Origin of the sequence: Oceanirhabdus seepicola, assembly GCF_023684385.1 — a bacterium.
In the GTDB taxonomy this organism is placed as follows: Bacteria; Bacillota; Clostridia; order Clostridiales; family Clostridiaceae; genus Oceanirhabdus; species Oceanirhabdus seepicola.
This window is the reverse complement of the sequence record NZ_JAGSOJ010000001.1, coordinates 1,640,875-1,698,545: the sequence shown is the minus strand read 5'-3', so window position 1 is coordinate 1,698,545 and position 57,671 is coordinate 1,640,875. Positions and strand designations below refer to the sequence as shown.

Below are 57,671 nucleotides of genomic sequence, written 5' to 3'. Positions count from 1 at the left end.
TGTTAATGATCAATTGATTAATAAATTCAAGATGGGGCTGGGGTCGCAACCAACAGGTGACAAGAATAAAGAAGGTGACATGAGAACACCTGTGGGCAAATATTATATCTGTACGAGAAATGATAAAAGTAAATACACTCTTTTCCTAGGTGTAAGTTATCCTAATATTGAAGATGGAAAAAGAGGATTGGATAGTGGATTAATAGATAAAAAGACTTTTGAAGAAATTAAAGCGGCAAATGAAAAGAAGATTCAACCATCATGGAATACTCCACTTGGTGGGGAAATTGGAATACATGGAGGGGGAAACAGTAAGGATTGGACTTGGGGCTGTATGGCATTATCAGATCAAGATATTAAAATTCTTTGGAAATATGCTAAATTGAGGACACCTGTTGAGATTTATGAATAGTAGACTATTTTCGACCTTTTTAAATTTTTATTAAGTTTTTTTGACAATTCTTTTAATTCAATATATTATTTAATTATAACTAATTGAAAAAGGGGTTTATCATGAGATACTTAAAGATGAAAATAGTTATTATGATTTTATTGTTAATTTCAATTCCACAATCTGTCTATGCTAAAAATATCAAATTGTCCGATAATGTGAGTATACATAAAAATTGGACAATCACTTTCAATAAGAATGTGGATACAAGTCAAATTGAAAATGTATATGTAACATATGCTAATGAGAGATATGTAAAGGTTAAGATTACTACAAATAAGAATAAGATAATAGTTCATGCACCAGAAGAAGGATATTTATATGATACAACATACATAATAAATATAGATAAAAAAATGCAGTCTTTGGACAAGCAATCTTTAAAGGAATCGTATAAGTATTATTTCACAACAGGATCAAAAGAAAATCAAAGTAATATAAATAAAGAAAAAGATAAAGAAAATGAAGACTACACTTCTTCAAAAAAGGATAATACAAATGAGCAACAGTCATTGAAAAAGTTATCAATAAAGTATGGTAATAAAACTATTAATACTTCTTCTAATAAGGAGTATGTTATTGGTGAGAAGGTATCTGCTAAGCTCAATAACACAAAATTTGATTTCAGAGTATATAAAGATAATAAATTAATATATAAGAAGCTTGGTACTTCATCGGCAGAATATAAAATTGAACTTGCAGGTAAGTATAAAATCCGTATAACAGCACCTAAAGAAAAGAAAGAGATATCATTTAAAACAACAAATAAAATAATAACCTATGAAAAGTATTATATGACTTTGGATAAATTCGTAACTCAGCAATACAATAAAAAGAGCTCGGTATATCAAAAAAATGGTAAATGGGTTAAAGCTTCCAAAAGCCAAATCAAAGAATATATGAATCCTACAAAATATTTAAATAATGATAATGTTTATCAATTCTTAACATTGAATTATATTGATGGAATAAAAGTAGAAGATGTTAATAAGCTTCTCAAAGGAAAAGGTACTTTAGAAGGAATGGGTGAGGAAATACTAAAAGGTGCTAAAAAGTATAATGTTAATCCAGCATATGTAATATCTCATATGATTTTAGAAACTGGTCATGGCAAATCGCCTTTAGCCCAAGGTATCACGGTGAAGGAAGTAGATGGAAAAAAGGTTAAATCTAAAACAGTTTATAATATGTATGGTATACAAGCTACAGATGCAAACCCTAATAAATATGGTTCCGAATATGCGTATAAACAAGGCTGGTTTACACCAGAGGAAGCTATCATAGAAGGTGTTAAATGGGTTGGGGAAAATTATATTAATAGTCCCAAATATAAACAAAATACTTTATATGAAATGAGATGGAATAGAAATGTAATATGGCATCAATATTCAACGGATATACGTTGGAGCTGTAATCAGACCAAAAGGCTTAAAGATATCTTGGACAAGCTACCGTCAGCAGTTTTAAAATTTGAGATTCCAGCGTATAGGTAAAGAATAAAGAAATAGAGAATAAGGAACAAATTAGGTTGTTTTTCTTCCTTTCGTAAGAAAAAAATCATATAATAACTAAAGCACAGTGCGCTGTGCTTTTTTTTATAGAGAAATTATATATTAAATGTTGTATGGATTATAAAATATCATTTGCTATATTGTTAAAAAGTAGAGTTAAAATATAATGGGCAAACACGTAACGTTGTACATAAAATTGGATTAAATGTATAATATTTATTATGAGTAGTAAAAAGGATAAAAAAGAAATAGTATATTAATCTATAAGGAAGGGGTATAAATGAAGATAAAAAACATAATTAAGAATTCAATTGTAATTTTTTTATCTATTTTAATAGTAATAACACCAATAGTTTTAATTAATAAAGATAAATCGGTTATTAAATTAGGAGATTATAATTTAAATGATATCTCTCTACAAAACATTGTAGAGTTAACAAAAGATAAAGTTTATATTGATGAAGAAGCAAAACTAGATGATTTTTCTCTTTTTTACTCAAAAGATGGAAATGTTCAGATACTTTCGTTTTATATTTACACACTTAATAAGAAACAAGATAGAGTGATTAAATATAAAATTAGGTATTTTGATACCAATGGTAAATTAAAGATATATAGAAAAGATAATGAATTTACTCTCACTGAACTTGGAGAAATGTCTCTTTTAAGTGATGTTATAAATAAGATTGATAGTTTTAAAATTCATGAAGTGACTGAAAAACTTAATTATGCTGATTTTGCTATAGATTACTTAAATAGATATACATTTCAATCAGATAAATGGGATATTTATAAAATAGATGAAAGTGGTGCAATGAAGCGAGTAAAGGAGAATGAATTGCCTATAATAGGGAATGGCCTAAACTTGACCTGTATGAGTGAGACTATATATACAAAGACTAGCAAGCATGCAACAAGAGAAAGCTACGAGAGAAGAGAAGAACGATTTTATATTTTAGATTAGTCTGTAATTTAGAGACAGTAGGGTGGTTTTTATTTTTATGAATATGGATAGTTATAAATTAAGTTGAAGATGCTAAGAGCAGGGAGAAAAAACCTGCTCTTAAAAATTAACTTAAATTCCACATAAGTTATACAAACTATAAAAATATGATTTTTTATCTAGAAGATTATCAAACTCTCCAACCTCAACTACTTTTCCATCTTTAAGTACGATAATTCCATCATACTTATTGAGAATTTCTTCATTTAATTTATGAGTTATTACCAGAGAAGTCAATCCTTCAATTGATAATATGGAGTTTTCGATATTATAGGCTGTTTCATTGTCAAGACTTGAGGTTGCTTCATCTAGTACAAGTATAGGTGTTTGTTTGATCAAAGCTCTAGCTATTGCTATTCTTTGTTTTTCACCTCCTGATAAGTTACAGCCATTCTCACCAACAAAGTTGTTCACGCCCTCTTTCAAAGAATTGATTAAACTTTCAAGACCTGCATGTATTATAGCATTATTTATTTCATCTTCACTATAATTTCCGTATAATGTAATGTTATTTTTAATGGTATCATCAAACATAAATACATCTTGATGTATTGTAGAAACAAGGTTATATAAACTGCTTACTTTTATTTTTCTATTATCAATTCCATCTATTGAAATATGTCCATTATAGTCTTCATAGTACCTTAATAAAAGTTTTAATAATGTAGATTTACCACTTCCGCTATTACCCACTATGGCGTACTTTTGTCCTTTTTCTATAGTAAGACTTACTCCATTGAGTATTTTTCTGTCCTCATCATAAGAAAACTCTATATTATCAAATCTAATATCATTTTTAAATTCAAACGTGTCAATACCAGTATCAGCTTCGGATTTATCATTAAGAATATTAGTAATCTTTTTTTCGATACCTTTTATTGATTTCAATTTGGTTAAACTATTGGATAAGATAAGGAGAGGGTTAACAATATGATTCATAAGCTGAATAGATGCAATCATCAAGCCCATACTCATAGTGCCTTTTATAACAAAGTACATTGAAATACTGAGTGCAACGATGAACATCAATCCCCCAAAGTAAACCGATAATGAATATACAAAAGAGCTGAGTAGATTAAACTTATACTTTGAATGTTCAGTCTTCATATTGGATTTTTCATAGTCGTTGATAGCTCTTTTTTCAATATTGAAACTCTTTATAACTTCGAAACCTGAGAACATATCCTTAATTTTAGTTGTGAATTTACTCAGATTATCAGAGTATATTGTTTTTTTTCTGCTTACCTTTTTACCAAAAACAATAGGAGTAAGAATAGGAAGTACACCTACGATAAATACTGCTACAGTCAATATAGGATTGATTAATATTAGGGCAATGGTTGAAGCGATAAAAGCTGCAATATGATAAATTGATTGTAGGATATTAATAAAATAATCATCTTCTAAAATCTTTATATCATTATTGAGAACAGAAATGTAGTTGGCACTATTCTCCTGATTGAAACTCTTTATATTTCGGTTTAGAATTTTGTGAAATATATCGTTCTTTAAAGATGTTAATGCTTTTTTTATGAATTTAGCTTGAAGTGCTCTTTTGGTGAAATCTGTAAGCATCTCTATTAATATAAAAACAAATCCAATTATTGCAGCTATTTTTAATTTTTTCATATCCATAGCTGTTCCAGCATCAATTATAAGTTGAAGAACAAAAGCCATGGATACGCTAACCAATGATGCTAAAATAACAGAAATTATGTTAATAAAAAATAACCCCTTAAATCTCAAAATATACTTTTTCAATTATAATTCCCCCTATAGAATATTATTAAAAATTTATTTTTTATCTTCAAAGTATTTTTTCATATGTTCAAGTGAGTTTATTAAAGTGTCTTTTTTTATGGAATAGTATACCTTGGTTCCTTCCTTAGTTAATTTAATTAAATTCATGGACATTAAACAATTCATATGATAGGACACAGTATTTTTGCTTAAATTAGTTTTTTTAGCTATTTCTTTTCCGAATAAGGGAGTATCTTTTAAATAACTTAATATCTCAAATTTAATTGGATCACTTATTGTTTTTAGTATGGTTAAACTTCTATCTAATTCTTGAGATCCACGAAGCTGTTCTAAAACTTTTTCATAATCAATGCCTAGAAAGAAATATACTTCGTTTCCATAGATGTGATAAGTAGTGCTTACGGAATTAACCAATGAAGTTGTTAAATATATTTTTTCATAAGAATCAAAGGCTATATAATCATCAGTTAAATCCTTTAAAAATTCAACTCCTTTATCGTTAATGTTTTTTTCAACATAAAGATTAAACTCTTCCATTGTATCATTATGTTTATCAATGAATTTTTTAAACTCAGGTATAAAGATACTTAGAGTTTCAGCAAATTCTTTGAAATACTTTTTAGGATGATTTATAAAGTGATACAACTCCCATTTTAATTCTACATTTATTTTAAGATTATCTATGAAAATAAATAACTTATCACTATTAACCAATAATTCTGAAAGATACTTTTTTGAATTTTTAGTTTTCTCAATAGGCTCATATATTTCTCTATATAAATAATCCATGAGATTTCTTTTGACTTTTTCTTCATCAATTTTCAAGAACAAATCAACTACTTCATCTATACTATCAATATTCCATAGTTCATCCACTTCACAAGGTAATGTAGGAAAGATAAAATTTTCATTAAAAAACAACTTTAAAAAATTTTTATCATTGTTGATGAACTTACTTAAAGTTTTTATAAGTTTAGAGATATCTTTATTGGGTTTTAAATTATATTCCTCTAAAAGCGATTCATAGTTGTCATTGTATATAAAATAGATAGAATAAATTAGATCAATATGTTTCCACTTTTCTCCTTTGAATATAAGATTCATTTTTAACACCTTCACTTTCAAAAAAATATTAGCAAAATTATTATTTAAGATAAGTTCTATAAATGTGGAACTTATAGTTCTAAATTGTTTTAACTATATTATACAATTAATGGATATACTTGTAAATGGTTTTATTAAAAAAAGAGAGGATTACCTCTCTTAGCTTATTGAAAAATGATATTAATTTTTCCGTTATATCTTTTGTTTTTTTTCATCAACCTGAATTATTACCCCTCTCAAAAGAAGTTCTACCATATCCTCAAGTGTGCGTTTGTAATCTCCACAATTTTCTATAGGGGAATATGGGTCAAAGATACTCTGAAATATTCCTATTAGAATATTTCTCATTACAGTCATATCAAACTCACGAATTACCCCATCAGTAATGGCTTCATTGAATAGGAAAGTGGTATTTTCCCAATCTGCTTTGAAATGATCATCAACATAGGAATATAGATCAGGGCGCATGGACCTGAGCTCGTATAGTCTTCCATAGTTGAAATTATTAATATTATCTGGGAGTAATGTTAGCACTTTTTTTAATTTATCTATTATGGGAAGATCACTATTCATGATATTCTTTTCTTGATCTTTAATGTTTTTAAATATTGAATGTATTATTGCTACTGAAAGCTCATCTTTTGATGGAAAATTAGCGTATATGGTCTTTTTAGCCATATTTAATTTTCTAGCCAGTGAATCCATAGAGAACTTGATTCCTTTCTCGTTAAATAGCTCAAGAGCTTCTTTGATTATCTTGTCCTTTATGTCCATAGTAAAATCTCCTTTAATTTAATTGTTCATTTGTTCATGAGAATCGATGTTAGCTTTACAATATATGACTTTTAATAAAAAATATTGAATATATTGGTATAAAGGGATATAATTATTATAACAAGGAAACTAAAATAAATAAAGTAGTTTCCAAAGGGGGAATAATTATGAAAGGGTTTTCTTTTAGTAGGGACATTCTATTAGGCTCTGCAACTGCATCTGTGCAGATTGAAGGGGGAGACAAGAATAATAATTGGTACAGATGGTCTGAAAAAGGGAAAATTGCTAATGGGGAGAGCAGCATTGACGGATGTGATCATTGGAGATTGTTTAAAGAAGATATAGAACTTCTTAAAGAACTTAAACAGGAAACTTACAGAATGAGTGTTGAGTGGGCAAGGATTGAACCTGTTCAGGGAGAATTTAATAAGCAGGCTATGGCTAGATATAGAGAAGAGATTGAATTGTTAGTAGAGGCTGGAATAATTCCAGTGGTTACACTTCATCATTTTAGTGAGCCTATATGGTTTGAGGATATAGGAGGATGGAACAATAAAAAATCTCCTGAAATATTTGAGAAATTTACTGAGTTTGTAGTGGAGAATCTTAAAGATCTAGTAGAGGATTGGGCTACAATAAATGAACCTAATGTGTATCTTCAGGGGAGAAGTCTTGAGGGGAATTTTCCACCAGGAAAGACAAGTACACTGGAATATTTTAAGGGGGCAGGTAACCTTATCAAAGGGCATATTTTAGCATATAAGAAGATACATGAGATTATTCCAAAGGCAAAGGTGGGCGTGGTGATACACTATGCTTATTTTGATACTAAGGATAATAAGTTTGGAACTAGAATTGCTAAGAAAATTGTGGCAAGGAACTTCCATGATATTTTCATAAAGGGAATGTTTGAAGGGAGATTATTATTTCCGTTGGGATTATTTGTAAAAGGAGTAGAACTAGGGAACTACTGTGATTATATTGGAATCAACTATTATTCAAGGCATGGAGTAAAGACTAGTGGTAAAATAGGTATGCTTTTTTCTCAAATATATGTTTTTCAGAATTCTATGTACAATGACCTAGGCTGGGAGATATATCCTGAGGGGCTATCAAAGGGGATTGAGGAGTTATATTCTCAGTACAAGTTGCCTGTATGGATTACTGAAAATGGTACTCCAGATCATAAGGATGAATTTAGAGGAAAGTTTATATATGACCATCTTAAAGAGGTAAACAAGTTGCTTGAAAAGGGGATACCTGTGGAGCGATATTATCATTGGTCGACTATGGATAATTTTGAATGGGATTTAGGATATTCACCAAGATTCGGTCTAGTGGAGATAGATTACAACAACATGGAGAGGAAGATAAGAAAATCAGGGGAATTCTATAGGGATATAATTCAGAAAAAGGGTGTAACTGAGGATATGATAGAAAAATATTTAAAGGTGGAGAGTGCTCATGAAAGTAGAAGGTAATCTAGCTTATGGTAAAGATAAGGTGAAATTTGGGGAATATTTTGCATTCTCTTTTGGGGTTTTTGGACAGAATATAATCTATGGATTCATGGTTGCATATATCATGATATTCTATACAGATTATCTGGGGATAGCATCAACAGCTGCAGGAACATTGTTTTTTGTAGCTAGATTATGGGATGCATTCAATGACCCTATGATGGGGTTCTTAACGGAACAGACAAGGACAAGATGGGGGAAATTCAGACCATATTTTCTCTTTGCACCTGTTCCACTTTTAATCGTAATAGTACTTTCATTTACAATACCTTCATTTGAAATAGACAACCTGCTCTGGGCATATGTAACATATATAGCATATGGAATGATATATACTATAATGGATATTCCAATGTGGAGTATGACATCAGTTATGTCAAAGAATCAGGTGGAAAGAAATCGTCTTATAACATGCGGAAAAACAGCTGCCCCTTTAGCATTAGTTCTTGTTTCAGTGGTTACTGTTCCAGTTATGAAGTTATTTGGTGAAGGGGCCAATGGATATAAGATGACAGCTCTACTATATGGAGTAATAGCACTTATAGGATTCATGGGGTTATTTTTATTCACAAAGGAGCGTGTGGAGTATTCAGAAAATAAAGTTACCCTAAAGCAGAGTTTTAAATTGATTATAAAAAATACTCCACTTCTTAAAATTTTATCATCTCAGATACTTGTAACACTAGTGGATAGTTTATTAATGGCATTGATCATGTATTATTGTATATATGTTCTAGGAAGTGACAGTTATGTGCCACTTATCAGTGCTTCATTTGTAATACCTATGATAATTGGTGTTATTATTGCATCAAAGATAGGAGAGAAGTTTGGTAAGAAGAAGACTCTTATAATATTTTTGGTTATCAGATTTATGGGGTTCATCTTATTATATTTTGTAGGATATGAGAATCTATATCTATTTATAGGAGTAAATGCAATTGTATCAATTACATTTGGTGCACCAGAAGTATTGTTACCATCCATGATGGTTGAGACAATAGATTATATGGAATTGAAAACAGGGATAAGAGCAGAAGGGGTAATATGGTCTACACAGACATTTATCGCAAAAGCTGGAGGAGCACTATCTGGAATCATACTGGGCATTTTATTGAATATTATAAAGTATGTTCCTAATGAGGTGCAGACGGTATCTACCATAAAAGGATTTCATAGAATATTGACCCTGGTACCAGCAGTGGCGGTGTTATTAACACTCATACCTATTCTTATGTATAAGCTTGATGAGAAAAAATATAAAGAAATATTGATAAAATTAGGAAGATAAAAATAGACCTTAGGGGTTAGTACCCCTGAGGTCTTTTTTTACAACAATATTTGAATAAAAAGGTAAAGGGGAGCGTAATCATTATAACAAGGAAACTAAGAATAATATTTAAGAGTTTTCCAAGGGGGAATTAATTATGAAAGTAGAAGGGAATCTAGCTTATGGTAAAGATAGGGTGAAATTTAGGGAGTATTGCGCATTCTCTTTTGGGGTTTTTGGACAGAATATAATCGGTGGATTCGTGGTGGCATATATCATGATATTCTATACAGATTATCTGGGGATAGCATCAACTGCAGCAGGAACCTTGTTCTTTGTAGCTAGATTATGGGACGCATTTAACGACCCTATGATGGGATTCTTAGCAGAACAGACAAGAACAAGATGGGGAAAATTTAGACCATATTTTCTATTTGCACCATTGCCTCTATTAATTATAATAGTACTTTCATTTACAATACCTTCATTTAAGATAGACAACCTCCTTTGGGCATACGTAACATACATAGCATATGGAATGATATATACCGTAATGGATATTCCAATGTGGAGTATGACATCAGTTATGTCAAAAAATCAGGTGGAAAGAAATCGTCTTATAACATGTGGTAAAACAGCTGCTCCTTTAGCAATAGTTCTTGTTTCTGTAGTTACGGTTCCATTGATAAAGGTATTTGGTGAAGGGGCTAAGGGATATAGTATGACAGCTCTACTATATGGAATAATAGCATTTATAGGATTCATGGTGTTATTTTTATTTACAAGGGAACGTGTGGAGTATTCGAATAATAAAGTTACTCTAAAGGATAGTATTAAATTGATTGTTAAAAACACACCACTTCTTAAGATTTTATCAGCCCAGGTACTTATTATACTAGTTAATGGTTTAATAATGGCATTGATTATGTACTACTGTATATATGTTCTAGGGAACGATGTATATGTTCCAATCTTAAGTGCATCCTTTGTAATTCCAATGATAGTTGGAATTACTATTGCATTAAAGTTAGGAGAGAAGTTTGGGAAAAAGAGGACACTTATAGTGTTTTTAGTTATGAGATTTATGGGATTCATTCTATTGTTTTTAGTTGGATATGAAAATATATATTTACTAGTTGGAGTAAATGCAATTGTATCAATTACATTTGGAGCGCCAGAAGTGTTGTTACCATCTATGATGGTTGAGACAATAGATTATATGGAATTGAAAACAGGGGTAAGAGCAGAAGGGGTAATATGGTCTACACAGACATTTATCGCAAAAACAGGAGGAGCACTCTCTGGAATCTTATTGGGTGTTCTATTGAAATTTATAGAGTATGTTCCTAATGAGGTGCAGAAGGTATCTACTATAAAAGGATTCCATGGAATATTGACTCTTGTACCAGCGGTGGCTTTGTTACTTGCACTCATACCAGTTTGTATGTATAAGCTTGATGAGAAAAAATATAGAGAGATATTGAGGGAGTTAGGAAGGTAAAAAACATAGTTGTCAGCTGTCCATTGTCAACTGTCCACTTCTTTTAAGCACGGGTACCGTGCTTTTTTTTATATAATGCTCAAGTTTAGTTATGAACTATTAATGGGCTTCAAAGTGGAGAAACCCTATGGTACCATTGATTTGTAAGGCAATTAACTTGAAGATGAATTGTGTGAAAGGGGGACATATACATGAAAATTAGGTTTAAGGAGTATTTTAGTTTATTCAGTAAATATCTGAAGAGTCAATGGAAAAGTGTAATTGTATTGGTAACTATAGTACTTGTAAATATAGGAATTCAAATTATTAATCCACAAATAATGAAGGTATTTTTAGATAAGGCTGTGGAGGGAGAAGCATTAAAAAGTTTGATAGGGGTAGCAGGGATATTCATAGGATTATCTTTTATACAGCAGATAGTTACTATTTTAGAAACATACACTTGTCAGAATATAGGCTGGAGAGCTACTAATGAATTAAGGGAAGACCTTATTGCCCATTGTATTAATCTAGATATGGATTTTCATAAAACAAAACAGCCTGGTGAGATGATAGAAAGAGTAGATGGGGATGTGAATATGCTTTTTGAGTTTTTCTCAAGTCTTGTACTAGATATTTTGAGTAACTTGATATTGATTATAGGGATTTTAGTAATGTTTATATTTGTAAATCCAGTAATAGGTGGAATCTTCACTGTTTATACAATCATATCATTAGTGGTTATTAGAAAATATCAATTAGCAGGAGTTAAACCTTGGGAGAGGGCATATGAAGCAGAAGGAAAGTTCTGGGGAATGATGGATGAAGAGCTTACCAATATCGAGGATATTAAATCATCTGGGGCAGTTAATTACGCCATACATAAATATCTAATGAGATTGAAAAACGTATTTCATATTAAGAAAAAAGCCACTATGCTTGGATTTAAAATGTGGAACTTATCTACATTCATAGAGACTTCGGGAATATTTATAGCTCTAGTGAGTGGATTGTATTTATGGAAGTATCAAGGTGCTTCAATTGGAACAATCTATCTTATATATGAGTACACAAAAAGAATAAATAATCCATTGGGGATGATAAGAAGAAGGCTTGGGGTGCTGCAAAAGGCTGAGGCTAGTATACTCAGAGTGAAGGAATTATTTGAAATGAAATCATCAATAAAAGATGGGGATATGGAGCTTGAAGGTAATGGACCATTAGATGTGGAAATTAAGAATCTATCATTTGAATATACTCAGGGGATAGCTGTTCTTAAGGAGCTTTCTATTAATATTAAAAGAGGAAAAGTCTTGGGGATTTTAGGAAGGACTGGAAGTGGAAAGACAACGTTAGTTAGGCTTCTTTCAAAGTTATACGAGCCTACTGAAGGGAAAATACTTCTTGGAGGGGTGCCATTGAATGAGCTATCCAATGATAGTGTGAAAAATAATATGGCATATGTAACTCAAGATGTGCATATCTACACATCAACAATAAGAGATAATCTTACTTTGTTTGACTCAAGTTACAATGATGATGAGATAATGAGTGTCCTTGAAGAATTAGGGTTAGATGAGTGGATTAAGTCATTTCCACAGGGATTGGATACCGTCTTAAATACATCAGGAGTAGGATTATCAGCAGGTGAAGCGCAACTTTTAGCCTTTGCTAGAATTCTTCTTAAGAAACCTGGATTGGTTATTCTTGACGAGGCATCTTCAAGAATAGATTCTATCACAGAAAAGATCATGGAGAAGGCAATAGATAAGATAACTGACAACAGTACATGTATAATAATCGCCCACAGGTTATCAACAGTTAAAAGGGCTGATTCAATACTTGTACTTGAAGAAGGAAAAGCAGTAGAAATTGGTGCCAGAGAAGAATTAATAAAGGATAAAGAATCAAGATATTCTAAACTTCTTCAAGAGAGTATGAAAGGTCACCATGAATTACTGGTGAACTAAGGCTAAGGAGGGTTGAATTTTGAGGGGAAAGAGTAATAGAAAATTTAAGAGAATGGTGAATTTAACATGGAAGATGATTTTATATAAACCATGGTTAAGTTTTGTAGATATGATTTTATGGCTATTTATTTTTGCATATAATATAGTGCCAGCTATAGTGGTGAAAGAGTTCTTTAAGAAACTAGAGCAGAGTTCAAATATTGATAAAGATGTAATTTTCTTATTAGCAATACTAGGTGTGGCAGCAATAACAAATATGGTGACGGTGTATTTTGGAGGATTATGTTACTATGTGAGAGATTATTATATCAAAGGATTAATAAAAAGAAATATGTTAGAGGGAATCTTTAAAAAACGTGGAAGTGAAGCGCTAAAGGTTTCATCTGGGGAAGCTTTGAATCATTTTAAAGATGACGTTGAAGAAATAATGGAAATATTGGGCTATGGAGATGATTTTATTGGAACAGCTGCATTTACAATCATCGCCTTTATAATAATGTTTAACATAAATCCTATGGTAACTTTATTTGTATTCATTCCTACTAATATAGTTATGTTAATAGGGAAGAAAGTATCAAAGAAGATTGGTAAATATAGAGCAGAGAGTAGAAAACAGACATCAAAGATAAGTGGATTCATACAGGAGATATTCTCCTCAATCCAAGGGATAAAGATAACTGGATCTGAGAAGAATATGGTGAATCAATTGAAGATATTAAATAAGCAAAGACATAAGGCAATGCTCAAGGACATCACATTCACTGAAATAGTTAATTCCATATATGGTAGTACATTGAGTATAGGTACAAGTATTGTTTTATTACTATGTGCCAGATTGATTACTAATGGAGAATTTTCAGTAGGGGATTTCGCATTCTTCATATACTGTATGGAATATGTTACTGATTTCATCCAGAGAACAGGTGATTATATAACTCAAATCAAGCAAACAGATGTAGCACTTGATCGTTTGGAGGAGTTAATGGGAATAGAAAAGGTTGAGGATCTAGTTAATAGTAATGAAATATACTTAAATAAAGAGATACCTGATAAGGTTATTGAAGATTTTAATGAAGAGGTTATTGAGGATAAATTCAGAACCTTAGAATTAAATGGTTTGGGATATAACTTTAATGATTCAGAGAATGGAATTAAAGATGTAAATCTTAAGATAGACAAAGGGACATTTACAGTTGTAACTGGTAGAATTGGATCAGGGAAAACAACATTACTGAAAACAATTATAGGGCTACTCCCTAATCATTCAGGGGAAATTATTTGGAATGGAGAAAAACTATCAAGAACAGATGAACAGATGATTCCTCCAAAGGTTGCATATACTGGACAGATACCACGCCTATTCAGTGAGTCCTTAAGAGAGAATATTACTCTAGGAGAATCATGTACTGATGAACAGATAGAAGAGGCAATTTCATCGGCTGTACTTGAAGATGATGTGAGAAATATGGAAGATGGATTGAATACAGTGATAGGACCACAAGGGGTGAAACTATCTGGTGGACAAATCCAGAGAGTAGCAGCAGCTAGAATGTTTATGAAAAATGCTGAACTATTAGTATTAGATGATATCTCAAGTGCACTAGATGTGGAAACAGAAAACAAACTGTGGGAAAGATTATTTGAGAAGAAGAATACTACATGTATAGTAGTATCAAACAAGAAAGTGGCACTTCAAAGAGCTGATAATATAATTGTTATGAAAGATGGTAGAGTAGAGAGAACTGGTACATTCAAAGAATTAATTGAAGAGTGTGAGGAATTCAGGGAAATGGCATTGGTATAAGAAGGGGGTGTATCAAAATGATTTTAGAAATCATTTTGATACACCCCTTAAGTTACTGATTGGGCTGTCTTTTTTCACTAATTTAATACCTTTTTCTTTTAAGACTTCTTCATAATCAGTTATATTAGAATTTAAATAATGAATTTCTTCAATAGAGTCATTCGATAAGATTCCATCAATGTTATATATATTGGTTGCATATAAATCAATATATTTTAAAGATTTAAGATTATGTATAGTATCTACATTCTCTAAATCCATCATGTAAAGTTCTAGCAACTGCAAATTATTTAATTCTCCAATAAAATCAATATCACCAAAAGAAAGATCCGAGATATATAATTCTTCTAAGTTAGGCATATCATTCAATATAAAATCTTCTTTTATTGAGGGTAAGCCATCAATTTCTATTGAGTTTAAAGTTTTAAATTTATTTATTTTATATAAAATGTTTGAATCAGAATTTCTAAATTTTATAAATTCAAGTTCTTGAAGTTCAAACAAGCCATCAATATTACGAGCATATCCATCGATGAATATATATTTTAAGTTCTTAAATTTCTCAATATCCTTTAAGTTAGTTATATTTGTGTTTTCACCAATCCTTAGAGAAATCATAAATAAGGTCAAATCTTCTTCAGATCGAGATGAGGTTATTTTTGAACTTAGGTTGTTTCTTATTTGGGGATTTGAAATATAATGTTGATTATTATATAAAATATTTGATAAGAATAGAATTGAAAACATTCCAATAATAAAAAGACTTTTTAGAGTAGCTTTTTTATCTTTTCTTATATTAATACTTATTATCCCAACAATGATGAAAAGAATTGTAACAATTATCTGTAAATTCAAATCCATAGCAAGTGATATATTCCAAAAGTATGGAGATGATTTCGATAAACTACCAAAAAGGATAATAAACAATAACCTAATTATATTTTTAAATTTTCCAGGCTTCTTGAATCTTTCAATTATAAGTAAAGGAAGAAATAACAATAAAAAAATATGAACAGTTGAAGGGGGAGTTCCAGGGCTTATGAAAAAGATAAACTCTAAAAAAACTACCCCTAGGCATATATGCTCAAATAGATTAAAAGAATGTAGATAATTTTTAATTATATTATTGAATTTCATTTTAGTCCTCCTAGTGGTGTTTTAATTATAAAGTAAATAATACACAATAATAGTATATATTACTTATAAAAAGATAGGGTTAAGATAAGGTTACAAATAAGATGTATTCATAGCTGGGTTATGATAGGAGTTCAAGAAAGTACTATTATCTTTACCATATATATTTCAATGAAAAACAGAATGGATTTTGTTATACTTCTTAGTGGTCTAATAGAATATTAAGGAGTGAGTCTGTGAAAAACAAAAGAAAAATTATTATTGGAATTATTATAGGATTATTAATTATAGGGATTCCCACTTCAGTATATGGTTACAATAGCTACAATTATAATCTTTACTATAGTAAAGCTCAGAATGATATTGAAAGTGAAGAATATGATGAGGCAATATTAAATTTCAATGAGGCTATAAAGTATAGAAAAAATAATAGCGAAGAAATTAATGAACAAATTAAGCTTATTCATGATTTGAAAGTTTCTAAAGTCATTTATGAGGATGGATTAAGTAAGTTTAAAGAGAAAAAATATCTTGAGTCAATTTCTATTTTTGAAAAGATAAAAGAGGAAGATGAAAAAAGATATAAGCTTTCTCAGGAAAAGATTTATGAATGCAAAAAGCTATATATAAATATAAATTTAGATAAGGCTATGAAACTGTCATCAATAGATAAAAAATATTTAGAAGGATTAGATTATGTGGATTTAGCCCTTAAAGTTAATCCGGAACATGAACAAGCTCTAAAGTTGAAAGCTGAACTTGAAATGTTATATAAAGATCAACATATTTATTTAGCTAAGAAGGAAGCAGAATCTAAGAATTATGAAGAGGCTATAAAACATTTAGATATAATATTAGAGTTTGATGATAAATATGAAAGAGCAATAGAGCTTAAGCCTGAGTATGAAGAAGCTATAGAAAAGGAAAAAGCAGCGGCTAAAGCTAAAGAAGAGGCTCAAGCAAAACAAGCTGCTCAAAAAAATAAAGTTACTTCAGAAAAGGATACTTCATCAAAAGAGTCTTCAGGAGTTAATTATCAAGAAATGTTAGATAAAGCTTTAGGTAGAGAAACACTGTCGATTCCTCCATATAAAGATATTTATCCTGTTCATGGACATGAGGCAATAAAACAAGAACTTAAAAATCTAGGATTTTCATTTGATTCAAATGAAACTGCTATGTTTGAACAAGGGAAGATTAAAATAGGTATTGTTAAAAGCGGAGACTCTTGGCAACTTGCAACAAAAAGATGGGGAAGAAATGAAGAGACTGTATTTTGGAGAGTTATGTCAATAATCTGGGGTAGAGAAATAGCGGATAGTAATAGGATATATATTGATTATGCATTATCAATGCCAGGATCATCACATAAATCACCATATATTATAGCTTTTATTGCAGAGAATGCATTGAGAGTAAGGGTATTTACAACAAAGCAATAGTATGGCGAAACCCTTGGAGGGTGTTAATAATTTTGAACACAAATTGGTTTGCTAGAGCTATACACTAAAACTAATTGAAAAAGAATAACCTTTCTGATTAAACAGAAAGGTTATTTGAGCTTTTACTTTTACCTAATTTTTTATTTAAATATACTGCAAAGAAACAAGTTAACCCTAACATAACTACACCTATGCTTAAATGGAATGTAAATATGTCTGTTTTATCCTTAAGAATACCAAAAATAGGATAGAATATGGCTCCAGCTAAGTTAGTTAAAAGGCTAAAGAAAGATAATATTGTAGCTCTTTTATCAGAAGGAATATTCTTATTTAAGTGTTTCCTAACAGTGGGATGATATAAACCTCTTGCAACTTGTTGAAGCATCATTGGTATAACTCCAATCCACCATTTTGATAATCCCATTAGAAGAAAAGATACAACCATTAAAACTGAAAGTAATATCAAAGTTTTCCCTTTTGTAGCTTTCATAATTTTGTGTGCATTTTTGGATACTTGAGCTGCTACAATGTTAAAAAAGAAAAATATTAAACCAAATAGCTTTACAGGTATATTAACACCTTCAAAGTATGGTTGAACCAAGAAAAATCCAACTCTATAAAAAACAAAGAACATCATAGAATACAATATTATTGCTCTTAATTTTACATGCCTCATTACATAAATTCCACTATCTTTAATTTGTTTTAAGTATTTTTCTCCATACTTCCCTTTCTTGTTCTCAATTGGTGGTTCACTAAGATTCAGCCCAATGATAATTGATATAAAAACGAATATGGCTGATATTATAAAAGGCAATTCTTTATTTATCTCATAAAGAAAACTTGCAGCTATACTTCCAACTGCCTGAGCATATAAAAGGTATGATTTTGCCTTTCCTTCAATTTCTTGAAATCTATGTTCCTGTCCTTCTGCCTTCAAAGAATCATAAATTAAAGCCACATCTGAACCAGACTTAAAAGTAGATCCTATAGAAAAAATAATTTCAGCCATTGCGAAGGCATAAAAACTATGACCGAATACAAAGATTAATAAGCTCACAGCCCATAACAAAGCTCCTAAAAGCATACTTGCTTTTCTTCCTATCTTATCTGCAACAGCACCAGTAGGCACTTCACAAACTACAACAGTAACAGATGCTATGGAACTTAAAAGCATTATTTCAGCAAAACTTAATCCCTTGCTAAAAAAGTAAATAGTCATAATTGGACCTAAAATTAAAAGATTAGAAAATAAACTATATCCATAATAAGTGCGAATGTTTTTTCTTAAATTAATTGTCATTTTACTTTCCCCCCTTTTCCCACAAAAAACAAATAATTAAATATTTCTGAAATAAAAGAAACCCAAAGAACGAGTTCAGAAGAGACTCGTCCTTCGGGTTTTTATCCCAAAAGTGTAGTTGAAAAACAACCTGTACCGCTCGGACCAGACAGTAAATTTTTCTCGGAACCCTAGGTACACTCTCAAAAATAATAGTTGAGCAATATTTTATATCATATATTTTTTACTGTCAATACCTTTTTTGAAATATACTTAATAAAAATGGAAAAATTTTTAGGGGTATCAATAATTTTCATAAAAAAAGCCAAACATTTTCAAATGTTTGGCTTATCTGTTTTTAGACACAGTACAATATACATCATAACATATTAGAAATTATAAGTCTAGTATTATTTTCCTGTTATTGTATAATATAGTTGTCGACAATATTTAGCATATGCAAATAGAAATAAAATTTATAAATAAACAAATTAAGAAAAATCTTATTTTTCAGTTAGGGGAAATGGAAGAATTGAAAGATATTGTGGTGTAAATAAAAGAAATTTATTAGAGGTGTATGTAATGAAATTAATGTTGGTAGATTTTACAGAAGTATATGCAAAAGAAATTTGTGAATGGAAATATGACGGTGAATATTCTATATACAATTATCCGAAATGGAACAAAATATCTAATGAAAAATGGGGTATAACAATAGAAGAAAAAAGAAAGAGTGAATTTAATGCTGTAATTGATGAGTACAATTGTTTATGTGGATATATAAGGTTACTGAATAAAAATGAGTATATTCTTATTGGAATTGGACTAAAACCATCGCTATGTGGACAAGGATTAGGAAATACCTTAATGGAAATAGTAAAACGACAGTGCAAGAAGATATATCCAAACAAAAAGATTGTTTTGCAAGTTCGTTCTTTCAATGAAAGGGCCATTAAATGTTATAAAAGGGCAGGATTTAATGTAGTAGATACTTATAAAAAAGATACGCCTATTGGTTATGGAGAGTTTGTTAGAATGGAATGTACTTATTAGTTCGGAATATTCTTATTTAATGAAGTAAATAAATTAATTGATATTACACAATAGCAGAGAAATATGTACTAACTTATAGTAATTAAATTATAGACTACATTGATTACATGTAGTCTATGTATAAACATAGCAAAATCAGTCAGTGTAAGGTGTACTACACTAGATATCAAAAGGAGGTGAACTTTAGTGAGGGTTTGGTACTTATAATGCACTCTCTCACTAAAGATAATCAATGAATAAAGAATATAGCATTCAGTTTGCACAAGTACAAGATATAGATTCTTGGATAAAAATGATTCAAATCGTTAGAGATAATTTTCCGGGTTTACAAACTTCAGAGCAAATAGAAAGTTATAGGCAAACAGTGATTAAAAATATTAATAGAGAAACTTCTATTTGTGTAAAGTATTTTAGCGAAGTTGTTGGAGTTTTAATATTTTCTTATAACTCAAAATGTCTTTCTTGTATTGTAGTGCATCCAGAGCATCGAAGAAAGGGAATTGCATCAGCAATGATTAAAAAAATGCTTGAGTTATTTCCAGATGATATTGATATCACTGTTACAACCTATAGAGAAGGGGATACAAAGGGAATAGCTCCTAGACCATTATATAAGAAGTTTGGATTTATTGAAGATGAATTGGTAGAGGAGTTTAATTATCCACATCAAAAATTTATCTTGAGTAGAAAACTAAAATAATTTCTAGTTGTACTTCATTATTGAGAAAATGTATTGAGAGTAAGTATTTACTTCAGAACAGTAGAAAATAAAAATAAAAGATCTCTTTTTTTAGAAGATGTTGAAAAAATAATGAACTCAGATGGAAAATTTTATTTTCTGAGTTCATTATTTTATAATAAGCTGATGTTTTACATTTTAAATACTAATTTAATTCCTTTATCTCTCAAAGATTCTTCATAGTCCTCTATATTAGAATTTCTATAGTGAATTTCCTCAATAGAGTCATTTAATAAGATTCCATCAATATTATTTATATTCATTTCGTATAATTCTAGAATTTTCAAAGATTTAAGATTTTTTATAGTATCTACATTTTCTAAGTCCATGAAGGCAAGATCTAGTAGCTCTAAATTATTTAATTTCCCTAAAAAAACAATATCACCACCTGATATATATAACTTTTGTAAGTTAGGCATGTCACTCAAAATAAAATCTTCTTTTATTGATGGGAAGAACTCGAGCTTTAATGATTTTAAATTTCTAAATTTATTTATTGAATATAAAATATTTGAGTCTGAAAAATAAAATGCTATATAGTCAAGTTTTTCTAGTTCAAATAAACCATCAATATTACGAGCATGTCCCTTAATGTAAATCTCTTTAATATTCTTAAATTTTTCTATATCCTTTAAGTTAGTTATTTTTGAGAAATCACCAATATCTATTGAAGTTATATCTAAGACCAACTCTTCTTCAGCTCGTGATGAGCCTGTTTTTGAATGTAGGTGGTTTCTTAGTTGGGGATTTGAAATATAATATTGATTATTATATAAAATATTTGATAAGAATAGAATTGAAAACGTCCCAATAATAATAAGACTTTTTAGATTAGCCTTTTCGTCTTTTCTATTATGAAGACTTATAATTCCACCAATGATGAAGATTATTGCAACAATTATTGGTAAAGTCTTACCCATATAAATTACTATATTAGAAAAATATGAAAATATATTAAGTAAATTACCCAAAATAATAATACCGTAAAATATAAGTACCTTTTTTGATATTCTAGGATTCTTAGATTTTTCCCGTACAAGTAAAGGAAAAAACAATAATAAAAAAATATGAATAGCTAAAGGGCTATCTCTAGGGCTTAAGAAGAGAACAAACTCTAAAAATGCTACAATTATGCAAAGGTGCTCTGATAGATTAAGAGAATGTAGATAGTTTTTAATTATATTATTGAATTTTAATTTCATTTTATACCTCCTATTGTTGTTTAAGATATAAAGTAAATAATACACAGTAATAGTATATATTACTTATTTGAAGTAGAAGTTAAAATAAGATTACAAAAATATGTAATTACACTTAATAATTGATGGTACAATAGTTATTATAAGTATAATGCTATAGTGGTTACTATTTAAGATATTAACTAACTGTAATGAACATTTGAAAGGTTGAAGTATTATGAAAATAGATCGTCTACTGGCTATAATAACATATCTATTAAACAGAGATGTAGTTACAGGAAAATACTTGGCAGAGAAATTTGATGTTTCCGAACGAACGATACAACGAGATGTGGAAACTATAAATCTTGCAGGTATTCCCATTACATCCATAAGAGGTAGCAATGGTGGTTATAAAATTCTAGACACCTATAGATTATCAAAGCAAACATCTACTGAAAAAGATTTGGAATCAATAACGTTGGCATTGAGGAGCTTGAATTCTGCAATGGAAGATGAGAGGGTATCTGACACTCTAGAAAAAGTTAAATCAATAGGTTCTTCAAAGACTTCATCAAGTATCACTGTTGATTTTGGTGTTGCAAAAGAAAACAAGAAAGTAGTAGAGTATATTAAGATAATGGAAAATGCGATTTCAAATAAAATAAGAATAGAATTTTCATATATAAATGCAGAGAATTATGCAACACTGAGAACCGTTGAACCTATTTCACTAAAATTCAAATGGTATTCGTGGTATCTGGTTGCATACTGTACAGAAAAGAATCAATATCGGATATTTAAACTCATGCGAATGGAGAATTTAAAACAGACAAATTTACAATTTGCAAATAACCATGATAATAATCCTAATTTATTTGATGACTTGATGAATCGCGATAACAGAAAGTATATTGACATTGTATTTAGATGTAATAAGAGTATTTCCACAGCAATTTCCGAGTATATGCCTGGTGTGAAATTTACAGAAATGACAGGGGAGAATTATAAAGCTGAGCTCACGGTAACTGAAAACGAACGCATGTGGTTTGCTTTCATGTTGAGCTTTGGAGATGATATTGAGGTAATAGAACCTGAACACTTACAAAGACGGTTAGTTGAGCATGCAAAAAAAATAATAAATAAATATGAAATACCCGACAAATAGTTGTCGGGTATTTTATTATATAATAAATTTACTTATGAATTGGGGGGAGAAGATAGATGAAAGAGTTGAAAATAACTAAAGCTGAAGCGCGACGTTTCCTTATTCATTATCATGGATTAGGTAGTTCAAATACATTTGTAGGAGAAAAAGGAATACTGGATTATTTTAAAAGAGTGGGATGTATTCAATATGATCCCTTAAATGTTGTAGGACGGAACCCCGACTTGGTTTTGCAATCTAGGATTCCTGGTTATTCACCTTTGGTTTTGGAGAAGATGCTCTATAGTGAGCGTTCTTTAGTTGATGGCTGGGATAAAATGATGGCTATCTATCGGCAAGAGGATTGGGCTTTTTTTCATCGAGTGAGAAAAGAAAGGGACAAATCAGTGCAAGGAACCTTGCGTAATAGAGGATCATTGAAAGCATTGGAACTAACGGGAGAGATACGTGATATATTAGTGCAAAAGGGACCACTTCAATCCAGTAAAATCAATATAGGTTCATGTGGTAAAGGGAGCTGGGGACATAGAAAGCTATCCAGTGCAGCATTGGATTATATGTTTAACTGTGGGGAGTTAGGAATTTACGGGAAGAATAACACACAGAAAATCTATGATTTAATTGAAAATCTTCTGCCACCTAAAATGATAGATTCTCCAGAGCCATTTGATATCGATCAAGATTTTTATAAATGGTATGTTAAAAGGCGAATAGGCAGTGTTGGATTGATATGGGGACGTAGTGGGGGTGGATGGCTTGGGCATTTCCTCTCAGATAAGAAATTACGAACTTCAATTCTAACAGAATTAGTGGAGGAAAAAAGCATCACAACTTTGGCTGTTCAAGGAATTGATGAGACTTTTTACATAAGAACTGAAGATCTTAAGTTCTTGGATGGGGTTAAAGAAAAAGATGAACCTTCAATGCATTTTTTAGCACCCCTTGATAACCTGTTATGGGATAGAGGAATGATTGAAAAAATCTTTGGGTTTAAGTACAGCTGGGAAGTATACGTACCAAAAGCTAAACGTAAATTTGGGTATTATGTACTCCCCGTGCTCTACGGTGATCAATTAGTAGCCAGATTTGAACCTGAAAAGCAGAGAGGAAACGAACCATTGGAAATAAAAAACTGGTGGTGGGAAGAGGGAATTACAGTAACTGAAGATATGAAACTCTCGGTTGAAAAGAGTTTGAAAATATTTTGCGAATACCTTCAAGCTGACGGTATTCACACAGAGAGTTTAAATAAAATAATTAAATAAGAATTATAATGTACACAGTAAAAGTTGAGAATATAAATAATTTTAATTTATGGAGGGGGAGAATTAGTAATGAAACATAATAGTCCTTTTGAAATATGTCCAGTTTATGAAACTGAGAACCTAATATTTACAAAAATCAAGGTTGAAGATGCCGTTGAACTGTTCCAATGTTATTCAGATCCAATTACTAAAAGTCATATGAATAATGATAATTGTGGTGGGGAATGGGATTGTCATAGTATCGAAGTTATAAAGCAAGGGATAAGAGGTTGGGAACAGGAGTTTGATGAAAAATTTTATATTAGATGGAGTGTAACTTATAAACCAACAAATAAGGTTATTGGCACTATTGAAATAGCACCTGTTCCTAATAAAACAAGATTTTTAGATGGTGTTTGTCAGATTGGTATATTGAGGGTTGATATCATTTCATTTTTGGAAAGAGAAAAGATATTTTCTGAAATATTTAATATGGCAACAAATAATTTCTATTCAGACTTTGATATTAACAATATTATTACCAAAGCTACACAAGATGATATTCAAAGAGTTTTAAGCTTAAAAAATAGTAATTATGAAAGACTAAAAAATTATGAGATTATTCCATATAGTGATTATTATATAAAGAGCACTTAGCATATGAGTTAAAGTAAGTGTATAGTCCAAGAGTGGCACAAAAATTTTACTTTGAATTTTCATTGACAGTTTGTCTGTGAAAAGATATTAATTTTTTGTGAATATTCGAAAAATTAACGCGCAATAAGTTGACTAAAGAAATATGTTAAAGTAATATAAAATGTATAAGACCAAGATATATAAAGGAGTTGGGAGTCTAAAATGTGTAATTATGAAATTCTTTGTAGTTGATTTAGTTTACGACGGGAGAAGTCTGCCCTTTTTTAACTAAATCAAAATAATAAGAATTTCGTAGTGAAGTAATATGACTCTTTTCATAGATTTTATATTTCTAATAGAGAAAGTATATAAATTTAGATAAGCAGGGAAGTTGTACTTTACTATCAACTTCCCTTTTTTAATATTGTTTTTTGGAATGGATATAATCATTCTTTATATAGTGATATCAATTTTAGTCTCAGATGAGAAGAGTCTAATATGTGTCATTATGAAATTCTTATTATGATTTAGATGAATTATGGAGAAGTCTTCAGAATTATAACTAAATCAATTTAATAAGAATTTTATGAAAACACATTGAGGACTCTTTTTTAATTTGTATGGGCTTATACAATACAGATAAAAAATATAACAAAAAGGAAAGAGCGCTTTATTGTTCTCTTTCCTTTTCTGTTTTTAAAATAAGGAGAAGATAGAAATGATATTACAATTAAAGAATGTAGGTATTAGTTTTGATGGTGAAACCATACTTTCTAATATTAATTTAAAAGTTGAGAAAAAAGAAAAGATTGGGTTGATTGGAGTTAATGGTGCTGGGAAATCAACTATTTTAAAAATAATTTCAGGAAATATTTCACATGAAGATGGTGAAGTTGTTGTAGAAAAGGGTATAAAAGTTGGATATTTAAAACAAGATAGTGGACTTAATTTAGAAAATAGTATTAAAGAAGAAATGTTAGAGGTTTTTAAAGATTTATTGAATGTTGAAAAACAACTAAGAAAGTTTGAAGAAGATATGGCAAAGCCAGAGATTTATAATGATCCATGTAAATTGGAAAAGTTAATGATGTTATATAGTAAAAAGATGGATTACTTTAATTTACATGGTGGATATGAGATAGAGACAAAAATAAATTATGTTCTAAATGGAATGGGATTTAGAGATTTTCCAAAAGATATGGAGATTTCAAAGTTAAGTGGAGGACAAAAAACTAAACTTGCTTTAGCTAAAATTTTATTACAGGAACCGGATATACTATTGCTTGATGAACCAACTAATCATCTTGACTTTGAGGCTTTAGCATGGCTTGAGAACCACATAAAAAATTATAAAGGGGCAGTATTAGTGGTTTCTCACGATAGATATTTCCTTGATTCACTAGTTGACACTATATATGAAATAGAAAGAGGAAGTTCAAAAAGATATACAGGTAATTATTCTAAATATGTAGAACTTAAAGATAAGTCAGAAGAACTTTATGAAAAAGAGTATGAAGAACAGCAGGAAAAAATAAAAAAACTTCAGACCTTTATAGATAAAAATATAGTAAGAGCAACATCATCAAAGGCTGCTAAAAGTAAGCGTAATGCATTAAATAGAATTGAGAGAATTGATAAACCTTTAAAAGACTTAAAGAGAGTAAATATGAAGTTTGAAGTTAATCTTAAGTCTCATAAAGATGTCTTAGGACTTAGAGAAGCCACAATATCAGTAGGCTCAAAAGATAATAGAATAGACTTAATTAAAAACTTGAATATTAAATTAACAAGAGGAGATAAAGTTGCATTAATAGGACCAAATGGTATAGGAAAATCCACTTTATTAAAAACCTTAATTGGAGATAATGCTTTAGAAAAAGGTTTATTAAATTGGGGAAGAAATGTTCAGATAGGTTACTATGATCAGGAGCATGAGAGGTTAACAGAAAGTAATACCATATATGAGGAAATGCGAAATGAATTCCCAGAGATAAAGGAAACTGAAGTTAGACGAATTCTAGGTAATTTCTTATTTTCTAAAGAAGATGTTTTTAAGAAAAATGGAGATTTAAGTGGGGGAGAGAAAGCTCGTGTTGCTCTATCAAAACTAATGCTTAAGAAGGCAAATCTACTAATACTAGATGAACCTACAAACCACTTAGATTTATACAGTAAAGAAATTTTAGAAAAAGCTCTAAGTAAATATGATGGTACAATAATATTTGTTTCTCATGATAGATATTTCATAAATAAAGTAGCTAATCGAGTCATGTTATTAAATGAAAATGGAGTTAGAAACTTTCAAGGAAATTATGATGACTTTTTGAGAAAGGCAATATAATTGGATTATTAAAAAAAACAAGCTATAATGTTCTATACACAATATGTATTAAATTAAGTTAGGAGGATGAAACAATGGAGATTAAAGAGGCACAAGAACTTGTTTATGATCACTTGAAGAAGATTGGATACACTGAAATAGAGACTATACCAACTCATGCATTTTTGCATTTGATTGAGGAGATGGGGGAGGTAGCAAGAACACTTTTGCATAAAGAAACAAAAAGGGCTTCATTGAAATATTCTACTGAACCCTCTGATATTGAAGATGAGGTAGCAGATGTATTTTGGCAAACATTGAAATTAGCATCATATTTAGATATTGACTTGGAAGAAAGTTTCATGAAAAAATTCGAGAAGAATAAAGCAAAGAATAAGAATTTGAAATAATAAATTGATAAAAATTTTAATGGAAATAGATTCAGGTTTGTTCAATGGATTTATTAGTATTAGTGATTCCGAAGATATTAAATCTCGGGGTCACTTTTTTTCTTAAATCCTAATATTAATGCTACATTTTTATTAAGCCACTGAAGGAAGTGGAGAAGTGAATATGGTATTTGAAGGACTATAATGCATATTATTGACATAATGGGTTTAATTTTATAAACTAGATATAGTATACATTTGAAGCAGATGTAAAATTTAAAAGGGGGATTTTTATGAAAAATCTAAGGAAATTAAGCATTGTTATGCTGTTTTTATTTTCATTTGTAACATTTGTTAATCCTATTACAAATGTTTTAGCAGAAGAAAACACAAAGGTAACAAAAAAAAGTGAAGCAACAGAATATAAAGAAGGACAAGTTTATAATGGATTTAAGCTTGTAAAAGAAGAAGAGATAAAGGATTATAATGCATTAGGGAGATTATTTGTACACGAAAAAACTGGGGCAACTGTTTTTCAGTTCAAAAATAGTGATCCTAACAAATTTTTTTCCGTGTCATTTAAAACTCCAATAGATAATGATGAAGGTACACCACATGTTTTCGAACATGCATTATTAACTGGTGGATCAAAAAAATATCCAATAAAACAATTGGTGTTTAAAATTATGAATGGGTCGGTAGCCAACTTCATGAATGGATTAACTTACTCTGATAGAACTGTATATCCATTCTCAACTGTAGATGAAGAAGAATTCAAAAATTTAATGGATGTTTATTTAGACATGGCATTTAATGCAGAGATTAAGTCATCTGAGAATATTTTTAAAGAAGAAGCATGGCATTATGAGCTAGAAAGTGAAGAAGATACATTAGAGGCTAAGGGTGTAGTTCTTAGTGAAATGAAAGGTAATGCTAGTAATTCTATTAGAAAATTAATTTTAGCAATTAACAGAAGTCTTTTCCCAGATACTACTTATAACTATAATTCAGGTGGGGATCCTAAACACATTCCAGAATTAACTTATGAAGAGGTTGTTGAATTCTATAATAAGTATTACAAACCTTCAAATAGTTTTATTTTCATTTATGGTGATACACCAATAGAAGACAAGTTACAGCACATAAATTCAGAGTTTTTTAAAGATGTTGAAAATAAAGAAAATAAAGTAGTTATAAAGACTCAAGAGCCTTACACTGAAAAAAAGGAATATTCAGAGGAATATGGTTCTGCAGAAGGACAACCAACAGAAAATTTGGATTATATTGCTCTTAACTATGTATTAGGAGATGCAAATAGCTTAGATGATTTATATGCAGCTTATATGTTTAATGTTTTAGTAGTAGGAAATAACAACTCATCTTTCCAGAAGAAGATGATAGAAGCAGGATTTAGTAATGTTATAGCAAATCCATCTTTCTCACAAGCACAATCAGTATTTTCTTTCATAGCTCTTAATACTGATCATACTAAGAAGGATTTATTTGAGAAAACAGTAAGAGAAGCTTTAGAAGAGGTATTAAAAGAAGGAATAGATGAAGAATTATTAGAATCTACAATTAATAATTTTAGCTTACAAGAAAAATTAGGAAAGTCGTATACTCAATCTACTGGCTTGAATATTTTCCAAGTAGCTTCAAGAGTATTTACTTATGATGGAGATATCTTTGAATATTTTAATGGAGAAGATGAAGCACTTAATAAAGTTAAAAAAGCTGTAGATACAAAATATTTTGAGAAATTTATCGAAGATAAAATACTTAATAATAAGTATAGTTCATTAGTTACTCTTAATGCCGTACCTGGATTAAATGAAAAAGATTTAAAAGAAGAAGCTGAGAAGTTACAGAAATATAAAGAATCATTAAGTAATGAAGAAGTAAAAACTCTTATAAAAGAATATGAAGAATTAACTGCTTGGAGAAATACTAAAGAATCTAAAGAAGTATTAGATAGATTACCACTTTTAGATACAAAAGCATTAAATCCAAAGGTTAATATTGCATCAACTGAAATTGATAGAGTAAATGGAATTAAGGTTTTATATCATCCAATAAACACTAATGGAACAAATAGTATAAAACTATTATTTAACACAAATTCAATAGAGCAAGATAAAATTCAGTACATAAAGCTTCTTTCAAGTATTCTTGGAGGACTAGATACTGAAAATTATAAAAATAATGAGATTGTTAGTAATACATTGAAATATACTAATGGTATTGGCTATGCTGCTTATGTTAGAGGTGGGGATCATAAAAATACTTATGAACCAGTATTCCAAGTTTCAGCTATATCACTTAATGAAAATATGGACAAGACTTTAGATTTAATAAGGGAATTAATTCTTAATGCAAACTTTGATGATAAAGAAAAATTAAGAAACCTAATTACACAATCAAAAACATCTATAGAAATGCAATTGGATAACAACTTATTAAATTATGCAGTTTCAAAGAATTTCTTAAGAGATTCTAATTCATCAGCATATGAAGAAGAAATATCAGGGTTAAAGTATTATGAGTTTATTAATGATTTATATACAAACTTTGATGAGAAATATGATGAAATAACAAAGAATTTAAAGGATGTATATCAAAATATAATTGATACAGAAAGTCTTACTGTTTCTGTAACAATTGAAGAAAAAGATTATCCAGTTTTTGAGAAGAACTTTAAAGAATTTATTAATGATATTGAAAGTGATAGAATAGCTTTCAAAATGTTAGCTCCACATAAAATGCCTAGACAAGATAAAAAGCGTCAAAATTATGTTTTTGATAATGAAGATAAGGATACAGCTTTTGTGGCACAATCATTAGTTAATTATAATGTATTAAGCTTCAATAGTAAGGATTTAGGATTTAACTTAGATTCAAATAATAAGGTGATTACTGCTATTGTAAATGATTTCTTATTTAATTCTCATAGAGTTAAAGGAAAGGCTTACGGAGCATTTATGATAGGTAGTGATAAAGGGACTATTGCATTTGGAACATATAGAGATCCAAGATTAAAGGATTCTTTTGAAGATTTTAAAGGATTACCTGAATATCTTAGAAATAAAGAAAACTATGAAGCAAAATTAAATCAATATAAATTAGATGCACTTAAAAAGTTCTATATGCCAAAATCTGTATACGATTTAGCAAATGAAGCAGATGGAATGTATTTCGCTAGTTTAAGTGAGATTGATTATTTAAAGGAATTAGATGAAATCTTAAATATGACTGTAGAAGATGTACAAGCTTATGGGGATTTATTTGAAGAAGGAATTAAAAACGGAAGAATTACAACTATAGGTGGTAAAGAACTTATAGAGCAAGATAAAGATTTATTTGAAGAAGTTAAAAATTTATTAGATTAAAAAAGGTATCTTGAGAGGGAGACCACTGAAAAATTAATTTTCAGTGGTCTCCCTTATTTAGTACCTTTACTTATTTTTTTCACAATAGTAATCCATAGCGTCCTTCATAAATGAAGCTAAACCTTCTTTAGTTTTATCAATGTTTTTTGTAAAGCGTTCGTCTTCAACATATAATTGTCCTAACCCCTTAAATATTTCTAGTGTGCAATCATAATAATATTTGGTTATATGATTTTTCCACTGAGCAATTAATCGTTGTACTATTTCATCAGCGGCTCCTTTATCCATATTTTCTGCAAGTGAAGTATATATATTTGTAGCTTCTTCCTGTATAATTACCCACTGTTCTTTACTGTATTTTGATGTTCTGTTATATGACTGTTTTGCTGTATCTCCATACTTCTGTATAGCTTCTTCTTTATATTTTTCATAGTTTTCATTACTAAATGTTTTTATCATATTCTTTTCAAATCCTTTCATAATAGTTTCATCAATTGAAGTGATAATTTTATCTATTCTTGTTCTTTTTTCTAATAATAATTTTTTATGACTCTCTAAAGCTTGATTTTTATCAAAGTTAGGATTATTTAGTATTTCTTTTATTTGAGAAAGAGGAAAGTCAAGTTCTTTAAAAAATAATATCTGCCATAACTTTTCTAAATCCTTTTCACCATATAAACGATATTTTGAATTAGTTTTATGCTTAGGTTTTAATAATCCTATTTCATCATAATAGTGCAGAGTTCTAACGCTTATGCCGGCAAGCTTAGCAACTTCATTTACTGTGATCATTTTTTGCATTTCATTATCACCTCAATTTTGATTATAAACTATTACGTTCCGTTAGAGTCAATGCTATTTATAAGTTATTTTTTCTCGAATTCTAATATTAATGCTACATTTTTATTATCTAGTTCAGTTAGTAGATTATCTACATGCTCATGTAAGGGCTCGTACCAATAATATTCCGAGAAGAAATTTGCGTATTTTGGTGTTTTAAAGATATGACCATGTCGTGCATAATAAGCATTACGCAATAATGAAAGCTCATCTTTATTTAGCTTCTCAAGGAAATGGGGTGATAACGGCATCTCAAGGTCTATACAGAAATTATTTATATTAAGCTGAAAGGTATTATTATATTCAAACCGAGTATTTTGATATTCTCCAAACATTGATATCTCCCAAAAAGATACCTTATCATTAACTTCTCTAACTTTTAAATAATTATTTTCCAGTTTATATTCATAAACGATAACGCTATCCCCTTCATAGTTTGTGAAGGTATAAGTAATATAGTCATTCCCATAGAGTTTCTTCATTATATCTATTGAAGTGTCATTTTGTAAACCTAAGGCAGTAGGGAAAGCACCAATTGCATATATGGAATATAGTACAGAGGTTTTTGCATCAAATACTAAGTTCAGCATATTACTTGTGTCATTTATATCTGTATTATCAGAAAGGGATATAGTTAGTTCAGTGTCACCCCATGAGATGAATTCTTGAGAGGATGTTATCTCTATTTGGTTAATTAGATTATACTTATCCTGGATAACTTCTTTAGCTTCTTCAAGAGTCATGCCAGTGTATAAATCTAATTTATCACCAAGAGGATAAATTGCATTACCATCATCCTCACTAGAAGTTTGCTCATTCAATGTACTTTCATTATTAACCTTTGAATTATTGAAAATACAACCGCTGAGTAGCATGATGGGACATAGTAATATAATACATGTAAATTTTTTTAGATGTTTCATAAACGCCTCCTAAAACTATCAATAATCAAAGAGATTACGAAATCAATCATTGATTATTAATAATGTAGTTAAATTTATTTGAAAATAATGTATTAAATTCATAATAATAGTATAATGCTTGTGAGATGATTATTTGTTAAGGAATAGTTACAAATATCAAGGGTGGATTCCAAATTAATGTTTTTCAACCATCAAGTTAATATTGTTATGGTATTTCCAATGAAATATAATATGTTCATGCTAAAAATCAATAGGTTGAAGTAGATTAATTTTTAATTTAAAAGTTCAAACAATTATGGGATTTAGGGGGTAAAGCTAATGATGAATAGAACATTAAAAGGTTTTGGTGCAGGAATAGCTTTAGTGGTTGCTTTACTTTCAACGAGCATAAATGTTTTTGTTTTGGAGTACAATAATATGAATGAGATTGACAACTACAATATTATCCTTAAAGAAAAAGATAGTACCTTGGAAAATAATTTTTCGATTAATGGAAATGTGAAAGTAAAAGAAGGATTAGATGTTATTCTTGAAAATATAAAGTAATTAAATAAAGCATATTCTGCCTATATACTAGATAAGTGGACACGCAAAATGAAAATCGGTTGATATGATCAGCCGATTTTATTTTGCTGTTATTTAGATAGTGAAGGTAATTATTTATTAAATATTGTGTTTTGATCATGAACAAGTAGCCATTTACCATCAATATATTGGAATATTAAGTTTAAATAATATGTCATAGATATTGAATTACCATTCTCATCACAATCTGAATAATCGATTGATAAAATCCAATCGCACACTCGTAACTTCAGTCATGAGTTAGGGAGGCAAATATAATATATATGCTAAGCAATTACTGGGTATAATATACTATAGACACATATTTGGTGCTAATACGCATGTTAGTATGGTATGTAAGGAATTGGTGATTGTGTCGACGGTAAATAAAGGTCGTGGATATGTATATTCAGAGTCAGAAAATACAATAGAAAGGTAGGTGGGTATAGTGAGAAATTATAAAAATAAAAAGAAGCGTAAAAATAGGACTAAAACTCCTTCATATGTACTGAAATTGCAATTTAAAATTAATGAGCAACAAGAAGGAATTTTAAATAAGAGATTAGAAATTGGAAGAAAATTATACAATGCTATATTAGGTCACTCATTAAAACAACACAAAACTATGATTGAAAGAAAATATTATAGAAAAGTTAAAAATTCAATAATAGAAATAAATAAAAAAATTAAGAATTGCAAAGATAAAAAGAAATTAAAGATCATAGAAGCTGAAAAGAAGAAGCTTTATAAAGAGTTAAATTCAATACATGCAGAATTTGGTTTGAATGAATATGCTTTAATTAACTATACTACACCACTATATAAGCCTTTCAAGAAGAATATAGATAACAAAACAGCACAAGCAATAGCTTCAAGAGCATGGAAAGCCATTGATAAACTTTTAAAAGGTGAAGCTGATAGAATATATTTTAAAAAATATAATGAATTCAATTCACTTGAAGGAAAATGGAATAAATCTGGATTGAAATATGATGGTATGGGGAATATTGTTTGGAATGAATTAAAAATACCTGTAATTATTAAGAATAATGATACTTACGCTCAAATGGCATTACAAGACAGAGTGAAATATTGTAGGGTAATAAGGAGATTAATTAGAGGTAAATATAAATATTATGTTCAATTAGTTTTAGAAGGAATACCACCTATAAAGGTTAATAAAGAAACTGGTGAGATTAAAAGAAGGGTTGGTATAGGAAGTGTAGGTCTAGATATAGGTACAAAAACAATAGCTGTAGCTAGTGACTATTCAGTAAAGCTATTTGAGTTATGTCCTGAAATTAATAATATTTATAAGATTGAAAGAAAACTTCAAAGGACATTAGATAGGCAACGAAGGTCTAATAATCCTAGTAATTATAATGAAGATGGAACTATTAAAATAGGAATTAAATTAATTTGGAATAAATCAAATAAGTATATTAGAACTCAAAATAGATTAAGTGATATTAAAAGAAAACAAAAAGTAATCAGAAAGCAATCACATGAAATTTTAGCTAATTATATAATTTCATTAGGTGATACAATTCTAGTTGAAGATATGAATTATAAAGGATTGCAGAAGAGAGCTAAAAATACTACAAAAAACAAGAAGGGTAAATTCAATAAAAAGAAGAGATTTGGTAAGAGTTTAGCTAATAAAGCACCTTCCATGTTATTAACTATTATAGATAGAAAATTACAATATGAAGGGTTAGAATTGAACGAAGTTGACACTAAAAATGTAAAAGCAAGTCAATATAATCACATTGAAGATAAATATATTAAAAAATCCTTATCAGAAAGATGGAATGATTTTGGTGAATTTAAGATACAAAGAGATTTATATAGTAGCTTCATTATTAAAAATGTGATTGTGAAAAATTTAAATAGTATAGATAGAGAAAATATGATTTGTGATTTTGAAAAATTTAAAGAGTTACACGATGAAGAAATTCAGAGATTAAAAGAATTGAAGAAAGATAATTATAAGTTTGTTAGTAGTTTTGGAATTTAAATAATTTACTATAAGGTTTTGAATCGAGCCTTATACTATCGTCAATTAATCCAATGGGATTATTGGTAGTGAAAGTCTTACTGTATTTAAGTGAGTTCCTATATGTTGTAAATATTATGAGGGTTGTTTAAATATGTTTTAATTATTAAAACGATAAACAATTACTAATGTATTGAGAGTATAGGCGAAGCTTAATGAAATAAGAACCGCACGACTTCAGTCATGTGAGATTCAGAAAAGGGCTGAACTCATTTCAGAAGATTCAACAGTATTTATTAGAGTGTAGTTCAAAGACCAATCTGGATCAGAGAACCAGTTTTTGTGTAGAGTAATAAAATTATCATAATTATTAATAAGAGAACCATTAGGCATAATTAATGTTATCTTATCTAAACATACAGTTGAAATAAAAAGATCAAAATTCTTATTTGAAATAGATTGTAGATGTAAATCTAATGTTTCTTTAAAATTCATTTTAATATCTCCTAATATTTTATTTGTACAGTTCATTGTAAAATTATACAATAAATAACATATCTTAAAAAGGTAGAAGATAATTAAGATTGTTTTCTACCTTTTTTCTAGTTAAGTAAATAGTTATAATATCTTTAATAGAATGATTAAGCCAGATTTAGAGTAAAATAGAATAAAAAAGTAAATAGGAGAATAGCTGATGAGGATTTTTATAGGTATTCCATTGAGTCATGAGTTAAAAGAATTTCTTAGAAAAATGCAAACAGAGATAGAAAATAATTGTAACCGTGGAAGATTTACAAAAAGTGAGAACCTTCATATTACCCTTAACTTTCTTGGGGAATTAAATGAAAGCAAAGCTGGAGAAATAGAAAAAATAATAAAAAATATAGTTAGGAAATTCAATGGATTTAATATTGTAGTTAAAGGTATCGGATTTTTTGAGAACAATAATAAGAGGCTTTATTTTGCAAAGATTGAACAGAATGATAAGCTAGTAAGACTACAAAAGGAATTAAGTAATGAGCTGAGTAAAATTGGACTATATTCAGAAAGAAGAGCTTATAAACCTCATATAACACTGGGAAGAAATGTTGAACTAGTAGATGGTTATAATACAGAATCTATGGAAAACAATTGTTTTGAAGATCAAGTAAAACAAGTAACTATTTTTGAGAGTTTATTCTTAAAAGATGGTGTTGAATATAATGAGTTATTTACAGAAAGATTTAATAATTAATAGAAAAGATTAGATATACTTGGGAATGATGGAGATTGTCAAACAAAAACTGGGGGCAAGAAAATGGAGACAAAACTAGTTAAAATAAGGGACAAGTAATTAGAGGTATTGAGAAAAGGAAATGGTGCTCACACTGTAGTATTTGAATTTGGGTTAAGTGAGTGTATAGATGATTGGATAGATATAGCAGAGGAAATTTCTAAAGAAAACACAGTTATACTTTATCATAGAGCGGGATATGGAAGAAGTTCTATTGATAGAGATGAAAAAAGAGGACTTGATGAAATTATTAAAGATTTTGAGGAGTTACTTGAAGTTGAAGGAATCCATGAGAAGATAATATTGATTGCTCATTCACTTGGTGGGGCATGTGCACAGAAATTACTTATGAAAAATCCAGGTAGAATTAAGGGTATGGTATTAGTAGATGCTTCTCCTTTAGAATATAGGGAAATAGAAATGCTTAAAAAGTCTATGACTTCAATAGATAATAAATATAATACTGATAGACAAATTCAAAATTTAGAGGATATGTCGATTAAGACAAAGGAACAACTAATTGAAGAAGGGAATAAAGGTATATTCAGCGAACCAGATATATTTCATGCAATGTGGAGTGAGTTTAACAGTCTAAGAAATCATAATATAATTATTGATGGGGAAAGCTTCATATGTGATATTCCTCTTAAGGTTATGATATGTGATAGAAATATTAGTAATGAGAGATTAATAAGAAATGATATACCTGCAGAAGATGCAAATGTATTTCATATAGAAGTTGATAAATTGAAAGAGAGACAACTAAAACTTTCTAATAGAAGTGAGCTAATTGTTGCGAATAATTCAAGTCATTCAATACATAAAGACGATCCTAAATTGGTGATAAAAACTATAAAATCAGTTATAACTGAGTGTTCTGAATAATAGAAAAACCAAAAGAACAATTACAATTTTGTAATTGTTCTTTTGGTATATATCTTAAATCTATTCAAAAGCTTCAATAATCCTTACAAATAAAGCTGTTCCTAAATAAATTTATCTCAAGGACATTTTTCTAATCTCATTCAACTCGTCCACGTCAAGAACACCGTGATTATAAAGATATAAGAATTCTTCAGATACTCCGCTATCGAATAGAAGGAGGTCATCAGTATTTATTGAGAGTTTAATTCCTTTGTTGAACAACTTTCTTATAGGGTGAGATTTTATATCACTTATTGCACCTAATATAAAGTTACTGCTTGGACAAACATTTAATCTAATATCTCTTTCTTTAATAAGATCTAATAAATAGTCATCTGTGGAAGCACCAATACCATGTTGAACTTCATTTAAATCCAATATCTCAATAGCTTTTCTAACATTCTCAGGTCCGTTGAATTCTCCAGCATGGCCTTTAAGTTTTAAGCCCTTTTTTCTAGCATAAACATAATATTCTTTAAATCTTTCAAAATCATTGAATGACTCATCTCCATATAAATCTATAGATTTGAATAAACCGCTGTCAATACAAGGAATCAGTAGGTTATTCATTTTTTCTTCAGTTATACTTTTAGGCATTCCAACCTCAGGTCTTAAATCTATAAGGTCACTATACTTTTCTTTTATTTTACGAATAGCATTGAAATATTCTTCCTGGCTATTAAAGAAAGTTAACCAACTACAATCTATACTAGGCTCAAGTATTTTAACACCATCATCTATTGCTTCTAGTATAGTCGCTTCAATCAAAAATTCAAGATCTTCAGCAGTTTTAATATATTTCATAGTTTCTCCAAATAGATATTCATCAAGTCCACGTATTCCGTCTATTTTCTTAGATGGGGGAACAACATTACCACCTGCCCATTTATTGAAGGTTGAGAAACGCATACCTAGTCCACAGTGATTATGGACATCTCCTTTTGAAACCTTCTTTAGTTTTGAAATATCTCCTTCAACTAAAGCTTCTCTAAATAACTTTTCTTCCAAGCGATCCATATCTATACCCCTTTATAATCTAGTAATAGTTTATTTTGTATTATACAGATGGTTTTGTGAAAAGTAAATAAAAGTTTTCTATTAAATGTAAGTTTATGGAGATATGGAGTGGACTTGGGTTGAAATGTCTCATGTAATATAATGTATTTATTGGGAATGTTAAATATTAAAATATATCCTGCACTTTAGTGCACTTAATGACGGGTTGAAAGAGTTCATAAAAGATATACTTATAATCGTAAGGAGGAGATTAATGTGGAATGGCTGAATAGAATGAATGAAGCATTGGATTACATTGAGGATAACATTGAGAATAACATTGATTATGAGGAGATTGCAAAGCGAGCGTATTGTTCAACTTATCATTTTCAGAGAATGTTCTCTTTCATAATTGGAACACCTTTATCAGAGTATATTCGCAGGAGAAAATTAACTCTAGCAGCATTTGAACTTCAAAATAGTGATCTCAAGATAATTGATCTAGGTATGAAATACGGTTATGAATCACCAGATGCTTTTACCCGTGCTTTTCAGCGACAACATGGAGTAACACCCACTGAGGCGAGAAAGATGGGGGTACACCTGAAGTCATATTCACGAATTTCCTTCCATATATCGATTAGAGGAGATGAATGTATGAATTTTAAAATTGAAAAGAAAAAAGCTTTTTCAGTATTTGGTTTGGAGAAAACAGTGAGCTTAACAGGTGGAGAGTGTTATAAGAAGATACCAGAATTCTGGATGGAACTTGAAAAAAATGGAGGTCTTGAGCGTATTTCTAATGCAGCAAAAGATGAAGAAGGATTGTTGAATGCTGCTAATTATGCTTATGAAAAAGATGGAACATTTAAATATATGGTTTGCCAATATACACCTAAATGTGGAGTTGATAAGGAATTCGTAAAGATCGAAGTACCAGAATTAACATGGGCGATTTTCCCAATAGAGCCTCATACTCCAGAGGATGGAACAGAAAAGATACAAGCAATCTGGAAAAGAATTTATCCAGAATGGTTCCCAACTTCAGGATATGAGTGTGCTGATGGCCCAGAATTTGAGATGTATTATAAAATAGGGGAGAATAAGTTTACTGCAGAGATTTGGATACCGGTTAAAAGAAATGAATAATTGAGAATTTAACAAAACCGTAATGTATAATGGAGGAGATTTCTCTGCGAGAAATATTAGTTTTATTGTTCAGGGAATAGGAGGATTTTGTGAGTTTCACTTAATATGGAACTTTGAATTTTAAATACAATATTTTATCTCAGATAAAATGAGTAAAAGCCCCTTGTCTTAAAGAACAATAAGATGTAGTTTCTGCCATAAAGCAGAAACATTCATTATTTTCCATTATACATTATCAATTATTCATTTCTTTAACTAAAGTATCTATCTAACATACCCTTAAGCATTTGTGCGTGTCTAGCCTCGTCTTTTGCTGCTTCATTTATGAAATCTTGAACTTCGCAAAGGTCTGCGTCTTTGCATTTAGCTGCTAAATCAGTTTTATATTTATTAGCACCTATTTCACCCTTAAACATCTGTTCTAAATTATCTTTTGTAAGGCATGAAATCTTTCCATTTAATTCAGCATATCTAGCTGCATGATCTGCTTCTTCCCACGCGATTCTTTTTAAAACTTCACCTATTTCAGGATAACCTTCTCTTTGAGCCATCTTTGCCATAGCTAAATATAATCCTATTTCACCAGTTTCACCTCTAAACTGACCGTCAATAGCCTTTTTAATTTCTTCATGGCCTTCAGTTATACCTAATTTGTTTTCATTTACTAGACCTAAATCATTCATTAGCAGTCCTCCTGTTAGTATAGATACATTATTTCATAGTTATTTTGTTCTTATATTTTCATAAATATTCTGTTTAAAACTTAGGGTTATATGGAAAAATTTTATAAAATAGACTATAATATACTTGAGTTAAACTGCATGTATATAGTTTATAAGACATATAAAAAGTTATTTTAATCTGTCTTGGAGGATAGAAGATGAATTACATGATAAATTAATATTTGCAAAAATAACTGAATTTAAAAGGAGGGATGGGTAAATTGAAAATTAAAAGAGTATTAAAGGTATTATTTTTACTATTTATTATGGCGATATTTATTATTGCTTTTAAAAATTCAGTTACACCATGTTTTTATTTAAATGATCATTTATATGTTAAGAAAAGTAGTGATGGCAATGAAATTAATTATTATTCTATAAAAGATAAAAAATCCATAAAAGTAAGTGAAAAAGAGGATTATAAAGAAATCAAAATTCAGGGTAATAAATATAAGGTGTTTGGACAGCCCAATGATTTTCTTTCTAAAGATGAAAAAGATATGGTAAAGATTGAATATCCAGATGGTGCTGTTAATGAAGGTTGGTATTATGAAAATATGGGGTTTTATAAAATAGATAAAAATGGTGAATATGATTTTACAGGTATTGTTAGGATAAGTACAGGGAATGAACAATTCCAGGTTAAGGATGAAGAAATTACAGATAGAAAGTTAATCACAATAGCATTTGAATCACTGCAAGATATGAAAGGTAATTTAGCGATGTTTTTTCCAGCAGTACTATTCTTTGTTTTAGGGTATATTCAATTTAAATTTCCAGTTGCTTTATTTAAACTACAACATTTTTTATGGGTGAAGGACCCAGAACCTACAGAGGCTTATATAGGCTTTTCTAAAGCAGGTGGGTTTATATTATGCGTTATGGGGGTAGGAATGATGATTTTTGGGGCTGGGATATTTAAATTTTAAATTGGGGGTAGTTACATGATTAAAAAATCATATATTAATGTTAAAATATCTTCAGAAAAAGAAGTAAATCATTTTTATCTTTATCATACTGAGAACACAGAAACCTTAGTGGTTATATATCCTGGTGGAAATTATAGCTGTGATAAACCAATATTACACTATATTAGAAAAGCAGCTTTGTTAAAAGGACATGATGTCCTGTGTATAAATTATGGTGCAGCTTTAGTTGGGCGTGATTTGAGTGAAGAAACAATGATTGCTGCGGAAGAAGCATTGAAAGCAATAAATAAATGTAGAGAAGAAAGAAAATACAATAAAATTTATTTTGTAGGAAAAAGTATAGGTACTGTTGTATCAGGAAGAGTAATAGATATTATTGATGATATTGAAATTAAGTATATATTTTTAACTCCAATTAAAGATACAATACCTTTCATAAATAACTATGGTGGTTATGTAATAACTGGATCAAAGGATAAATTATTTGGGAAAGAATATATTCAGCTTATTGAAGAAAATGAGAATATACATTTAGAAGTTATAGAAAACGCAGGTCATTCTCTGGAAGTAGATGATTTAGAGGAAACTTTAGATATGCATAAGTATGTTGTTAAGATATGCAATAATTATTTTGGGGAGTAAGAAATATGAAATTTTACTATGATTGAAAGAGTAGAGAATTAAATACTAATTTTAAAATGTAATAAACTGGAGAGGGACTAAGATAACTATAGTCGAAATATTATTTATAATACTAACAGTTATATTGTTAATTATCAGTTGTGTGTTATTGAATTGTTTTAATATAAGAGAGAAAAATAAAGAAGAGGTTGTCTCATTATAGAAATCACTTTCTATGACAAGGCAACCTATTATTGTATTCTTATCCTAAAATATATTTTTTGAATTCAGTTAATATATCTCCATTACTCCAGTAATCTATCATTTCTTCTTCTGGTATTTCAGAAATAGGTTGGTTAAAACCTTCAGGAATAAAAATTTGTTCAATTGAAGTTCCTATATTTTTACCGGGTTTAATTGCTAATGTACCCTTAAAGGAACCAGTGAAAACAATAGGTTTTTCATTGGGTTTGCAATAAGCCAGACAATCTTTGATTATAACGTTACGATTAGTTTTACCCTTCATTAAATTCAAATAGTCTTCTGCAGAAAGCCATTCATTAGTGTACTTAATAAAGGGGCCAGGAAAACCATTTAATGCTTCAATACAAAATCCGGCATCAGTTACAAATACAGCCTCATTTAATTTTTTACTTGCCCAAATAGCTGAGTACATAGCTACTTCTTCTACACTTTTACTTTGAATTTCAGGAGTATCCAAGTTTTTTTGTGAAAGTAATATTCCTGTTTCTTTAAACACTTGGTAAGCAACTTCAAATTTAGTATGATTACCAGTAATGTAAACTAGTTTATTATCCATAGTATTTAAGCTCCTTTTAATTTAGGCGTATGAAAATAAATAACAAGTCAAAGATGCGACGGATATTTTGCGTAATGCGAAGAGTTGGGTTCCACTGATAGTAGTTCTATCAATGGGTTCCAAGGATGAAGCAGTTCGCAAAATAGACTAGCATACTGACTAATTATTTATTTGAATATGCCTTAGGCTCTGTTAAAATAATGTTGATAATATGAAAAACGCATGGCTAAAAGTCGTAGTCAAAATAATTCTTAACAAAATCAGCCATAGGGTGTTTGTCATTTTCTTGTCCAATACAATCTAAATCGAAATCACAAAAATACAAATATGCTATACTTTTTTTCTCTTCAGATGTTCCGATCATACCAAAAGATTTTGGGAATTCTGTATTACTTTTTTTGTTATAAGCCACGACTTTAAAAGTATAACTATTTATTGAAAACTCATATTCAGGGATAAAATATTTACTTTCGTCATAATCAGAATCCACTTTTTCTTCTAAAAAAGTATATTTTTTCGCTAATTTATCTTTTTCGCTCTTATATGTTTTATCATCATAGTTCACAATGAGAGCAACTGAATCAGATTCAAATATAAACATTGATTTATGAGTATATTTGTATGAGATATTCTGATATTCAGGTAAATCATCAAGATTGGGCATAATGTCTTTTGCATTTGAATCAATTGTGGTGCCACTGTTAAGATAATTCTCAATATTTGAACTTGACTTGCTACAGCCAGTAATGCAAAGAACAAACGCAATCAATATAATAATTAAATATTTTTTCCTCATTTAAAATCACTTCTCTCAAAATAAATTATATTTACTTCGTACTTTCTTACAATTGTATCTTTTTTATTATACAGAATATCTATATGAGTTTCAAATATTTAGTAAAATTATATATATATTGCCTCTATGGTTTTAAAACTCTTTATATTTGTATCAGAATTAATAAAAAATCTTTAGAATTTCTTTAGAATTACTTTCAAATATCTTTGAAAGTGATTGATATCATAATATTAGATCAAGGAAAGATTGATTTAATAACCAAACATAGGGGTGAAGATAATGGATTTAAGCATGAAAGAAATTATGGAGATATTATTTAATATAGTTTATTTAATTACACTATGGGCTATTGTGTTCAATATGTTTAAGAATGCTAATAAACTAAACTCAAAATATACAAAACTAGGTAAACTAGTAGCATGGACTTTTGCACTTTTAGCAATAGGAGATACAGGGCATGTTGGATTTAGAGTTGTTGCATATTTGAAAGATGGGATAACAGAAAGTGCTGCACTCTTAGGTTATGGTAAATTTGCTACATCCATAACTGTAACATTTTTTTATGTTTTACTTTTAATAATTTGGAAGGTTCGTTATAATGAAAAATATAATTATTTCACACATATACTCTTTGCTAGTGGATTAGTTAGATTAGTGCTGTTAGTTTTACCAGGCAATGAATGGACAAGTGTAGTAGCACCATTTAATTGGGCAATATATAGAAATATTCCTTTAATGATTTTAGGATTAGGTGTTGCAGGTTTATTCTTAAGCAGTGCTAAAAAAGAAAAAGATAATACATTTAAGTGGATTGGTATTATGATTTTAATTTCTTATGGTTTTTATATTCCAGTTATACTATTTGCTCATATAAATCCAACTATAGGAATGCTAATGATACCTAAAACTGTAGCATACTTAGCGGCGGCATTTATTGCTTATTATGGAGTGTTTAAGAATAAAAATGAAAATAAAAATATACAAGCATAATAAAAATTTTAACTAATGAATTGATTGAAATATACTTTTGGAAGGATGATGTTTTATGATGTTAATTATGTCAATTATCGCAATGGTACTAGCTCTTATATGTTACTCAGTTGGAGTTTGGGGAGAAAAGATATCGGGGAAACTAACTAAGTTTAATTTATCTTTTTTCTGGATAGGATTTGTATTTGACACAACAGGAACAACAATGATGTCAATTATGAGTGATAGTTTTAAGTTTGATATTCACGGAATCACTGGTGCAGCGGCTATAGTGTTAATGGCATTCCATGCTATTTGGGCTACAATAGTTCTTGCTAAGAAGAATGAGAAGTTAATGACTAAGTTCCATAAGTTTAGCCTAGGGGTATGGATAATATGGTTAATATCTTTCTTAACAGGTATGATATTAAACGTAGCATAGTATAAACTTAGATATTTAATACAAGAATAATATATTAAGAATATAGAAGTCAGGCTAATCATAGAGAGGTTAGTCTGATTGTTATATAATAAAAGAAAAAAAGCAGGAGAAAAAAATATGAGATTGAGAAGGCGATTAATACATTTAACTGTAGCAGTTTTTGGATTAGGAATGTTACTTGAGGGGCTTAATTTTCTGAGCTTTATGTGTATAACAAGAAATAGTAGTTTTAATGATTTTGCTAATCTATATAAAGAAGAAGCAATACAGTTTTGGGGTTTGCAAGCTATATCAATCATTATATTCCTTGGGTTAAGCAAGTATTTAAACCGAAGATTAAAGAAGATGGTAATTCAACCTATTGAGGAATTAGAAAAGGTTGCAAATGCAATAATTGAAGATGATTATGATTATAAGATAGAAAAGAGTGCTGTAATGGAAATAGATGAAGTTGGGAAAGCCTTTGATAAGATGATAAATAAACTAAGAGAATCAAAAGAGATACAGGAAAAGTATGAATCTCATAGGAAGGAACTTTTGGCAAATATATCTCATGATATTAGAACCCCAATAACATCCATTAAGCTACACTCCAATGGTATACTTGATGGTATCGCTAACACTCCAGAGAAACTCAATAAATATATAGAGGCAATCAACAATAAAACAGAAGATATTGAGAAGATGATATCTCAGCTTTCATTATTATCTGATTTGGATTTCAGTAAAGAGGAATTTAGTTTTACTAGAGTTGGAATAAAAAGTTTCTTAAATGATTTGATATTGGAAATGGAACTTGATTTTGCAGATAAGGATGTACAGTTAATTAGTGAATTTGATTCTAAGGAAGATATTGATATTTATATGGATGTAAATATGATGAGAAGGGTTGTAATGAATCTGGTTCAGAATTCAATAAAGTATGTTAGAAATATTTCTGTTAGAATATTATTTGATGTTGAGATAAAAGAAGATTATTGTGTGGTATCTATAACTGATAATGGAGAAGGGATAAATAATAAGAACTTTGAAGAGATATTTAATAGGTTCTTCAGAGAAGATGAATCTAGAGGAACTAAATGTGGAAGTTATGGTCTTGGATTATCAATTGTGAAAGAGATAATAGAGAAGCATAAGGGCATAGTATGGGCTGAGAATGGGGAAAAGGGAGAATTCACAGGACTATGTATTAATATGAAATTACCGAGAGGAGTTGATAGAGTTGAAGAATAGAATTCTGATTGTTGAAGATGACCTAAGTATCGCAGAAGTGGAGAAGGATTATCTCGAAGCCTACGATATGGAGGTTGATATAATCACAGATGGACAAAAAGGGCTGGAAGAGGCTCTTAGTAATGATTATAATCTTATTATTCTTGATCTTATGTTACCAGGAAGAGATGGATTTAATATATGCAAAGAGATTAGGAAAGAGAAGGATGTACCAATAATAGTTGTAAGTGCGAAAACTAGTGATATAGATAAGGTTAGGGGTTTTGGGCTTGGACTTGATGATTATATGACAAAGCCTTTTAGTCCAAATGAGCTGGTGGCAAGGGTGAAAGGTCATATTGCAAGGTATAATCTACTAAAGAACTCCACAGCTACAACTGAGGATAAAGACGATAAAATTATCCTTAAGAATTTAACCATAAATAGAAACACAAGACAAGTGTTGCTTAATAACAAAGAGATATCATTGACTGTAACAGAGTATGATCTCTTAAATCTTCTTGCATCTAATCCAAATAGGGTGTTCACAAAGAACTTTATATTTGAGAAGATATGGGGATATGATTCTGATAAAGATATTCCAACAATAACAGTGCATATGAGAAATCTTAGGGAGAAGATAGAGAAGAATCCTTCCGAGCCAGATCATATTATTACTGTATGGGGTGTGGGATATAAGTTTGTGGAATGATGTTGTTTTATGGTTATTTTTACAATAGTATTATATAATTTACATATAACTAAGGGAAAAGTTGAGTGATTTTATTGAGTTTTATTAGGGTTAGATGACGTCGTAGAAAAGAATTTTATTCCAGGATAATAATTTTATTTCTTCCTCGGTAAACAATTTTTTACTCATATGACCAACTCCTACTTAAGCGCTCTATTTATTTTATTATACATAAAACTACCCTATAGGGTAGACTTTTTTATAGTGTTTACTCTATAGGGTACATTTTTTTCTTTCCATTATATCTAGCTTTTTTAGCAAGTAGTTCTATGCTTTCAATAATTTATTTTGTGCTTCTAGGCGAGCATATTTTTCTTCTAGAGATAAGTTCTTTTCATTCGCTTTTCTTGTATCACACAATCCACATACACCATTTTGCCTATATGAAGCACGCCATCTCTTACCAGATGACCTAATTCGATGGAGTCCAATAACATCTATATCGAATCCGCATTCTTCGAATACTCTTATAGGAGATTTTCTAGATTCTTTTTCTACTTACTTTTTTAACATATTTATTCTTAGATAATAATTTTATTTCTTCCTCGGGAAATAACTTTTTACTCATATGACCAACTCCTACTTAAGCGCTCTATTTATTTCATTATACATAAAAGTACCCTATAGGGGAGACTTTTTTATAGTGTTTACTCTATAGGGTAAATTTTACAAAGAGATTTATATAGTAGTTTTACATAAATTTGATTGTAAGTGTATTTTAGATAATAATGAGAAAAAATTTGACTTTTGAGTTTTATTGGAGTATATTTTATTGATGTGAGTAGCAAATAATCATGAATGTAGGAAAAAAAAGGTATTTTGTACAAGCGCTATGTATCTATTATTGCCTAAGCTAACAAATTAATCCATAAATTAAAATTTATGGAAATTTAATATTTGATAGTATCTAAATTTATTTGGATGTGACTTACATGTGAATTTGGGGGTTGATGCGTTGAACTATGAGTTGAGCAGTTTTTTAAAGAAGTTATTGTTATATGATTTGTTTGCAGGATTAGGAATTGGATTGATAGTATTGATACTTAAAGGACAGTATTTTTTTCCGTTCTTAATAGGTTTGACAATAGCGCTGGTAAATTTGATTTTTAACGCTGTTTCTACTTGCAATACATTTAAGAGTCAAGGAAGAACTAGAAAGCTCAGCATTATAACAAAGATTTTACGCATAACTGTTGTTGCTTTTTTAGGAGTATATACATATAGGTTTGGAGCCGGTGGTGTATTAGCTTATATAGGAGGATATACCTGCCAATTTATCGGTTTAATACTTTACGGTATAAATATTGATTAGTGAGGCGAAGAAGATGGAGAGTGAAGTATTATTTAGTATTTTTAATTTTGAAGTACCTTTAAGTTTATTTATTCAGTGGGTTGTTATTTTACTAATAAGTTTAGTAGCTATTATAAGTACAATAAATTTAAAAAAGTTTCCTAAAAAGGGACAAGTAGTTGTAGAAGCAATTGTAGAAAAAATAAACAATGCTGTAACTGAAAATATGGGTAAGAGTCATAAAAAATATATACCATACATAGGTACGTTAATTATTTATTTAGGATGTTTGAATCTAATGGGACTATTTGGCATTAAGCCTCCCACAATGGATTATAATGTTGCTTTAGGACTTGGTCTTATTAGTTTTGTAGTTATTCAAGCCAATGCAATCAAGAAACTAGGAATAATGAAGTACTTTAAAGGATATGCAGAGCCATTGCCTGTATTGTTACCAATTAATATTGTTGAAAGAATTGTTTTTCCTTTTTCCTTAAGTTTGAGATTGTTTGGTAACATTTTTGCTGCTACGTTAATAATGGAAATAGTTTATGAAGGGTTGGGAAGTATATTTAATCCAGCTATGTTACTAATACCAATACCACTACATGCCTATTTTGATTTATTCGATGGCACACTGCAGATGGTGATATTTGTATTGTTAACTATGTTAAATATTAAAATGATTGAAGAACACTAAATTAGGTATTAGGTATTAAGTATCAGGTTTCCAGTAAGTAATTTGTTGCTTTGCAATTTTTAACTATGTTTGGACGCGATACATAAATATAAAAAAAATTATTTAACTATAAGGAGGAATATAAAATGAGTGATTCATTTGTTTTAGGTATGACTGCAATTGCTGCGGGTATTGCTGCATTAGGTTGTATAGGAGGGGGACTTGGTACAGGAAAAGCTACTGCTAAAGCTGTTGAAAGTGTATCAAGACAACCAGAAGCAACTGATAAGATATTAAAGGTATTAATCGCAGGTGGAGCGTTATCAGAGGCTACTGCAATTTATGCTTTATTAGTAGCATTAATGTTAATATTTGTTGGTGTACATTAAGGGAAAAGAAAAAAAGTTTATTTGTGATTAGTAACCAGGAGTGAGGGATTATCATAATATGCTGATTTTTGGTTCGAGGTTATTAATTGGAAATTAGAAATAGTTATATTGAATTTTGATAGGTGGTGATACATTGGATATTGAATTAAAATACATCATAGCCGCCATAATTAACTTTGGTATTTTGTTTTTCATCTTGAAGAAGTTTTTCTTTGATAAGGTAAATAATTTTGTTGAAAATAGACAAAGTGAAATAAAGAATTCTTACGATGGAATTGAAGAAGAAAGACAAGCTGTTGCTGATGAAAAAAATAGTGTTGAACAAGAAATGAAGGAAATAAAAGATAAAGCAATTCGTATTTTCGAAGAATATAAGATGGATGCTGAAAAGAATAAAGAAAAAATAACAAATGAAGCTAAAGAAGAAGCGAAGCAAATTATGGATAAAGCATCTACTGACATTCAGCTTGAAAAGGCTAGAGCTAATAGAGAAATCGAGAGAAATGCTATAGATTTAAGTGTTGAAATATGTGAAAAAGTATTAGAGGACTCTTTAGATGAAGAAAGTCAAAAGAAAATGATAAAACATTTTATATCTAAGGTAGGGACTATATAATGTATGAGTTTTTAGATAAGAGATATGCTTTAGCCCTTTATAATGTGGCAGAAGAAAAAGGTAAGGTGGATGAATTTCTTAAGGATTTTGAAGATATAGTCCATTTATTTAAGAATAATGAGGAATGTAAAACACTTATTAGCCATCCAGATATAAGTACAAAAGAGAAAAGAAACATTTTTATCAAAATGTTTAAAGGGAAGATTGATGACCATCTTTTATCTTTTTTACTAATATTAATTGATAAAGGCCGTATTGAATTTGCAGAAGAAAAGTTTAAAGAGATGAAGAAAATTTATCTTAAAAGACATAATTCTTTAACTGCAGAAGTAAGAACTGTAATCCCTTTGGAGCAAGAGGAGAGGGAGAACCTTACAAATAAGCTTTCTAATATTTATGACAAGCAGATAATATTATCTGAGAAAATAGATAAAAGCTTAATAGGTGGAGTTTATTTAAGAGTAGGCAATAATGTGATGGATGGTACAATAAAAAATAAATTAGTAGAAATAAAAGACTTTGTAACAAATAGAAAGATGAGGTGATTCTATGCATATAAAGCCTGGGGAAATTACCTCTATAATTAAAAAAGAGATAAAGAACTACGAAAACAGAATGGAGAATATTGATAGTGGAACTGTTATCCAAATAGGTGATGGTGTAGCTAGAGTGTATGGACTTAAATCATGCATGGAAGGCGAACTTCTACAATTTCCAAATAATGTTTACGGAATGGCTTTGAATCTAGAGATGGATAATGTTGGTTGTGTTATTTTTGGACATGACGAGGAGATAAAAGAAGGAGATATCGTTAAGCGTTGCGGTAGAGTTGTTGATGTTCCAGTAGGACAAGAGGTAATTGGAAGAGTTGTTAACCCTTTAGGAGAGGCGATAGATGGTAAAGGAGAAATTCTAACATCTGAAAGAAGACCTGTTGAGGTTGAAGCTCCAAGCATAATAGAACGTAAATCTGTTAGTGAACCTCTTCAAACAGGAATTAAGGCAATAGACAGTATGATTCCAATAGGAAAAGGACAGAGAGAGTTAATTATTGGAGATAGACAGACTGGAAAGAGTTCAATTGCTATAGATACAATTATCAATCAAAAAGGAAAAGATGTTATTTGTATTTATGTTGCTATTGGACAGAAAAGATCTACTGTAGCACAAATATACAATACTCTTGAAAAAACAGGTGCTATGGATTATACGACGATTGTTGCTGCTACAGCTTCAGAATCGGCACCTATGCAGTATATGGCTCCTTTTGCAGCATGTAGTATGGGAGAATATTTCATGCACCAAGGTAAGGATGCATTGATAATTTATGATGATTTATCAAAACATGCAGTTGCCTATAGAACAATGTCATTAATTCTTAGGAGACCACCTGGAAGAGAAGCTTATCCAGGAGATGTATTCTATCTTCACTCAAGATTACTGGAGAGAGCGGCAAGACTATCTGATGAATTAGGTGGAGGATCTTTAACTGCGCTTCCTATTATTGAAACACTTGAAGGTGACGTTACTGCGTATATTCCAACTAATGTAATATCTATTACTGATGGACAAATATTCTTAGAATCAGATTTATTTCACTCAGGTTTTAGACCTGCAATAAATGCTGGAATATCAGTGTCAAGGGTTGGTGGTAATGCACAAATCAAGGCAATGAAAAAGGTATCAGGAACTTTAAGAATAGAATTAGCTCAGTATAGAGAATTGGCAGCATTTGCTCAATTTGGTTCGGATTTAGACAAGGCTTCACAAAATAAACTCGAAAAAGGTAAGAGATTGTATGAGTTGCTGAAGCAGGACAGATATTCACCAGTTCAAGTAGAAAGTATGGTAATAATACTATATTGTGGTGTAAATGGTCATTTGATGGATATACCAGTAGAGCAAATTAGAGAATTCGAAAAAGGATTTTTACAGTTTATAGATACTTCTTATAGTATTATTCTTAATAAGATTTCAGAGAAGAAAGATTTAACTGATGAAATCAAAGAATTAATTAACAAGGCAGTTAAAGAATATAAAGAGCTATTTCTTGAGAAATAGTTCTAAATTTGGAGGATAAAAATGGGTTCTGCAAATTTATCTAGTATTAAGAGAAGAATGAAGTCTATTAAAAATACTATAAAAATTACAAAGGCAATGGGAGTAGTAGCTAACTCGAAGATGAGAAAGTGTAAGCTTAAGCTCTATTCAAATAATGAATTCCATAAAAGTATGAAGGATACTATGAATAAGTTACTGTCAAATGAAGAATTTGACAGTAACTATATGAAAGCAAGGAAAAGTAAAAAAGATTTGTACGTAGTATTAAGTTCAGATATGGGATTGTGCGGCGGATATAATAATGGTATTTTTACAGAATTAGAACAAGACATAAAAAATAATGAGGAAAAACCTTATATTTTGGTCTGTGGTCAAAAAGGTAGAGATTATTTTAGACGAAGAGAATACGAAACAATTGCTGAGTTTGTAGAAATTTCTGAAATAGCAACCCTTAATGAATCAAAGATGGTCTTAAGAAAAATTATTTCAACCTATAATAGTGAAGATATTGGTAGAGTAAACATAGTGTACTGTAAATATGTAACTCCAATTGAGAAGAAAGTGGTAATTGAAAAATTATTACCTTTTAATATAGAAGATAATAATAAATATGAAAAGAATACAAATGAAGTAATTGAAATATCCAATAATATAGATTGTGATGAATTAGTAGAATATTATTTAAGTCAAAAAATATTAAATTGTATGCTTAATTCAAGAATGTGTGAACAAAGTTTTAGAATTGAAGCGACTAATAATGCAACGAAGAACGGAAATGAATTAATAGATAAATTGAAAATAAAATACAATCGTATTAGACAGAGTAGTATTACTAATGAAATATGTGAGATTATTGGTGGATCAGAAGCGTTAAAATAGCTGTAGAGTTGGAGTGAATAGTATGGAAAATAAGATTGGTAAAGTTGTTCAAATCATTGGACCTGTAATTGATATACGTTTCGATTCTCATGGATTACCTAGTCTATATAATGCTATAGAAATAGAGATTGACGATAGAAAAGTAATTGCAGAGGTTGAACAACATATTGGTGATGATATTGTAAGATGTATTGCAATGGAAGGTACAGAAGGATTAAGAAGAGGTCTTAAAGCTTATGATACTGGTAGCGCAATAACAGTTCCCGTAGGCGAAGAAGCACTGGGAAGATTATTTAATGTATTAGGTAATACTATAGATGGTGGCGAAAAAGTAGAGACTGAAGAAAGACACTCTATACATAGGGAAGCTCCAAGCTTCGAAGAACAAGCATTGACTCCAGAGATGTTTGAAACTGGTATTAAGGTTTTAGATTTAATTGCTCCATATCCAAAAGGCGGAAAGATAGGTTTATTTGGAGGAGCTGGTGTTGGAAAGACAGTTTTAATTCAGGAGTTGATTAATAATATTGCTGTTCAACATGGAGGACTTTCAGTATTCACAGGTGTAGGAGAGAGAAGTAGAGAAGGTAATGACTTATACAATGAAATGAAAGAGTCGGGAGTAATTAACAAAACTGCTTTAGTGTTTGGTCAGATGAATGAGCCGCCTGGAGCAAGAATGAGAGTTGCGCTTACTGGACTTACTATGTCGGAGTATTTTAGAGATAAAGGTCAAGATGTATTATTATTTGTTGATAATATATTTAGATTTACACAGGCAGGATCTGAAGTTTCTGCATTACTAGGAAGAATACCTAGTGCTGTTGGATATCAGCCAACATTAGCGACAGAAATGGGTGCGCTGCAGGAAAGAATAACATCTACAAAGAATGGTTCTATTACATCTGTACAAGCTGTATATGTACCTGCAGATGATTTGACTGACCCTGCTCCAGCAACAACATTTGCTCACTTAGATGCTACAACAGTTTTATCAAGAGCTATAGTTGAGATTGGAATATATCCAGCAGTAGATCCTCTTGAATCTTCATCACGTATATTAGATGCTGAAATAGTTGGAAAAGAGCATTATGAAGTTGCTTCTAAAGTTAAACACGTTTTAGAAAGATATAAAGAACTTCAAGATATAATAGCAATATTAGGTATGGATGAACTTTCAGATGAAGATAAGCGTTTAGTAAATAGAGCGCGTAAAGTTCAGAAGTTTTTATCACAACCGTTTACTGTAGGAGAACAATTTACAGGATTAAAAGGTAAATTTGTACCTGTTGAAGAAACAGTTAGAGGATTTAAAGAAATTCTTGAAGGTAAACATGATGATTTGCCAGAGGATGCTTTCTTATTTGTTGGAAGTATAGATGAAGCAGTTGAAAAGGCTAAAAAAATTATGGAAGAATAGAATTGTTCTAGGTGATTATAATGAAAAATTTTAAATTAAGAATCCTAACAAATGACAGTAATGTTTTTGAAGGAGAAGTTGTAAAGTTATTTACTGAAGATAGTGATGGTAAATTTGAAATTTTAGCGAATCACTCTTCATTAATTACCATGATAATTCCATGTAAGACAAGATTTCAAAGTGAAAATGGTGAAGAAAAGATTCTTTTCATATCAAAAGGAATACTAAAAATCCATAATAAAGAAGTAGAAATCTTATGTGAATCTAGTGAATTTAAAGAAGAGATTGATAAAGATAGAGCTAAAAAAGCAAAAGAAAGAGCAGAAAAAAGATTAACAGAAAAAAGTGAAGACATTGATATTAAACGAGCTAAAGCTGCTCTCTTAAGAGCAGAGATACGTTTGAGTATATCTGAGTAAAAAACTGCTGACAAGTTCAGCAGTTTTTTTTGTACGAACAAGAAGAGTTGTAAAGAGATATATCAAAAAATCTTTAGAATTACTCTTTAGTTAAAGATAGGGTTAACTCTATCTTTGAGTCATTTACATCAAAAAAATATTTAATTTACCTATTGATGTAGTGTAAGGTCTGCTATTTATAATTAAATTATAAGATAGGAGGCCTTAATATGTGTATATCAAAAAAACATTTAAATATTTCTATTAGTAAAAGAGAACTGTCAAATTTTATATTATTTTCCCTTGGTAAGTCTGTTTCATTATTTGGTTCATTCACCTATGCATTTGTTATAGGGCTATATGTGCTTAAGCTCACAGGATCAGGGTTGTCATTTGCAACTACCTTGGTTTTTAGTACACTTCCAATAATAATTATAAATCCCATTGGTGGTGTATTGGCAGACAGGTTTAACAAAAAAGTTTTAGTAGTACTAATGGACTTGCTTAATGGAATGCTTATGATAGGATTATTTTTTCTAAGCTCAGTTTACGGATTGAGCCTTCCACTAATTTATATCAGTACATTCATTATGACCAGCTTTACGACTATATTAGATACAAGTTTTTCAGCAGCTACACCCAATATAGTTTCTGATGATAAGCTTATAAGTATAAATTCAACAAGTAAGATTATAGATTCAATATCAACGATTTTGGGACCTATGTTAGGAGGAATAATGTTTGCATTTGTAGACATAAAGCTATTTATAGCTTTTAATGGTATATCATTTATTCTTTCTGGAATTTCTGAAATGTTTATTGATTTTAATTTTAACAAGAAAAAACTTAATGATGAAGACAAAAGGCATATTAAGTTTATAGCCGATGTGAAGCAAGGCTTTAAGTATATGTTAGGTAAAAGCGAAATAATTAACTCATTTATAGTACTCATTTTCCTTAATTTTTCTATAGGGTTATCTATATCAGTGCCCTTGCCCTTTATAATAAATAATATTTTGAATTTAAGCTCAAATAAATTTGGTATAATTCAAGGAGCATTTCCAGTAGGATTAATAATAGGTGCTATTTTTGTTGCTAAGAGTAGTGAACACTTACATTATAAAAGAGTTCTAAAAGTAACTAACTTTGTACTTGCAATATGTATTATCATGCTCTGTATCCCTGTTTTACCATTCAATATTATTATAAATAAAACAGCTATATTAATTTATTATTGTTTAGTTATGTCCATAGTTGGAGTATCTATATCATTTATTGATATACCCCTATTATCTATTTTACAGAGTAGTATATCGGATGAATATAGAGGTAGAGTTCTAAGTTTAGGTATGAGTATGGTTAAAACTATAGCACCAGTGGCATTGATACTGTCAGGAATTTTGATAGATATTTTTCCTGTATACCTATTACAACTATTGGGTAGCGTGATTTTAATAATATCAAATGTAGTGATTTTTGAAAAAAATAATAAAATAAAATTTATTTTTATAAATAAACTATATAAATTTATAATACCATTCAAAAACGAGTAAAGAATAAAGTTAGTAAACTGGGGATGGTACAACTTAATTGGATAATAATTGCAAAACTGGTATAATAAAAAAAGAACAAACTTTTCCATGTATTATAAAAATTTATATAGGTGATGAAATGAAAATAGGGAAATTTGCAACTGAAAACAATATTAGTATAGATACAATAAGATATTATATGGATTTAGGTTTAATTATGCCAGAAAAAATTGGGGGACACTATGATTTTGACAATAGATGCAAGAAGGATTTAAATGATATCTTTGATTTAAAGGAAATGAGTTTTACTTTAAATGAAATAAAATCAATTTTTATGTTTAAAAAACTTGGAAAGCTTACAGCTTATCAAGAGATTGATTATTTTAAAGATTTTTTTAACACTAAGTATAAAAAAGTCAATCAACAGATAGAGGATTTATTAGTGATTAAATCAAAACTTGAACACAATGTGGAATATCTTTCATCAAAAGAATATAAAGATAAATTTGAAATAGGCATAGATATAAAAGTTTTAGATATTCTTAAATGCTTAAAATGCAATAAACCCTTAATTTTATTCAATGGAAGTATATCAAATAATCAGATATTAAATGGAATACTTAGATGTGAATGTGGTGAGGAATATTTAATAGATGATGGAATTTTATTTGTAAATAATGAATCAAATTATAACGATGATAAGTTTAATTATGATGTTATAGGTGAATATATAATTGAAACTGATTTAGATTATCTTAAAAATGTATATAGCAATTTAGAATGGATTTATAAAAAACTTGATTTTGAGAAATTTGAAAATAAAGTCATATTGGATCTGGGCTCAGGATTCGGCTTTTTTTTAAGATATATATATAGTGATTTACCTGATAATTCAATATATATATTAGTGGATGATGATGTTAGAAAACATAGATTTTTGAAGAATATGTTACAAAAATCTGATTGTCAAAAAAAAGTGATTTTTATATGTTCAGATTTTTTAGATATACCTATAAAAGATAATTCAGTGGATATTCTTATAGATTATTCAGGAACTAGCAACTACAACTTTGAGCATGATAACTTTCTATTAAAATTAGTTGATAATTATGTAAAAGACAATGCTTTTTTATTAGGAGTATATATATTATTTAAAAAATCAAGTTTTAATAGCTTTTTAAATGTTAAATACAAAAAAAATTTCATTTTAAATAATGTGAAAGAAGAAATTGAAAAGCTCAAATATAAAGGAATTAATGAAAGGATATCAAACGGACTAGATAAAGGCGGAAAATATGAAAGTTATTTTAAAGATGGTGAAAAAGTATATACCTATACAATTTATGGTAAAAGATAGGGGGATCCCTATATAATAGAAATATCAGGAATGGACGTGTTTTTGAGTATATCTGAGTAAAAAAACTGCTGACAAGTTCAGCAGTTTTTTTGTTTTCTAAGATGGTGTCTTATCAAGTTCAAACCAAAATGACACACCAAAATCTTCAGACCTAACACCATAGGCATTCCCCGTAGCTTCTTGTATTGCCTTAACGATTGAGAGCCCCAAACCGTGACCACCTATATCCCTTGTTCTAGCCGTATTCATTTTGTAAAAACTATCCCAGAGCTTTTCAAGCTCCTCCTCAGGGATTTTCTGACTTGAGTTATAAACTTCAATTCTTATTTTATCCTTTAGGTTTTCAAGAGTTATGTTGATAATATTGTTCTTATCCACATATTGAATTGCATTATTAATATAATTTGTGAGTATCTGTTCAGTCTTTAATTGATCAACAAAAACCATTGATGGAGATATAGAATTAAAGCTTACATTGAGAGAATTAGCTTCAAATTTATCATGAT

At 29.6% G+C, this 57,671-nt stretch carries 53 protein-coding genes and 1 pseudogene (2 of these 54 only partly in view); 39 read left to right on the top strand and 15 right to left on the bottom strand.

From position 1 onward, the window contains the following. The 3 genes from KDK92_RS07530 to KDK92_RS07520 form a co-directional block, all read left to right on the top strand. Nucleotides 1-412 carry the 3' portion of a L,D-transpeptidase family protein gene (locus tag KDK92_RS07530; RefSeq protein WP_250858582.1) on the top strand. Its footprint begins 176 nt before the window's first position, so the window shows 412 of its 588 coding nt (coding positions 177-588); the start codon falls outside the window, past its left edge; its stop codon occupies nt 410-412. Between the two features lie 101 nt (nt 413-513). Beyond that, nucleotides 514-1,944, top strand: coding sequence for an N-acetylglucosaminidase (locus KDK92_RS07525; protein WP_250858581.1), 1,431 nt, complete (start codon nt 514-516; stop codon nt 1,942-1,944). A 298-nt stretch (nt 1,945-2,242) separates the two neighbouring features. After that, entirely contained in the window at nt 2,243-2,926 is a 684-nt protein-coding gene (locus KDK92_RS07520) for a hypothetical protein (RefSeq protein ID WP_250858580.1), read from the top strand. A 111-nt stretch (nt 2,927-3,037) separates the two neighbouring features. Here the strand turns inward: KDK92_RS07520 and KDK92_RS07515 are convergent, their stop codons facing one another. The 3 genes from KDK92_RS07515 to KDK92_RS07505 form a co-directional block, all read right to left on the bottom strand. Continuing rightward, nucleotides 3,038-4,726 carry an ABC transporter ATP-binding protein gene (locus tag KDK92_RS07515; RefSeq protein WP_250858579.1) on the bottom strand — a complete coding sequence of 563 codons (1,689 nt, stop codon included), beginning with the start codon at nt 4,724-4,726 and terminating at the stop codon, nt 3,038-3,040. 33 nt (nt 4,727-4,759) lie between these two features. Beyond that, complete coding sequence (locus KDK92_RS07510; RefSeq protein ID WP_250858578.1) at nt 4,760-5,830, bottom strand: ArsR/SmtB family transcription factor; 1,071 nt, start codon at nt 5,828-5,830, stop codon at nt 4,760-4,762. A gap of 192 nt (nt 5,831-6,022) precedes the next feature. Beyond that, complete coding sequence (locus KDK92_RS07505) at nt 6,023-6,604, bottom strand: TetR/AcrR family transcriptional regulator (RefSeq protein ID WP_250858577.1); 582 nt, start codon at nt 6,602-6,604, stop codon at nt 6,023-6,025. A gap of 167 nt (nt 6,605-6,771) precedes the next feature. Between KDK92_RS07505 and KDK92_RS07500 the strand changes: the two genes are divergently transcribed. The 5 genes from KDK92_RS07500 to KDK92_RS07480 all read left to right on the top strand — a co-directional run bounded on the left by KDK92_RS07500 (nt 6,772) and on the right by KDK92_RS07480 (nt 14,645). Then, a complete protein-coding gene (locus tag KDK92_RS07500) occupies nt 6,772-8,085 on the top strand; it encodes a glycoside hydrolase family 1 protein (RefSeq protein ID WP_250858576.1) in 1,314 nt (437 codons plus the stop codon). After that, the gene (locus tag KDK92_RS07495) at nt 8,069-9,412 is read left to right on the top strand and encodes an MFS transporter (RefSeq protein ID WP_250858575.1); all 1,344 of its coding nucleotides are present in this window, start codon (nt 8,069-8,071) and stop codon (nt 9,410-9,412) included. Before KDK92_RS07500 ends, KDK92_RS07495 begins: the two co-directional genes overlap by 17 nt. 136 nt (nt 9,413-9,548) lie before the next feature. Then, nucleotides 9,549-10,892 carry an MFS transporter gene (locus tag KDK92_RS07490; protein WP_250858574.1) on the top strand — a complete coding sequence of 448 codons (1,344 nt, stop codon included), beginning with the start codon at nt 9,549-9,551 and terminating at the stop codon, nt 10,890-10,892. Nucleotides 10,893-11,083: 191 nt separating this feature from the next. Next, nucleotides 11,084-12,841, top strand: coding sequence for an ABC transporter ATP-binding protein (locus KDK92_RS07485; RefSeq protein WP_250858573.1), 1,758 nt, complete (start codon nt 11,084-11,086; stop codon nt 12,839-12,841). Between the two features lie 19 nt (nt 12,842-12,860). After that, nucleotides 12,861-14,645 (top strand): ABC transporter ATP-binding protein, encoded by a 1,785-nt coding sequence (locus KDK92_RS07480; protein WP_250858572.1) that lies wholly within the window; start codon nt 12,861-12,863, stop codon nt 14,643-14,645. 30 nt (nt 14,646-14,675) lie between these two features. Here KDK92_RS07480 and KDK92_RS07475 read toward each other — a convergent pair whose 3' ends face one another. Then, on the bottom strand, nt 14,676-15,782 hold the full coding sequence (locus tag KDK92_RS07475; protein ID WP_250858571.1) for a hypothetical protein: 1,107 nt from the start codon (nt 15,780-15,782) through the stop codon (nt 14,676-14,678). 233 nt (nt 15,783-16,015) lie between these two features. Between KDK92_RS07475 and KDK92_RS07470 the strand changes: the two genes are divergently transcribed. Further along, complete coding sequence (locus KDK92_RS07470; protein ID WP_250858570.1) at nt 16,016-17,221, top strand: tetratricopeptide repeat protein; 1,206 nt, start codon at nt 16,016-16,018, stop codon at nt 17,219-17,221. Nucleotides 17,222-17,318: 97 nt separating this feature from the next. On the opposite strand, the gene KDK92_RS07465 is transcribed toward KDK92_RS07470, so the two are convergent. Then, on the bottom strand, nt 17,319-18,524 hold the full coding sequence (locus tag KDK92_RS07465) for an MFS transporter (protein WP_250858569.1): 1,206 nt from the start codon (nt 18,522-18,524) through the stop codon (nt 17,319-17,321). Between the two features lie 561 nt (nt 18,525-19,085). On the opposite strand from KDK92_RS07465, the gene KDK92_RS07460 reads away from it, so the two are divergent. Together KDK92_RS07460 and KDK92_RS07455 are read left to right on the top strand one after the other, a co-directional pair. Next, on the top strand, nt 19,086-19,556 hold the full coding sequence (locus KDK92_RS07460) for a GNAT family N-acetyltransferase (protein ID WP_250858568.1): 471 nt from the start codon (nt 19,086-19,088) through the stop codon (nt 19,554-19,556). 232 nt (nt 19,557-19,788) lie between these two features. Continuing rightward, on the top strand, nt 19,789-20,256 hold the full coding sequence (locus KDK92_RS07455) for a GNAT family N-acetyltransferase (protein WP_250858567.1): 468 nt from the start codon (nt 19,789-19,791) through the stop codon (nt 20,254-20,256). A 170-nt stretch (nt 20,257-20,426) separates the two neighbouring features. Here the strand turns inward: KDK92_RS07455 and KDK92_RS07450 are convergent, their stop codons facing one another. Beyond that, nucleotides 20,427-21,497, bottom strand: coding sequence for a leucine-rich repeat domain-containing protein (locus KDK92_RS07450; RefSeq protein ID WP_250858566.1), 1,071 nt, complete (start codon nt 21,495-21,497; stop codon nt 20,427-20,429). A gap of 214 nt (nt 21,498-21,711) precedes the next feature. Between KDK92_RS07450 and KDK92_RS07445 the strand changes: the two genes are divergently transcribed. The 6 genes from KDK92_RS07445 (at nt 21,712) to KDK92_RS07420 (ending at nt 30,616) form a co-directional block, all read left to right on the top strand. Then, a complete protein-coding gene (locus KDK92_RS07445; protein WP_250858565.1) occupies nt 21,712-22,641 on the top strand; it encodes a helix-turn-helix transcriptional regulator in 930 nt (309 codons plus the stop codon). Nucleotides 22,642-22,697: 56 nt separating this feature from the next. Next, complete coding sequence (locus KDK92_RS07440; RefSeq protein ID WP_250858564.1) at nt 22,698-23,906, top strand: winged helix-turn-helix domain-containing protein; 1,209 nt, start codon at nt 22,698-22,700, stop codon at nt 23,904-23,906. A 69-nt stretch (nt 23,907-23,975) separates the two neighbouring features. Then, the gene (locus KDK92_RS07435; RefSeq protein WP_250858563.1) at nt 23,976-24,542 is read left to right on the top strand and encodes a GNAT family N-acetyltransferase; all 567 of its coding nucleotides are present in this window, start codon (nt 23,976-23,978) and stop codon (nt 24,540-24,542) included. Nucleotides 24,543-25,239: 697 nt separating this feature from the next. Continuing rightward, nucleotides 25,240-26,862, top strand: coding sequence for an ABC-F family ATP-binding cassette domain-containing protein (locus tag KDK92_RS07430; protein WP_250858562.1), 1,623 nt, complete (start codon nt 25,240-25,242; stop codon nt 26,860-26,862). A gap of 74 nt (nt 26,863-26,936) precedes the next feature. After that, nucleotides 26,937-27,251, top strand: a complete 315-nt coding sequence (locus tag KDK92_RS07425; RefSeq protein WP_250858561.1) for a MazG nucleotide pyrophosphohydrolase domain-containing protein — start codon at nt 26,937-26,939, stop codon at nt 27,249-27,251. Nucleotides 27,252-27,523: 272 nt separating this feature from the next. Continuing rightward, the gene (locus KDK92_RS07420; RefSeq protein ID WP_250858560.1) at nt 27,524-30,616 is read left to right on the top strand and encodes an insulinase family protein; all 3,093 of its coding nucleotides are present in this window, start codon (nt 27,524-27,526) and stop codon (nt 30,614-30,616) included. A gap of 66 nt (nt 30,617-30,682) precedes the next feature. Here the strand turns inward: KDK92_RS07420 and KDK92_RS07415 are convergent, their stop codons facing one another. Together KDK92_RS07415 and KDK92_RS07410 are read right to left on the bottom strand one after the other, a co-directional pair. Continuing rightward, entirely contained in the window at nt 30,683-31,408 is a 726-nt protein-coding gene (locus KDK92_RS07415; RefSeq protein WP_250858634.1) for a MerR family transcriptional regulator, read from the bottom strand. A 74-nt stretch (nt 31,409-31,482) separates the two neighbouring features. Then, nucleotides 31,483-32,379, bottom strand: coding sequence for a YARHG domain-containing protein (locus KDK92_RS07410; RefSeq protein WP_250858559.1), 897 nt, complete (start codon nt 32,377-32,379; stop codon nt 31,483-31,485). Between the two features lie 318 nt (nt 32,380-32,697). On the opposite strand from KDK92_RS07410, the gene KDK92_RS07405 reads away from it, so the two are divergent. Next, a complete protein-coding gene (locus KDK92_RS07405) occupies nt 32,698-32,925 on the top strand; it encodes a hypothetical protein (RefSeq protein ID WP_250858558.1) in 228 nt (75 codons plus the stop codon). Nucleotides 32,926-33,391: 466 nt separating this feature from the next. Continuing rightward, nucleotides 33,392-34,960, top strand: a complete 1,569-nt coding sequence (locus KDK92_RS07400) for a transposase (protein ID WP_250858557.1) — start codon at nt 33,392-33,394, stop codon at nt 34,958-34,960. A 231-nt stretch (nt 34,961-35,191) separates the two neighbouring features. On the opposite strand, the gene KDK92_RS07395 is transcribed toward KDK92_RS07400, so the two are convergent. After that, nucleotides 35,192-35,434, bottom strand: a complete 243-nt coding sequence (locus KDK92_RS07395) for a hypothetical protein (protein ID WP_250858556.1) — start codon at nt 35,432-35,434, stop codon at nt 35,192-35,194. 199 nt (nt 35,435-35,633) lie between these two features. On the opposite strand from KDK92_RS07395, the gene thpR reads away from it, so the two are divergent. Next, on the top strand, nt 35,634-36,173 hold the full coding sequence (gene thpR, locus KDK92_RS07390; protein ID WP_250858555.1) for an RNA 2',3'-cyclic phosphodiesterase: 540 nt from the start codon (nt 35,634-35,636) through the stop codon (nt 36,171-36,173). Nucleotides 36,174-36,281: 108 nt separating this feature from the next. Beyond that, nucleotides 36,282-37,097, top strand: coding sequence for an alpha/beta hydrolase (locus KDK92_RS07385; protein WP_250858554.1), 816 nt, complete (start codon nt 36,282-36,284; stop codon nt 37,095-37,097). Between the two features lie 111 nt (nt 37,098-37,208). Here KDK92_RS07385 and KDK92_RS07380 read toward each other — a convergent pair whose 3' ends face one another. Further along, a complete protein-coding gene (locus tag KDK92_RS07380) occupies nt 37,209-38,153 on the bottom strand; it encodes an amidohydrolase family protein (RefSeq protein ID WP_250858553.1) in 945 nt (314 codons plus the stop codon). A 255-nt stretch (nt 38,154-38,408) separates the two neighbouring features. Here KDK92_RS07380 and KDK92_RS07375 point away from each other — a divergent pair, with 255 nt between their 5' ends. Then, nucleotides 38,409-39,281, top strand: a complete 873-nt coding sequence (locus KDK92_RS07375; RefSeq protein WP_250858552.1) for an AraC family transcriptional regulator — start codon at nt 38,409-38,411, stop codon at nt 39,279-39,281. Nucleotides 39,282-39,532: 251 nt separating this feature from the next. On the opposite strand, the gene KDK92_RS07370 is transcribed toward KDK92_RS07375, so the two are convergent. Further along, nucleotides 39,533-39,964: a ferritin-like domain-containing protein gene (locus KDK92_RS07370; protein WP_250858551.1), complete on the bottom strand. Its 432-nt coding sequence runs from the start codon at nt 39,962-39,964 to the stop codon at nt 39,533-39,535. 260 nt (nt 39,965-40,224) lie between these two features. On the opposite strand from KDK92_RS07370, the gene KDK92_RS07365 reads away from it, so the two are divergent. Both KDK92_RS07365 and KDK92_RS07360 read left to right on the top strand, forming a co-directional pair. Continuing rightward, nucleotides 40,225-40,932 (top strand): DUF6199 family natural product biosynthesis protein, encoded by a 708-nt coding sequence (locus KDK92_RS07365; RefSeq protein WP_250858550.1) that lies wholly within the window; start codon nt 40,225-40,227, stop codon nt 40,930-40,932. A 15-nt stretch (nt 40,933-40,947) separates the two neighbouring features. Continuing rightward, the gene (locus KDK92_RS07360; RefSeq protein WP_250858549.1) at nt 40,948-41,574 is read left to right on the top strand and encodes a hypothetical protein; all 627 of its coding nucleotides are present in this window, start codon (nt 40,948-40,950) and stop codon (nt 41,572-41,574) included. A gap of 241 nt (nt 41,575-41,815) precedes the next feature. Here KDK92_RS07360 and KDK92_RS07355 read toward each other — a convergent pair whose 3' ends face one another. Together KDK92_RS07355 and KDK92_RS07350 are read right to left on the bottom strand one after the other, a co-directional pair. Then, nucleotides 41,816-42,373: a non-canonical purine NTP pyrophosphatase gene (locus KDK92_RS07355; protein WP_250858548.1), complete on the bottom strand. Its 558-nt coding sequence runs from the start codon at nt 42,371-42,373 to the stop codon at nt 41,816-41,818. A 226-nt stretch (nt 42,374-42,599) separates the two neighbouring features. Beyond that, the gene (locus KDK92_RS07350) at nt 42,600-43,169 is read right to left on the bottom strand and encodes a hypothetical protein (protein ID WP_250858547.1); all 570 of its coding nucleotides are present in this window, start codon (nt 43,167-43,169) and stop codon (nt 42,600-42,602) included. A gap of 279 nt (nt 43,170-43,448) precedes the next feature. Here KDK92_RS07350 and KDK92_RS07345 point away from each other — a divergent pair, with 279 nt between their 5' ends. The 4 genes from KDK92_RS07345 to KDK92_RS07330 all read left to right on the top strand — a co-directional run bounded on the left by KDK92_RS07345 (nt 43,449) and on the right by KDK92_RS07330 (nt 46,504). Beyond that, nucleotides 43,449-44,159, top strand: a complete 711-nt coding sequence (locus KDK92_RS07345; RefSeq protein ID WP_250858546.1) for a hypothetical protein — start codon at nt 43,449-43,451, stop codon at nt 44,157-44,159. A 58-nt stretch (nt 44,160-44,217) separates the two neighbouring features. Beyond that, nucleotides 44,218-44,580, top strand: a complete 363-nt coding sequence (locus KDK92_RS07340; RefSeq protein ID WP_250858633.1) for an HsmA family protein — start codon at nt 44,218-44,220, stop codon at nt 44,578-44,580. A 78-nt stretch (nt 44,581-44,658) separates the two neighbouring features. Continuing rightward, nucleotides 44,659-45,813 (top strand): sensor histidine kinase, encoded by a 1,155-nt coding sequence (locus KDK92_RS07335; RefSeq protein WP_250858545.1) that lies wholly within the window; start codon nt 44,659-44,661, stop codon nt 45,811-45,813. Continuing rightward, the gene (locus tag KDK92_RS07330; RefSeq protein ID WP_250858544.1) at nt 45,803-46,504 is read left to right on the top strand and encodes a response regulator transcription factor; all 702 of its coding nucleotides are present in this window, start codon (nt 45,803-45,805) and stop codon (nt 46,502-46,504) included. The genes KDK92_RS07335 and KDK92_RS07330 overlap by 11 nt, the downstream gene beginning before the upstream one ends. Before the next feature lie 309 nt (nt 46,505-46,813). Here the strand turns inward: KDK92_RS07330 and KDK92_RS07325 are convergent. Continuing rightward, nucleotides 46,814-47,111: pseudogene (locus KDK92_RS07325) on the bottom strand (IS3 family transposase); the annotation flags it as partial. 387 nt (nt 47,112-47,498) lie between these two features. Between KDK92_RS07325 and KDK92_RS07320 the strand changes: the two are divergent. The 11 genes from KDK92_RS07320 to KDK92_RS07270 all read left to right on the top strand — a co-directional run bounded on the left by KDK92_RS07320 (nt 47,499) and on the right by KDK92_RS07270 (nt 57,165). Further along, complete coding sequence (locus KDK92_RS07320; RefSeq protein WP_250858543.1) at nt 47,499-47,855, top strand: hypothetical protein; 357 nt, start codon at nt 47,499-47,501, stop codon at nt 47,853-47,855. 13 nt (nt 47,856-47,868) lie between these two features. Then, nucleotides 47,869-48,534 carry a F0F1 ATP synthase subunit A gene (locus tag KDK92_RS07315; RefSeq protein ID WP_250858542.1) on the top strand — a complete coding sequence of 222 codons (666 nt, stop codon included), beginning with the start codon at nt 47,869-47,871 and terminating at the stop codon, nt 48,532-48,534. A 125-nt stretch (nt 48,535-48,659) separates the two neighbouring features. Next, nucleotides 48,660-48,902: an ATP synthase F0 subunit C gene (atpE, locus tag KDK92_RS07310; protein ID WP_250858541.1), complete on the top strand. Its 243-nt coding sequence runs from the start codon at nt 48,660-48,662 to the stop codon at nt 48,900-48,902. A 133-nt stretch (nt 48,903-49,035) separates the two neighbouring features. After that, nucleotides 49,036-49,518: a F0F1 ATP synthase subunit B gene (locus KDK92_RS07305; protein WP_250858540.1), complete on the top strand. Its 483-nt coding sequence runs from the start codon at nt 49,036-49,038 to the stop codon at nt 49,516-49,518. Beyond that, nucleotides 49,518-50,063 (top strand): F0F1 ATP synthase subunit delta, encoded by a 546-nt coding sequence (locus tag KDK92_RS07300; RefSeq protein ID WP_250858539.1) that lies wholly within the window; start codon nt 49,518-49,520, stop codon nt 50,061-50,063. Before KDK92_RS07305 ends, KDK92_RS07300 begins: the two co-directional genes overlap by 1 nt. A gap of 4 nt (nt 50,064-50,067) precedes the next feature. Beyond that, nucleotides 50,068-51,579: a F0F1 ATP synthase subunit alpha gene (gene atpA / locus KDK92_RS07295; RefSeq protein WP_250858538.1), complete on the top strand. Its 1,512-nt coding sequence runs from the start codon at nt 50,068-50,070 to the stop codon at nt 51,577-51,579. Between the two features lie 21 nt (nt 51,580-51,600). Next, a complete protein-coding gene (atpG, locus tag KDK92_RS07290) occupies nt 51,601-52,458 on the top strand; it encodes an ATP synthase F1 subunit gamma (protein ID WP_250858537.1) in 858 nt (285 codons plus the stop codon). Between the two features lie 22 nt (nt 52,459-52,480). Continuing rightward, nucleotides 52,481-53,878 (top strand): F0F1 ATP synthase subunit beta, encoded by a 1,398-nt coding sequence (gene atpD, locus KDK92_RS07285; RefSeq protein ID WP_250858536.1) that lies wholly within the window; start codon nt 52,481-52,483, stop codon nt 53,876-53,878. A 20-nt stretch (nt 53,879-53,898) separates the two neighbouring features. After that, nucleotides 53,899-54,297, top strand: a complete 399-nt coding sequence (gene atpC, locus KDK92_RS07280) for an ATP synthase F1 subunit epsilon (RefSeq protein WP_250858535.1) — start codon at nt 53,899-53,901, stop codon at nt 54,295-54,297. Between the two features lie 209 nt (nt 54,298-54,506). Next, nucleotides 54,507-55,829 (top strand): MFS transporter, encoded by a 1,323-nt coding sequence (locus tag KDK92_RS07275; RefSeq protein ID WP_250858534.1) that lies wholly within the window; start codon nt 54,507-54,509, stop codon nt 55,827-55,829. Between the two features lie 37 nt (nt 55,830-55,866). After that, nucleotides 55,867-57,165: a MerR family transcriptional regulator gene (locus KDK92_RS07270; protein WP_250858533.1), complete on the top strand. Its 1,299-nt coding sequence runs from the start codon at nt 55,867-55,869 to the stop codon at nt 57,163-57,165. Between the two features lie 96 nt (nt 57,166-57,261). On the opposite strand, the gene KDK92_RS07265 is transcribed toward KDK92_RS07270, so the two are convergent. Beyond that, on the bottom strand, nt 57,262-57,671 hold the end of the coding sequence (locus tag KDK92_RS07265) for a sensor histidine kinase (protein ID WP_250858532.1). It continues 871 nt past the right edge of the window; only the last 410 of its 1,281 coding nucleotides appear in the window; its start codon lies off the right edge, out of view; its stop codon occupies nt 57,262-57,264.

Excerpts from the sequence above, each read along its gene's own strand:
- KDK92_RS07345 (WP_250858546.1), top strand. The coding sequence starts at position 43,449 with ATGGATTTAAGCATGAAAGAAATTATGGAGATATTATTTAATATAGTT.
- KDK92_RS07370 (WP_250858551.1), bottom strand. The coding sequence starts at position 39,964 with ATGAATGATTTAGGTCTAGTAAATGAAAACAAATTAGGTATAACTGAA.
- KDK92_RS07275 (WP_250858534.1), top strand. The coding sequence starts at position 54,507 with ATGTGTATATCAAAAAAACATTTAAATATTTCTATTAGTAAAAGAGAA.
- KDK92_RS07355 (WP_250858548.1), bottom strand. The coding sequence starts at position 42,373 with ATGGATAATAAACTAGTTTACATTACTGGTAATCATACTAAATTTGAA.
- KDK92_RS07435 (WP_250858563.1), top strand. The coding sequence starts at position 23,976 with ATGAAACATAATAGTCCTTTTGAAATATGTCCAGTTTATGAAACTGAG.
- KDK92_RS07520 (WP_250858580.1), top strand. The coding sequence starts at position 2,243 with ATGAAGATAAAAAACATAATTAAGAATTCAATTGTAATTTTTTTATCT.
- KDK92_RS07460 (WP_250858568.1), top strand. The coding sequence starts at position 19,086 with ATGAAATTAATGTTGGTAGATTTTACAGAAGTATATGCAAAAGAAATT.
- KDK92_RS07415 (WP_250858634.1), bottom strand. The coding sequence starts at position 31,408 with ATGATCACAGTAAATGAAGTTGCTAAGCTTGCCGGCATAAGCGTTAGA.
- atpA (WP_250858538.1), top strand. The coding sequence starts at position 50,068 with ATGCATATAAAGCCTGGGGAAATTACCTCTATAATTAAAAAAGAGATA.
- atpG (WP_250858537.1), top strand. The coding sequence starts at position 51,601 with ATGGGTTCTGCAAATTTATCTAGTATTAAGAGAAGAATGAAGTCTATT.
- KDK92_RS07430 (WP_250858562.1), top strand. The coding sequence starts at position 25,240 with ATGATATTACAATTAAAGAATGTAGGTATTAGTTTTGATGGTGAAACC.
- KDK92_RS07425 (WP_250858561.1), top strand. The coding sequence starts at position 26,937 with ATGGAGATTAAAGAGGCACAAGAACTTGTTTATGATCACTTGAAGAAG.
- KDK92_RS07510 (WP_250858578.1), bottom strand. The coding sequence starts at position 5,830 with ATGAATCTTATATTCAAAGGAGAAAAGTGGAAACATATTGATCTAATT.
- KDK92_RS07315 (WP_250858542.1), top strand. The coding sequence starts at position 47,869 with ATGGAGAGTGAAGTATTATTTAGTATTTTTAATTTTGAAGTACCTTTA.
- KDK92_RS07445 (WP_250858565.1), top strand. The coding sequence starts at position 21,712 with ATGAAAATAGATCGTCTACTGGCTATAATAACATATCTATTAAACAGA.
- KDK92_RS07360 (WP_250858549.1), top strand. The coding sequence starts at position 40,948 with ATGATTAAAAAATCATATATTAATGTTAAAATATCTTCAGAAAAAGAA.
- KDK92_RS07500 (WP_250858576.1), top strand. The coding sequence starts at position 6,772 with ATGAAAGGGTTTTCTTTTAGTAGGGACATTCTATTAGGCTCTGCAACT.
- KDK92_RS07455 (WP_250858567.1), top strand. The coding sequence starts at position 19,789 with ATGAATAAAGAATATAGCATTCAGTTTGCACAAGTACAAGATATAGAT.
- KDK92_RS07380 (WP_250858553.1), bottom strand. The coding sequence starts at position 38,153 with ATGGATCGCTTGGAAGAAAAGTTATTTAGAGAAGCTTTAGTTGAAGGA.
- KDK92_RS07340 (WP_250858633.1), top strand. The coding sequence starts at position 44,218 with ATGTTAATTATGTCAATTATCGCAATGGTACTAGCTCTTATATGTTAC.
- thpR (WP_250858555.1), top strand. The coding sequence starts at position 35,634 with ATGAGGATTTTTATAGGTATTCCATTGAGTCATGAGTTAAAAGAATTT.
- atpE (WP_250858541.1), top strand. The coding sequence starts at position 48,660 with ATGAGTGATTCATTTGTTTTAGGTATGACTGCAATTGCTGCGGGTATT.
- KDK92_RS07350 (WP_250858547.1), bottom strand. The coding sequence starts at position 43,169 with ATGAGGAAAAAATATTTAATTATTATATTGATTGCGTTTGTTCTTTGC.
- KDK92_RS07440 (WP_250858564.1), top strand. The coding sequence starts at position 22,698 with ATGAAAGAGTTGAAAATAACTAAAGCTGAAGCGCGACGTTTCCTTATT.
- KDK92_RS07420 (WP_250858560.1), top strand. The coding sequence starts at position 27,524 with ATGAAAAATCTAAGGAAATTAAGCATTGTTATGCTGTTTTTATTTTCA.
- KDK92_RS07300 (WP_250858539.1), top strand. The coding sequence starts at position 49,518 with ATGTATGAGTTTTTAGATAAGAGATATGCTTTAGCCCTTTATAATGTG.
- KDK92_RS07505 (WP_250858577.1), bottom strand. The coding sequence starts at position 6,604 with ATGGACATAAAGGACAAGATAATCAAAGAAGCTCTTGAGCTATTTAAC.
- KDK92_RS07410 (WP_250858559.1), bottom strand. The coding sequence starts at position 32,379 with ATGAAACATCTAAAAAAATTTACATGTATTATATTACTATGTCCCATC.
- KDK92_RS07495 (WP_250858575.1), top strand. The coding sequence starts at position 8,069 with ATGAAAGTAGAAGGTAATCTAGCTTATGGTAAAGATAAGGTGAAATTT.
- KDK92_RS07465 (WP_250858569.1), bottom strand. The coding sequence starts at position 18,524 with ATGACAATTAATTTAAGAAAAAACATTCGCACTTATTATGGATATAGT.
- KDK92_RS07525 (WP_250858581.1), top strand. The coding sequence starts at position 514 with ATGAGATACTTAAAGATGAAAATAGTTATTATGATTTTATTGTTAATT.
- KDK92_RS07450 (WP_250858566.1), bottom strand. The coding sequence starts at position 21,497 with ATGAAATTAAAATTCAATAATATAATTAAAAACTATCTACATTCTCTT.
- atpC (WP_250858535.1), top strand. The coding sequence starts at position 53,899 with ATGAAAAATTTTAAATTAAGAATCCTAACAAATGACAGTAATGTTTTT.
- KDK92_RS07405 (WP_250858558.1), top strand. The coding sequence starts at position 32,698 with ATGATGAATAGAACATTAAAAGGTTTTGGTGCAGGAATAGCTTTAGTG.
- KDK92_RS07485 (WP_250858573.1), top strand. The coding sequence starts at position 11,084 with ATGAAAATTAGGTTTAAGGAGTATTTTAGTTTATTCAGTAAATATCTG.
- KDK92_RS07395 (WP_250858556.1), bottom strand. The coding sequence starts at position 35,434 with ATGAATTTTAAAGAAACATTAGATTTACATCTACAATCTATTTCAAAT.
- atpD (WP_250858536.1), top strand. The coding sequence starts at position 52,481 with ATGGAAAATAAGATTGGTAAAGTTGTTCAAATCATTGGACCTGTAATT.
- KDK92_RS07475 (WP_250858571.1), bottom strand. The coding sequence starts at position 15,782 with ATGAAATTCAATAATATAATTAAAAATTATCTACATTCTTTTAATCTA.
- KDK92_RS07490 (WP_250858574.1), top strand. The coding sequence starts at position 9,549 with ATGAAAGTAGAAGGGAATCTAGCTTATGGTAAAGATAGGGTGAAATTT.